Raw genomic sequence first — 56,485 nt, forward strand, 5'->3', positions numbered from 1 at the left:
GACACCGCACTGCTCCGCCGCGCCCTGACGCGCCTGGCGCGACGCGGCTATGGCGTGCTGCTGGACGACCTCGGCCTGGACGACAAGCGGCGCAGCCTGCTGTCCCTGCCCTTCGCCGGCGTGAAGCTGGACCGCAAGCTGGTGCTGGCCATGCCGCAGAACCGCCGCGCCCGCGCGACGGTGGAAAGCCTGGTCCAGCAGGCCAGGCGCCGCGGCATGGTGGTGGTGGCGGAGGGCGTGACCGACAGCCTCACCTGGCGCGCCGCTGCCGCTGCGGGTTGCGACGTGGCGCAGGGCTTCGGCGTCGGCCGCCCCCTGCCCCCGCCCGCCTTGCCCGCCTGGGGCGCGGCCTGGCGGGCGAGCCTGGGCTGAGCTACCGGCCGTAGGCCTCCCGGTACAGGGCGACGATCTGGTCAGCATCCGGCACGCGCGGGTTGTTGCCCGGGCTGCCGGAGGCGAGGGCCTGCTGCGCCATGGTCGGCAGCAGCCCGTTCCACTTGTCGGCGTCGATCCCCCAGCCCGCCGGGCTCGGCACCTGCAGGTCCCGGTTCAGGGCGCGCAGTTCCTCCACCAGCGCCTGGGCGGCGGATTGGTCGCCCTCCTGCTCCGTCGCCACGCCCATGACCCGCGCGGCTTCCGCATAGCGGGCACGCCCGGCTTCGAGGCCGAAGGCCGTCACGGCGGGCAGCAGCATGGCATTCGACAATCCGTGCGGGACGTGGAAATGCGCGCCGACGGGCCGTGACATGCCATGGACCAGCGCGACCGAGGCATTGCTGAAGGCGAGGCCCGCGAGCGTCGCGCCCCGCATCATCGCCTCCCGCGCCTCCGCGTTGGACGGATCCGCCCAGACGCGCCGCAAATTGGGCGCGATCAGGCGCATGGCGCTGCGGGCATAATCGTCGGAGACCGCATTGGCCCGCTTGCTGACGAAGGCCTCCAGCGCATGGGTCAGGCTGTCGATCCCGGTATCGGCGGTGATGCGGGCGGGCAGCGTGAAGGTCAGCTCATGGTCCACCACGGCCGCGAGCGGCAGCGCGCCGAGGCCCGCGATCAGCATCTTCTCGTCGCTGGCCGTATCCGTGATGACGGTGAAGCGCGTCGCCTCGCTGCCCGTGCCGGCCGTGGTGGGCACGCAGATCACGGGCACGGCGCCGGTGTTCGCTGCGGCCGGCACCTTGAAGGCGCGGATATGCGTGCCCGCGGGCGCCGCGGCGAGGATCGCCATGGCCTTGGCCGTGTCCATCGGGCTGCCGCCGCCGAATCCGACCAGGCAGTCATAGGAACCCGCCTTGAGCACGGCGACGCCGGCCTCGATCACCGTATCCGTGGGGTCCGGCACCGTGTCGCTGAACACGGCGAAGGAAAGCCCCGCCGCGCGCAACGGCGCCAGCGCGCGTTCCACCATCCCGGAGGACACCATGAAGGGGTCCGTGACAACGAGCGGCCGCGACAGGCCAAGCTGCGCCAGCACCTCCGCCAGCTTCGCCACCGACCCGCCGCCCATCAGCATCAGCCGCGGCGCCACCAATTGCATGACCATGGCCGGCCCTCCCTTTTGACGGGCGGAGATTACGGGCAGGCTGGACGGACGGCCAGGGAGGGCGCGGCAGGATGACGCAGGATGTGCTGGCGGCCTGGTACGCCGCCATCAGGGCCGGTGATTCGGCCGCGCTGGCGGCGGTCGCCACGCCCGACCTCGCCATCACCTATTCCGGCCGTCCCGGCCTGCTGCCCTGGAGCGGCAACTGGCACGGCGTGGATGAGGCCATGCGCTTCTTCGCCGCCGTGGCACAGCACCTGGAGGTGCTGGAGGTGACGCCGCTTCGCCGCGTGACGGAGGGCGACACCGTGCTGGTCGTGCTGTCCGGCCGCTGGCGAGCGCGTGCCACGGGGCGGGAGGTCGCCGCGCGGGTGGCGAATGTCTTCACCCTGCGCGAAGGCCGCGTCGCTGCCTATGAAGTCTTCCACGATACCGCCGCACTGTGGGAGGCGCTGCGCGGCGACGCCCTACCCGATGCCTGACGCGCGCCGTTCCTTCGCCGCGGCATAAAGCGCCAGGCGCCGTGTCGCGAGTTCCGACAGGCCCTCGCCCGCCTCGGCCTCGAAGGGCGGCAGCGTCTCGGCCAGGTGGCAGGCGACGCGCGTGCCGGCGGCGATGTCGCGCAGCGCCGGCATTTCCTTGCGGCAGATGTCCTGCACGAAGGGGCAGCGCGTGTGGAAGCGGCAGCCGCTCGGCGGGTTCATCGGGCTGGGCACGTCGCCACCGAGTGGCGTGACCTGCCCGCGCCGGCGCGGATCGGGGTGCGGGATCGCCCGCAGCAGGGCGCGCGTATAGGGATGGCGCGGCATGGCGAACAGGTCGCGCTTCGGCGCCGTCTCGACGATCTGGCCAAGATACATGACTGCCACGCGATCAGCCATGTGCCGCACCACGGCCAGGTCATGCGCGATGAAGAGGTAGGACAGCCCGAACTGCCGTTGCAAATCCTTGAGCAGGTTGACCACCTGCGCCTGGATCGAGACATCCAGCGCGCTGACGGGCTCATCGCAGACGATGAGGTCCGGCTGCACCGCCAGCGCGCGCGCGATGCCGATGCGCTGGCGCTGGCCGCCGCTGAATTCATGCGGGTAGCGCTGTGCATGGAAGGGCGCGAGGCCGACGAGGCGCAGCAATTCCTGCACCCGGGCCTCCCGCGACTTCGCATCGCCGATGCCATGCACCTCCATCGGCTCGGCGATGGTCTCGCCGACGCGGAGCCGCGGGTTCAGGCTGGCATAGGGGTCCTGGAACACGACCTGCACGCGGCGCCGCAGCGTGCGCAAGGCGGCACCCGACACCTCCTGCCCATCGAAGCGGACCGTCCCGGCGGTGGGCTCGATAAGGCGGAGCACGAGGCGCGCGGTGGTGGATTTCCCGCAGCCGGATTCGCCGACGAGGGCGAGCGTTTCGCCCCTTTCGATGCGGAAGGACACGCCATCAACGGCCCGTACCGTGCCGACCTGGCGCGCCACCACGATGCCCTGGCGGACGGGATAATGCTTGGTAAGGTCGGTGACTTCCAGCAGGCTCATCGGGCGAGTTCCACCGCGCTTTCGACCGGGGCGCGGATGCAGGCGGCGAAGTGGCCGGGCTCGATCTCATCCAGCGGCGGCTGGGCGGCGGTGCAGGCCTCGATCGCAAAGGGGCAGCGCGGGTTGAAGCGGCAGCCCTGCGGCAGCGCGAAGGGCGGCGGCACCGCGCCCTCGATCGCCAGCAGGCGGTCACGATCCTCATCGAGGCGGGGGACGGAGCCCAGCAGTCCGAGCGTGTAGGGATGCTGCGGGCTGCCGAAGAGATCGCGCGCGCTGGCGCGTTCCGCGACGCGGCCGGCATACATCACGGCGACCTCATCGGCCATTTCGGCGACCACGCCGAGGTCATGGGTGATGAGGATGATGGACATCCCCGTCTCCGCCTGCAGGTCGCGCAGCAGGTCCAGGATCTGCGCCTGCACCGTCACGTCCAGCGCCGTCGTCGGTTCATCGGCGATGAGCAGCTTCGGCTTGCAGGCGAGCGCCATCGCAATCATCACGCGCTGGCGCATGCCACCACTGAGTTGGTGCGGAAATTCGTCGTAGCGCCGCGCGGGTGCCGGGATGCGCACGCGTTCCAGCGCGGCGATGGCGCGTTCTTTCAACTCGGCGGCGCCGGCGCGCGGATCATGGGCGCGCATCGCCTCCGTGATCTGGAGCCCAATGGGATGCACCGGGTTCAGGCTCGTCATCGGTTCCTGGAAGATCATCGCGACCTGGCCGCCGCGCACGGCGCGCATCTCGCTGGTGGAAAGCGTCAGCAGGTCACGCCCTTCCAGCAGCACGCGCCCGGCGGCGACACGCCCCGGCGGCGGCACCAGGCGCATGATGGAAAGCGACAGCATGGACTTGCCGCAGCCGCTCTCCCCCACGATGCCGAGGGTGCGGCCGCGCGGCACGTCCAGGCTCACGCCATCCACCGCGGCGATGTCGCCATTGGCGCTGCGGAATACCGTCCGCAGCCCCTGGATTTCGAGGAGCGGGCTCACGACCACCGGAAGGTCGGCGGGCTCGATACCTCGACCGGACGATGTGCCCAATCCTGCGAGGGCGCTCGCTCCACGATGCGCTTCTGCGCCTCGTTCAGATGCTCCGCCGCCGCGGCGTAGTCCATGGTCAGCACCTCGCCATCGCCAACGACCTTGATGCCATCGACGAAGACGTCCTTCACCGCGCGGTCGCCCGCGGCATAGACCAGGCTGCGGACGGGGTCGCGGGAGGGGCGCATGCGGGGATGGGTGACATCGACCAGCACGAAGTCGGCCCGCGCGCCGGCGGCGAGGCGCCCGATATCGTCGCGCCCCAGGGCCTGCGCGCCGCCGACCGTCGCGGCGTCGAACAACTCCGTCGTCGTCATGCTCCGCGGGTCATTGGCCTGAGTGCGGGCGAGGTAGGCGGCCAGCCGCATCTCATCCAGCATGTTGTGCGGATAGGTATCGGTGCCGAGGCCCATGTTCACGCCGGCACGCTTGTACCGGCCGAAATGCTTCAGCGTGATGCCGCGGCGCGCGAAGACGGTCGGGCAATGCGCGACCGTCGTGCCGGTTTCCGCCAGGCGCTTCATGTCCGTATCCGTCCACCACTTCGTGGAGGGATGGTCGTCCAGGAAGATGCCATGGCCGATGATGCTCCGCTCGCTCAGCAATCCCATGCTGTCGAGCCAGCCGATCGGTGTCTTGCCGTGCCGGCGGGTGATCTCGTGGAACTCGACCACGGATTGCGCGGCATGGATCTGCCAGGAGACTCCGCGCTTGCCGGCTTCCTGGAAGCTCTCCTTCAGCAGCGTGTCCGTGCAGGTATCGATCTGCGCCGGCACGACCATGCCGAAGAGGCGGCCGCTCTCATGCTGCTCCGCACGTTCGATCAGCGTCAGCGCTTCCGCCATAGCCTTCTCGCCGGCGGCCTCGTCCCATTCGTATTCGACGACATGGCCGTTCTTGGTGAACCACTTCGCCGACTTGAACATGGGCGCGATGCAGACGCGCATGCCGGATTCCGCCAGCAGATCCATCCAGCCGGGATGGGCCATGGACAGATCCGCGACCGTCGTGACGCCGGAGAGCAGGAGTTCCGACAGCGCCACGCGCACGCAACTCGGCACCGCTTCGGAATCCGCGCGGAAGATCGGCATGAATTCATAGAGCGAGGAATTGTAGAGGCCGGGGCTGCCGATCTCATCGATCAGCCCCTTGTTCATCGGCTCGCTGGAAGGGTGCGAGTGGATGTTGACCAGGCCGGGCATGACCATCAGGCCGCGCCCGCTGATCTCCTCCTCCGCCGGGCCGGTGTAGCCACGGCCCACGAAGGTGAGGGCCCCACCCTCGAACGCCACATCGGCGTCCGAGAGATAGGTGTGGGACTTGGTCGAAGCATCCCAGGCGACGACGAGGTCCGCGTTGCGGATGACGGTGATGGCCATGCCCGTGGCTCCTTCCCTACCGAACGATCCGCATGTCCAGCGCCTTGTAGACGCCGATGCCGTAGAGGCCATGCGTGCGGATGCCGGTCACGCGGTTGCTGTTGCCGACATAGATGTTCTCGCGCGCCGTGGTCAGCCAGGGCGCTTCCTCCGCCAGCTTGCGCTGGAGCAGGGCGAGGGCACGGGCGCGCACGGCGGGGTCGGTCGCGCTGCGCGCCTCATCCAGCCAGGCATCGGTCTCGGGGTCGTTCCAGTTCATCCGGTTCGGGCTCGGCCGCGCGCGGCTGTGCCAGTAGAGCGACAGCGCATCGCCCGCGGAGAAGTAGGGGTAGGACAGGAAAAGGGCATCGAATTCCTGCGTCGCCATGCGGCCCCAGGCGACGGTCGCGTCGAAGAGCTGGATGCGCATCTCGATGCCGACGCGGCGCAGCGCCTGCTGGATGATCTCGCCCTGGCGCTGGTTCTCCAGCGTGTTGATGCCGTAGGTCAGGAAGGTGGCACGCTGCCCGTCCTTCACGCGCACGCCATCGGTGCCCATCCGCCAGCCGGCCTCGTCCAGCGTACGGGCGGCGGCGGCGGGATCGAAGCGCGGGACCATCGCATCGGACTGCGCGTCATAGTCCAGCGTGTTAGGGTTCACGATGTTCAGCGCGGGCTGCGCATGACCGAACCACACGGCGCGGACCAGGGCGGTGCGGTCCACGGCCTGGTGGATGGCGCGGCGCACGGCGCGATCGCTGACGACCGGCTTGTCCACCTTGAAGCCGAGGTAGTAGTCCCAGAAGTAGTTGGGCTGCGTCGTCACCGTCACGCTCGGCACGCGACGCACACTGTCCACCGCCACCATCGGGATGTACTGCGTGACGTCGGCCTGGCCGGTCTGCAGGGCCGCGAGGCGCGCCGTCGCTTCCGGCACGACGCGCCAGACAATGCGCTCGACATGCGCGGGGCCCCGATTCTCGAAGATCGGCGGGCCCCAGCGGTAGCTCGGATGGCGCGTCAGCACCAATTCGCTGCGCGGCGTCCAGGATGCCCAGCAATAGGGCCCGGTGCCGTTGAAGCCCTGCGTGCCGAAATTGTCGCCGAGGCGTTCCACCGTCGCGCGGTCGATGATGCCTGCGAAGAACAGCGTGAGCTGGGACAGAAGCTCGCTGAACGGCGTGTGGAGTTCGTATTCGACGGTGTAGGGATCGACGGCGCGGATCTCCTTCACCGGGCCGGCGCGCCAGGCGACGGGGCTGCGCGTGGCGGGGGCGATCCAGCGGTTGATGGAATAGACGACGTCGTCCGCCGTCATGGGCTTGCCGTCGCAGAAGGTGACGTCGCGGCGCAGGCGGAAGGTATAGAGCTTGCCGTCCGGAGACACTGTCCAGCTTTCCGCCAGGCCCGGGCGGATGGTGCGCTGGTCCCAATCCATGCTGACCAGCGTGTCGGTCATCAGGGTCACGATCTCACCAGCGCCGCGGGCGGTGCTGCGGTGCAAATCATAGCGATCCGCATCGATCTCCCGCATGAAGACCGCGGTGTTGCGCGGCGTCTGCGCGGCAGAGGGCAAGGCGGGCAGCGTGGCGGCCAATGCGGCGGCGGCGATCATGCCGCGGCGGAGCAGTCCGGTTCTCATGCTTGTTCTCCCTGCTTGGTTCTGGATGCGGAGGATCATACGCGGAGCCTGGGGTCGAGCGCATCGCGCAGCGCATCCCCCAGCACGTTGAAGGCGAGGACGATGACGAAGATCGCCACCGAAGGGATCACGCTGATATGCGGTGCGAAGAACAGGAAGGTGCGCCCCTGCGCCGCCATGGCACCGAGTTCCGCGATCGGCGCCTGCGCGCCGAGGCCGAGGAAGGACAGCGCCGATCCCAGCAGTATCACCTGCCCGAAGCGCAGCGTGGCGAAGACCAGGATGGGGGAGAGGCAGTTCGGCATCAGATGCCGCCAGATCAGCCGAGCATCCCCCATGCCCTGGGCGCGGGCGGCCTCGATGTAGTCGAGCCCCAGCACCACCAGCGCGGTGGATCGCGCGATGCGCGCCATCAGCGGCACGGTCGCCACCGACAGCGCGATGACCACCGCCGTCACGCCCGGCCCGGCGATGGCCGCGATGGCGAGCCCGAAGAGGATGGCGGGAAAGGACAGCATGATGTCGGCCAGGCGCATCAGCAGGCCATCCACGCGCCGGTAATAGGCCGCGCAGAACCCGATCGCGACGCCAAGCACGCCGCCGAAGCCGAGGCTGAGCGCGCCCATCATCAGCGTGACGCGCAACCCATGCAGCAAGCGGGACAGCATATCCCTGCCCTGCCCGTCCGTTCCCAGCAGGTAGTCACCGCCTGGCGGCTGCATGATCGCCATCAGGTCGGTCTCATAGGGATCATGGGGCGCCAACCACGGTGCCAGCAGCGCCGCCAGGATCACCAGCGCCACCAGCCCCGCCGCCACCGCCGCGGCCGGTTCGCGCAGCAGCACGCGCAGGGTGGAGGGGCGGGCGGGTGGCTGCACGCCGCTCATGCCGCCCTCACGCGCGGATCGAGCACGCCGTAGAGCAGATCGACCGTCAGGTTCACCAGGATGAAGCCGAGGGAGAGGACGATGATGGTGCCCTGCGCCATGGGGAAGTCCGACGACAGGATAGCGCCCACCGCCAGCCGGCCGACGCCGGGCCAGGAGAAGACGGTTTCCGTGACCACGGCACCGCCGAGCAGGAAGCCGATCTGCAACCCGATCAGCGTCACCACCGGCACCATCGCGTTGCGCAGCGCATGGCGCAGCACGACGATACGTTCAGGCAGGCCCTTGGCGCGTGCCGTGCGCACGTGGTCCGCGCCCAGCACATCCAGCACCGCCGTCCGCGTCATCCGCGCCACCGGGCCGACAAAGACGCCCCCCAGCGTGACCGCCGGCAGGATCACCGCCCGCAGGCCCTGCCAGGTCCAGAGCGGCCCCTCGCGCCCCGTGAAGGGCAGCCACTGCCATTGGAACCCGACGAACCAGATCAGCACGAGGCCGAGGAAGAAGACCGGCACGGAAACGCCCGCGACGCTGATCGCCATCACCACACGGTCGATCAGCGACCCGCGCCAATAGGCGCCGATGGTGCCGAGGAAGAGCCCGAGCGGGATCGACCACACCAGGCTCGCCACCATCAGTTCCAGCGTCGGGCCGATCGTGTTGCCCAGTTCCTGCGCGACGGAAACGTTGTTGATGATGGAGACGCCGAGATCGCCCTGCGCCAGGCGACCGAGATAGAGGAAGAACTGCAGCCACAGCGGCTTGTCCAGGCCGAGGTCGCGGCGGATGGCCTCCACGATCTCGGCGCTGGCATTGGGGCCAGCGCGCACCACCGCGGGGTCCGTCGGCACCACCTGCATCAGCAGGAAACCGACGAGCAGCACGCCGAACATAACCGGCACGGCCAGCAGCAGGCGCTGGGCGGCGTGGCGCAGCATCAGGCGGCCTCCCCGTGGCGGTCGAAGATGACGGTGCCGCCGCGCAGCGTCAGGTCGGCGCGCGTGTCGTGCAGGATCTCCTCCGGCGTGGCGGAGAAAATGTCGCGCGACAGAACGGCGACATCCGCCATCATGCCGGGCTCCAGCGTGCCGCGGCGATCCTCCGCGAATTGGGTATAGGCGCCGCACCAGGTCTGGCAGTGCACCGCCTGTTCCACCGTCAGCGCCTGGTCCGGACCCATCACCGTGCCGCGGCTCGTCTTGCGCGTGATCATGGTGAAGAGGTTGATGAAGGGATCGACCGTGGAAACCGGGCAGTCGGAGGATGCGGCGGGGTGATGCCCTTCCTCCAGCCAGGTCCGCATGGGGTAGGCGTTCTCGCTGCGCGGCAGGCCGAGGTTGCGGATGTAGAGGTCGCCGAATTCGTACATGAAGACGGGCTGCGGCACCGGCAGGATGCCGCGCGCCTTCATGCGCCGCATCTGGTCGCGGTTGAGGAAGCCGCAATGCTCGATGCGGTGGCGGCGACCGGCGAAGGGATGGGCTTCGCTGTCGGCCGCCTCCATCCCCTGCAACACCTGCTCGATCGCCGCATCGCCGATGGCGTGGATGTCGAGCTGCCAGCCCTGCTCGTGATACAGCTTGAGCAGCGCATGGATCTTGTCGTCCGGGAAGGTAAAGACGCCGGTGCCGCCGCCGGCGCTTTCCAGGTAGGGATCGAAGAAGGCGGCGGTGAGCCCCCCGGCGCTGCCATCGGCGAAGACCTTCACCGCGCCCCAGCGCAGCATGTCGTCGCCCTGGTTCGGACGCAGCCCGGCCTGCCAGGCTTCGGCCGCGATTCCCTCGGGGTTGCCGGCCAGCACATTCCACATCCGCAGCGGCGAACGCCCGGCCGCGACGGCGATGTGGAAAGCCTCGACCTCCGCCATGCCGGCCGTCATGCCGACATTCATGTCGGTGGCGCTGGCGAAGCCGAAGGATGCCAGGTGGTTGCCCGCGCGCTCGATCGCCGCCACCAGCGATTCGGCGTCGGGCGGCGGGATCACATCCCGCACCAGGCGCATCGCGCGCTCCTGGAACAATCCGGTAAGCCCACCGCGCTTGCGTTCGATGACGCCGCCTTCGGGATCCGGCGTGTTGTGGCCGACGCCGGCGGCGCGCATCGCGGCGGTATTGGCCACGCCCATATGCCCGCAGGTGCGGACGATGAAAACGGGATTGTCCGGTGATACGGCATCGAGTTCCGCCGCCGTCGGATGGCGCCCGATGTCGAGTTCCGCGTGGTCATAGCCACGCCCCAGCACCCAGGCGCCCTTCGGCGCGGCCTTCGCGGCATCGCCGATGCGCTTCAGCGCCTCATCCAGGGTGCGGACCTGCTCCGCGCGCAGGTTCACGCCCGCCAGCGCCAGGCCGTAGGGCAGCAGGTGCATATGCGCTTCGTTGAAGGCGGGAATCGCGACACGGCCGGCCAGGTCGATCCGCCGCGCATCGGGTCCAGCCGCAGCCATCACCTCGGCCAGGCTGCCAACCGCCAGGACGCGGTCGCCCCGCAGGGCCAGCGCCTCCGCAAACCCTGTTTCCAGCCCGCGGAACACGCGGCCGCCGGCGATCACGACATCCCGGCTCATGCCGCTTTCGAATCCTGCATCCGGATCTGCTCTACCACACCGCCACCATGACCAGACTGTCATTCGCGCGCCGCGCAGCGTCAACCCGATCCCGCGACGGCTTGCTTGCGTATCCGGCCTCACGCGATGAGGATTGCGGCATCCGGGCCGGGATATGACGCATGATCGGGCGATGGCTGGCCGCGACAGTGGCCGTTGGAATGAGCGTCCTGGCGGGGCCGACATGGGCGCAATCGACGCTGCGGATGGCGTTGACCACGGACGCAAGCGGCCTTGGTCTCGCTGGGTCCCCGCAACCCGCGCACCTCCATCGCTTCCTTGTCCATGACCAGTTGTTCGCCCTCGATAGCGCCGGCCATGCGCGGCCGCAGATGGTGGAGACGCACCAGACCAGCGCGGATGGCCTGGAGCATCGAATCACCCTGCGCGACGGCCTGTTCTTCCATGACGGCCAGGCTGTGCGAGCCGCCGATGCGGTCGCTTCGATCGATCGGTGGATGCGGTACACCCAGAATGCGCAGCCTCTCGCCTCCGCTACCGCTGCCCTCGATATCGTAGACGAACAGACGTTCACGATCCGCCTGTCCCGCCCCTTCGCCCTTGTCGCTGAGCTTCTGGCCAACCGGACAGCAAGCGCCGTCTTCGTTCGTCCGGAACGCGTGGAGCGAAGGCCGCCGGGCGCGGGGCTGAATGACACCATCGGCAGCGGCCCGTTCATGGTCTCGCCCCCGGACATGCCGACCGGTCGCAGCCCTGCCGCTTCCCGAAGTGCTCAACCTCGTCTGACCTACCTTCGCAACCCGAACTATCGCCCGCGGAGCGACGCACAGGACGGCCTGGCAGGCGGCAAGCACGCCCTCCTCGATCGCGTCGAATTGCTGGCCTTCGCCGTGCCGGCAGATGCCGTCGCGGCCTTGCGAGCAGGGGAAGTGGACGTCATCGAGCAGGTGCCGCTCGACCAGGTGCGCGTGCTGGAGCAGGACCGCCACATCAGGATGATGGAACTCAACCCCGCCGGCTTCATGATCCAGCTCCACTTCAATCATGCGCAACCTCCTTTCGATCGCGTCGAGGCCCGCCAGGCGCTGCTGCACATCATCGATCAGCAGGAGGTCGGGCGGGCCATCGGCGTGCGCACCAGCGAACAGATCCCGTACTGCCCAGCCTTCTATTTTTGCGGCAAGAGATGGGAGAGCAGCAGGGGCGCGCAGGGTCTTCGCGACGTGAATGTCGATCGCGCACGCGAATTGCTGCGCGCCGCCGGCTACAGCGGGCAGCCTGTGGTTCTGATCAACTCCGCCGACATCTCGGTGGTGAACGCGACAGCCCAGGTCTTGGTCGAGAACTTCCGCCGCGCCGGACTGAACGTCGATTTGCGCAACCACAACTGGGTCACGGCCATGCAGCACAGGAGCCGCCGCGGCCCGGTCGACCAGGATGGGTGGAGCCTGGCGATCGAGCTGGCGCAGTCCATCAACCAGGACAGCCCCTTGAACAATCTTCGCCTCGGCTGCGCGTTCCGCTTGCCAGACAGGCTGTGCGACCAGCCCATGGAGGATCAGCGCCGGGCGTGGTGGGAGGAAAGCGACCCGGTGGCGCGGCAGGAGATCCTGCATCGCCTCCATGCCCGCGCCTATGAGGTGCTGCCCTACATCATTGCCGCGCAGTTCAGGACACTGACCGCCCATCGAACCGACATCGAAGGCTTGCGCGCGACCACCGTCCCGGTCTTCTGGGGCGTGACGAAGCGGTAGGGCGGGTCAGCGCCCGGCGCCGCCCTCCGCCGGGCCGAAGAAGGCGCGGTCGAGGGCTAAGACGCCGGGTTCGCCACCGGTTCCGGAACAGAGCGCCAAGCGCGAAACGCGCGCAATCAACAAGATGGAAAGCACATCACCGAAAATCGCCTCAGACGGAATCGCGAACCAGCGGGCTGGTCGAGCAATGGATGCCGCCGCCGCCAAGGCCGACGCGATCGTAATCGACCAGGCGGATGCTGATCCCGGCCTTGTCCAGCGCATCCTGCGTGCGCGCGCTGACGCGGTCGCTCATGATGACGCGGCCGGGCGCGACGGCCAGGCAGTTCACGGTCCAGGATGGATCCTCATGGTTGACCGGGATCATGCGGATGCCGAGGCGCTTCAACTCCTCCATGAAGACGAAGGGCAGCATGGAGGGGTTAACGATGGCGACGTCATGGTGGATCATCACGAAGCCACCATCGATATGCAGGCGGTAGCCGGGTATCTGCACGCGGATCAGCCGCGTGCCCTGCACGGCCAGCACTTCCTCAAGCTGCCGCGCGCCTTCTTCGTTGACGCGGGAGGAAACGCCGACGACGGCGACATCGGGCCGGATATAGGCGAAGCTGCCGCCTTCCATCAGGCCGGCGCCATGGATGGTCCGCAGGATCGGCATGCCGAGGGCCGCGAGGGTTTCCGTCACCGGCGCTTCCTCTCCGCGCCGGATGCGCGGACCCATGCGGGTGACGATGGCGCCGCCCTTGATGCCGATGCAGCTGTCCCGCGTGTAGATGGATTTGTGGCGGCCCGCGGCGGCGCGCTTGAGGTAGACGACCTCCACCCCCTCATCGCGCAGCGCGGCGGCGAGTGCATCGTGCTGCGCCTGCTGTTCCTCCAGCGTCGGGCGCTGGTTGCCGCGCCAATAGGCGCCGGTGGCGGGATCGCCGAAGGCGTTGAGTTCGGGGATGTGGGGCAGCGTGTCCACCACGCGCATCTCCTCCCCGGGCCGGTGCATCAGCACCACGCGCAGGCGGCCGATATCGGAATTGCAGCCCCATTCGCGGCCCCAGACGAAGGATTGCTCCGACGCGCTTTCGAAGGCGGGATCGGGTTCGCTGGCGAAGCGTTCGATCAGCATGTTGTAGCGGTGGTCGAACTCGCTCATCGCGAAGCTGGGCGGGGTCTTGTTCATTGTCGTTTCCTCAGGCGTCGCGGCGCCTCCGCAGCGCCAGGTCAAGCAGCAGCAGGCCAAGCGTGAACACCACCAGCAGCACGGCGACGGCAGCCATGGCGGGGTCCAGGTTCTCGTTGATGCCGTCCCAGATCCGGCGCGGCAGCGTGAAGACATCGCGGGATGCGATGAACAGGACGATCACCAGCTCATCCCAGCTGTGGATGAAGGCGAAGATGGCGCCGGAGAGGATGCCCGGCGCGATGCGCGGCAGGATCACCCAGCGCAGCGTCTGCCCCAATGACGCCCCCATCCCCCGCGCCGCCTGTTCCAGCCGGGGATCGAAGGCCGCCAGCGCGGTGGAGACGGTGATGACGACATAGGGGATGCCCGTGACGCCATGCGCGATGGCGACGCCGAGGAAACGGTCCAGCAGGTCCAGCTTCGCGAAGTATCGGTAAAGCCCCACGGCATAGACGATGGAGGGGATGATGATGGGCAGCAGCATCATCGCGCGCACCAGGTCCGTGGACCGCCGCGACAGCCGCCAGCAGCCGATGGCGCAGAGCGTCCCGGCCACCACGGCGATCACCGTCGCCGCGACGGCAATCAGGAAGGATTGCCAGATCGACCCCAGCCAGGCGGCGCTGCCCAGCACCGTCGCGTAGTGCCGCAGGCTGAGCCCATCCTGCGGCAGCGACAGGAAGCGCTGGTCGGTCAGCGATACCGGAATGACGATGCTGATCGGCAGCACCAGGTAGATCGCGACCACCCAGGCCGCGGCCACCGTCCAGCGTCCCGGGCGATGCGCGTGGTCCATGCCTCAGGCCCCCGAACCGAAGACGCGGCGCAGATCGACGAGGCGGGAGAAGACCGCGAGCGTCGCCAGGATCGCCACCACCAGCACCGTCGCCATCATGGTGCCGAGCCCCCAGCGGATGAGGTCGAGGATCTGCAGACCGATCCACTCCGCCACCATCAAGGTCTTGCCGCCGCCCAGGATCGCCGGCGTGATGTAGAAGCCGAGCGAGAAGATGAAGACCAGCACCCCCGCCGCGATCAGGCCCGGCAGGGACAGCGGCAGGAAAATGCGGCGGAAGATGGTGAAGCGCGGCGCGCCGAGCCCCCGCGCGGCCGCCAGCAGGCGCGGGTCGATCTCCCGCATCGAGGCCAGCAGCGGCAGCACGGCATAGGGCACCATGTAATGGACCATGCCCACGATGATGCCGAATTCGTTCCAGACGAGTTGCAGGGGTTCCGTGATGATCCCTGTCTCCATCAGCGCATTGTTCACCAGGCCCTGGCGCCGCAGCAGCGTGACCCAGGCGAAGGCGCGCACCAGCACGCTGATCCAGAGCGGCACGAGCACGGCCAGGATCCACCAGCGCCGCGCCGATTCACTGGCCAGCGCGATGCGGTAGGCCAGCACATAGCCCAGCAGCAGCGCCAGGACCGTGGTGATGGTGCAGATGCGGAGCGTCGTCAGGATGACGCGCTGCACGCTTTCGCTGGTGAAAAGCCGTTCGTAGTTGCCGAGGCCGGGCGAGGGCTCGGTGAAGGAGATCGCCAGCACCTGCGCGATGGGGGCGATGTAGAAGGCGGTCATCAGCAGGAAGGCGGGCAGGATCAGCAGCCACCAGCCCGCATCCTGCCGGCGCATCAGAGGGCGTCCTCGACCACGGGGACGCTCGCTGCCGAACTCCAGCCGAGGCGCACGGCCAGCCCTTCGCTTGGCGCGATCGGCGCCTGCCAGGTCGGCAGCGCGACGCGCAGCAGGCCCATATCCGGCGTCTCGACCGTCAGCGTGTAGCCGGCTCCGAGGTAGGACCAGGCGACGATGCGACCGATGACCACATTGTCGGCCTCATCATCATCGTTCAGCAGCGCGATCTTCTCAGGCCGCAGGCTAAGCAGCACGCGGCTGCCATGGGCGGGGCGATGGTTCTCCTCCGCGGCCTGGAGGATGCGCGTCGCGCCGGCACCGATGACGAAGCCCCCGGGCACGCTTTCCTGCACCAGGCCGTGCAGGAAGTTGGACTTGCCCAGGAAGTCCGCGACGAAGCGTGTGCGCGGGTGCTCATACAGATGCGCGGGAGCGCCTTCCTGGACCAGCTTGCCATGGTTGAGGATGGCGACGCGGTCCGACAGGGACAGCGCCTCCTCCTGGTCATGCGTCACATTGACGAAGGTGCGGCCGACGCGGCGATGGAGGACCTTCAGCTCCTCCTGCAACTCAGCGCGCAGCTTCTTGTCAAGCGCCGACAAGGGCTCATCCAGCAGCAGCAGGGCCGGGTCGAAGACCAGGGCGCGCGCCAAGGCGACGCGCTGCTGCTGGCCGCCGGAGAGCTGGCGCGGCAGGCGTTCGGCAAAGCCTGACAGCTGCACCAGGTCCAGCGCCGCGCGGACCTTCGCCTCGCGCTCCGCGACGCCCAGCTTGCGGACGCGCAGCGGGAAGGCGACGTTCTCCGCCACCGTCATGTGCGGGAACAATGCGTAGCCCTGGAACACCATGCCAAAGTCGCGGCGCTCCGGCGGCAGGGGCGTGATATCCGTGCTGTCCAGCAGCACCGCGCCCTCCGTCGGCGCGACGAAGCCGGCGATGCACATCAGGATCGTCGTCTTGCCGCTGCCCGATGGGCCGAGCAGCGTCAGGAACTCGCCCCGCTCCACCTTAAGGGAGACGGAATCGACGGCGATAAAGCTGCCATAGCGTTTCGTCAGCCCGCGCAGCGCGAGGGCGTGGCCCGTTCCCGACATCCGATCAGTCCCTGTAGCCCGGCTGTTCGCGGTCCAGCTTCCGCCGCAATGCCTGCCAGGGCAACCAGCCCTTGGTGGGGCCGCTGTCGAAAAGGCGCTGCGTGCGCGCCACCGTCTCCGCCGGCGCCACCGCGAGCGGCGCGCCGGCGGATTGCGCGGCGATCTGGATGCGGCAGGATTGCTCCAGATAGTACATCCAGTAGAAGGCCTCCGCGACCGTGCGACCGACGGTCAGCAGCCCGTGGTGGCGGAGGATCATGGCAGGCTTGTCGCCGAAATCCTGCACCAGGCGCTCGCGCTCCGACAGGTTTTCCTCCGTGGCGACGCCTTCATAGTCATGCAGCGCGACGCGGCCGATGAACTCCATCATCATCTGGTTCAGCGGCAGCAGCGTGTCCCGCTGCGCCGCCACCGCCATGCCGGCGAGCGTATGCGTGTGCATCACGCAATTCGCGTCCGCCCGGCCGAGATGGACGGCGGAGTGGATGACGAAGCCCGCGGGATTCACGGGCCAGGAGGTCGGCTGCCGCGGCTCGCCCTCCGCATCCACCAGCACCAGGCTCGATGCCGTCACTTCCTCGAACAGCAGGCCGTAGGGGTTGACCAGGAAGCGATGCCCCTCCCCCGGCACGCGGACGGAGAGATGGGTGAAGACCAGGTCGGTCATGCCGAACAGCGCCACCAGCCGATAGGCGGCGGCCAGATCCTCCCGCAATTCGCGCTCGGTCGGCACATGGGTCGGATCGGGGCGGATCGGTGGCGGCGGCAGCATCTCAGTAGCCGCGCGCGTGGTCGAAGAGGTTGCGGAGCGGCTCGCCGCGCTCGAACGCCGCGATGGCGCGGGCGACGTGTTCCGCGCGTTCACGCCTCGTCGGCAGGCTGGCGATGTGGGGCGTCACGATCGCCTTGGGGTGCGTCCAGATCGGGCTGTCCGCCGGCAGGGGCTCCGTCTCGAACACGTCGAGCACCGCGCCGGATAGCTGGCCGCTGTCCAGCGCCGCGAACACGTCATCGATCTTCTGATGCGCGCCGCGGCCGACATTCACCAGCCCCGCCCCCTTCGGCAGCTTCGCGAATAGGGGCGCGGCGAGGATGCCGTTGGTCTCCGGCGTCGAGGGCAGCAGGCAGACCAGGACCTGGCTGCGCGCCAGGAAGGCATCGCGCGCCTCGGCGCCGACAAAGCCTTCCACACCCGGGATTTCCTTTGGCGTGCGCGACCAGCCGATCACCTTGAAGCCAAGCCCGCGCAGCATCGTCGCGGCCTGCGCGCCCATATGGCCCAGGCCCATGACGCCGACGGTCGTCTCCGTCGCCAGGCCCATCCCGTCGAAATAGGTGAAGTCCTTCGCCACCTGCTGCAGGGCGATCCGCCGCGCACCGCGCAGCAGGGACAGCACGGACCAGCAGACGAACTCCCCCATGCGCTGCGCCGCGCCCTCGGTCGCCATCCGCATCAGGGGGATGTGCTTCGGCAAATCCGGGTCGCGGGTGATGAAATCCACCCCCGCCCCGGCGCCGAAGATCACGCGGAGGTTCGGCAGGCGCGCGATCCGCCCTGGCTCCGGGTCCCACAGCAACACATAGGCGACATCCTCCGGCGCCACGGTGGCGTCGTCCCACCACCGCACCTCGACCTGCGGCGCGCAGGCGGCGAAATGGGATTGCCACTCCGCCACCGCCGCCCCGCCGCCGGACTTCACCAGGAGGATGGGTTTCGCCACGCGGCGCCTCGCCTGCTGCAATGCAGCGAGAGTGCCTTCAGCCCGTCACCATGTCGATATAGTCGGCATTGGCCTGGGCATAGACGCCGCCCCACCAGGTGCCGTTCTGCGCCACCTGGACCGCGGCATTGGCGGGGTCCGTCGGGTTGAAGCGCTTGAATTCCTCCGGCACCAGCGCGGCCGCGCGCGGGTTGGTCGGGCCGTTGCCGAGGAACTTCAGCAGTTCCACCTGCTGTTCCGGATTGGACAGCATGGAGGCCAGGAGCCGCTGCACCATCTCACCCCCCGGGTTGCCGCGGGGGCTGACGAAGATGCCGGGCTGGAGGATGCCCTGGTTCCAGATGTGCTTGAAGCGGCCGTTGCTCTCCTGCTCCAGCACCTTGGCGCGGGTGTGCCAGATCTGGCCCATCACGGCCTCTCCGGTCCGGATGAACTGTTCCGATTCGGAACCGCTGTTCCAGAAGACGCAGTTGCGGCGGATTTCCCGCACCTTGGCGATGCTGGCCCGGATATCGAGGGGATAGAGATTCCGCGGGTCCTTCCCCAGCGCCATCTGCGCGGCATCCAGCGCGCCGGCGGCGTCGCGGCGCAGCAGGCGGGTGCCGGGGAAGCGACGCAGATCCCAGAAATCCGCCCAGCTCGTCGGGCCGCCATTCGGGAATTTGGTGCTGTCATAGACAAGGACATTGCTGAAGGAATAGGGCGCCGCGCCATGGTCCAGCGCGAAGGTCGGACCGATGACGTTGTTGCGGTCCACCACGTTGTAGTCGATGCGGTTCAGCAGGTTCAGCCCGCCGAGCAGCGTGGCGGAGGTCGCGGAACTGTCGCAGATATCCCAGGTGACGCGCCCGCTTTCCACCATGGACCGGATGCGGCCCGCGGACGGCCCGGTGCTGTCCTGCACCACCCGCCAGCCGGGATTGGCGGCGGCGAAGGGCTCGCCATAGAAGCGCCCGAAGCCGTCATTGGCGATGCCGCCCCAGTTGACCATCACCAGGTTCCGCGCGGCCTGGGCGGCAGCGTCCCCGCCGGCCAGCGGCGCCGCGCCCAACGCGGCCAGGCCGGCCAGCAGCGCGCGGCGGCTGACCTCCCCCCGGTTGAACTTCCGCCAGGCAAGCTCGATGCAATCCTGCTGGAATGTCTGCATTGGTTCGACCCTTCGGTAAGAAGCCCCCAGGGGTCCCCTTGATCCGGACGGCGTCCGGCGGGAACCTCGCTCCGAGCAAGTCAACAGCGGGACGCGCGCGCGGGCAATGACCGATCTTCAATCCATCGCCGCCCCCGGCTTCAAGGCCCGCCCCTGGTGGTGGGAAGCGGCCGAGCCGCCGGACCGCGACAACACCCTGCCGGGCCACACGCCGGTCGCCATCATCGGCGGCGGCTATGCGGGGCTGTCGGCCGCGCTGACGCTCCGCCGGCTTGGGCATGAGGTCACGGTGATCGACGCCGAGCGCATCGGCTGGGGTGCGTCGTCCCGCAATGGCGGCATGGTGTCGGGCGGCCTCAAGGTCGCCTCCACCGGCCTCGCGGCGAAATATGGGGAGGAAAAGGGCCGTGCCATCGCCGGCGCCGCCGCGGCGTCCTTCCCCTTCATCGAGGAGACGATCGCGCGGGAGGGGATCGACTGCGACTATATCCGCTGCGGCCGCTACACCGGCGCCTGGTCCCGCGCCCACTACAACGCCATGGCGGCGCGCGCTGACTGGATCGCGGAGGTGACGGGCCTGCCGACGGAGATGGTGCCGAAATCCCGGCAGAGGGAGTTCGTCGGCAGCGATCACTATGAGGGCGGCATGGCCGCTGCCGCCACCGGCAGCCTCCATCCCGGCAAATACGCCCGTGGCCTGGCGGAGGCCGCGGAGCGCGCCGGCGCCCGGCTGGTGGACGGCGTGCGCGTCACCGGCGTGACGCGGGATGGCAGCGGCTTCCGCGTGGCGACGGACAAGGGCGAGATGCGTGCCGACGCCGTGCTGGTCACGACCAATGGCTACACCAAGGACCCGCGCGGCACGGCCCTGCCCTGGCTGGCGAAGCGCCTCATCCCCCTCAATTCCTACATCATCGCGACGGAGGAACTGCCGCCGGAGACGATGGACCGCCTCTTCCCCGGCCGCCGCATGATCAGCGACAGCAAGCGCGTGCTGAACTACTTCCGGCCATCCCCGGACGGGAAGCGGGTGCTCTGGGGCGGCCGCGCGAGTTTCCGTGCGGCGACGGCGGAACAGGCGGCCCCGGCGCTGTATGACACGATGCTGCAGACCTTCCCGGACCTGGCCGGCGTGAAGATCACCCATGCCTGGACCGGCTATGTCGCCTTCACCTTCGACCTGCTGCCGCATATCGGCGTGCAGGACGGGATGCACTACGCCGCGGGCTGCCAGGGCAGCGGCGTCGCCATGGCAACCTGGCTCGGTCACAATGTCGCGCTGAAGCTGGCGGGCGCGGCGAATGCGCCCTTCGCGCTGGATGGCCTGCCGTTTCCGACCCAGCCGACCTACAACGGCACGCCCTGGTTCCTGCCCTTCGTCGGCAACTACTACAAGGTGCGGGACCATATCGACCGGCTGGTGGGCTGACCATGCATCCCGATTTCGTCCTGCTGAACGCCCGCATCGCGACGATGGACGCGGCCGGCACCGAATGCGGCGCGCTCGCCGCCCTCAACGGCCGCATCGTCGCGCTGGGCGACAGCGCCGCGATCCGGGACCTCATCGGCCCCGGCACCAAGGTGCTGGATGCGGAGGGGCAGCGCGTGCTGCCCGGCATCGTGGACAGCCACGCGCACCCGGATGCCTATGCCATCCGCCTGCGCGCCTGGACCCTCGTCTCCCCGGATCGCGTGCGGACGCGGGACGAGTTGCTGGCGGCCATCCGGCGGCGCTGCGAGGCCGTGGCGCCCGGCCGCTGGGCCGCCTTCTACCGGCTGAACGAACGCGCCTGCGGCGGTTATCCGACGCTCGCAGAACTGGATGCCGCGAGCCTCGGCCGGCCGATCTTCATCCTGCGCACGGATGGCCATCTCGGCCTCGCCAACTCCGCCGCCTTCGCGGCCTGCGGCGTCACGGCGGAAACGCCCGACCCCGCCTTCGGCCGCTTCGACAAGCACGGGGGCCGCCTGACGGGCCTGGTGCGGGAGACCGCCGCGCATGTCTTCCTCAACGCCGTCCATGGCCAGGACAGCGAGGCCGACATCGCGGAGGGGATGGAGATGGTGCAGGACCAGTGCCTCGCCGTGGGCATCACCTCGGTTGCCAACTCGCTCTGCCCGTCCAAGGCCATCAGCGCCTATCAGCGCATGCATCGCGACGGGCGCTGGCGGATGCGGATGGGCATCATCGCCAGCGGGCGCGACGAACCGCTGATCCCGCATCTCATCGGCGCCGGCATCCGGTCCGGCTTCGGCGATGAATGGCTGCGACTCATCGGCGTGGAGTGGTGCCCGGATTGCTCGACCTCCGGCCGCACCGCCGCCTATTGGGACCCCTATCTCGGCACGCCCGTGCCGGGGGAGCCCGTGCCCAATACCGGCATGCTGCTCTACGAACAGGATGACCTGACCGCCCGCGCCACCGCCGCGCACAAGGCGGGCCTGCAAGTGATGATCGAAGGTGTCGGCGACCGCGGCATCGATTTCGCGCTGGACGTCATGGAGGCAGCCCTGGCCGCGCACCCCATCGACGACCATCGCATGCGGGTCGAGCACTGCTGCTACGTCACGCCGGCGATCCTGGCCCGCCTCAAGCGCGGCGGCTTCGTGGACAGTTCCGCCACCGGCTTCATGGATGAACTCGGCGAAGCCTATGCCGCCAACCGAGGGCAGGAGGCGATGCGCTGGATGTGGCCGCATCGCAGCCTGATCGATGCCGGCGTGCCCGCCCCCGGCCATTCCGATTTCGCGGTCTGCCGCGTCTCCCCCTGGACCGCCATCGCCGCCATGGTCAACCGCCGCACCACCGGCGGCACGGACCTCGATGCGCGGGAAGCGATCACGACGCGAGAGGCCCTGCGCGCCTACACCTGGCTCGGCGCCTGGGCGCAGCGGGAGGAGCACGAGAAGGGCTCGCTTGAACTGGGCAAGCTCGCCGACCTCATCGTCCTGGATCGGGACGTGCTGGATGGTGATCCCGCCGCCATCGCGGATACACGGGTCCGCGCCACCATCGTGGGCGGGATCATCCGGCACCAGGCGTGATGCCCGCGCGCCATGCGGTGCTGCTGGTGGCGCTCTGCGCCGCCTGGGGCTTCGCGCAGGTCACGATGAAATGGGGCGGAGAGGGCATCTCGCCCCTCGTCCAGGCCGGGCTGCGGTCTTTGCTCGCCATCCCCTTCATCCTGGCCTGGTGCTGGTGGCGCGGCGTCACGGTGTTCAAGCGCGACGGCACACTGCAGGCGGGGCTGCTCGCGGGCGTGCTGTTCTCGGCGGAGTTCTGGGCGATCTTCCGCGCCCTGGAACTGACCAGCGCCGCCCGCGTGGTGGTGCTGCTCTACACCGCGCCCTTCTTCGCCGTGATCGCCACGCATTTCCTGGTGCGCGGAGACCGGCTGACGCGCCGCAAGCTGGCCGGGATCGTCATCGCCTTCGCCTCCGTCCCCGTGCTGTTCGCGGACCGCCTGGGCGCTGCGCCCGATGCGGCGCTGATGGGCGATGTCATCGCCCTGGCCTCGGGCATCTTCTGGGGCGGCACCATCACCACCATCAAGGCCACGGGGCTGACGCGCATCGCCTCCGAACGCACCCTCCTCTACCAACTCGCCGTCTCCTGCCTGCTGATCCCGCTGGGCTTCGCGATCGGGGAGGAAGGGGTCTTCGACCCGACGCCGCGCGTGCTGGGTTCCCTCGCCTTCCAGGTGCTGGGCGTCGCGGTGGTCAGCTACCTCGCCTGGTTCTGGCTGGTGCAGCGCCACGCGGCCTCCGCCTTCGCGCCCTTCCTCTTCCTCACCCCCGCCTTCGGCGTCGCCTGCGGCTGGCTGCTGCTGGGGGAGGCCGTGACGCCGGCGCTGCTGGCATCGGTGCTGCTGGTGGGCGTGGGAATCTGGGTTATCAATCGCGGGGACTGATGCCAAAATTCGCATCATTTGACACATTCACGCATGTCGGTTGACATGTCCGGACAACTTCGCGGCCATCGCCGCGCCTGCCTCCGGAGGATTACCGCCGATGAAGACCCCGGTCTCGCGCCGCGCGCTGCTCGGCGCCGCCGCACTGCTGCCGCTCGCCACCCCTGCCCTGGCCTTCCCGGACCAGCCCATCCGCATCGTGGTGCCCTGGAATGCCGGTGGCGCCACGGATGTGGTGACGCGCGCGCTGGCCACCGCCATGGCGCCGATCGTGGGCCAGCCCGTGGTGGTGGACAACCGCCCGGGCGCGAATGGCGCGGTGGGTGCACAGTTCGTCGCGCAGGCGCGCCCTGACGGCCACACGCTGTTCGTGGCGAGTGCGGAGACGCACGCGGTCAACCCCCTCGTCTATCAGCGCCTGGCCTATGACCCGATGGCGGATTTCCTGCCCATCACGCTCTTCGCCGATGGGCCCTTCGCGCTGGTCGTCCGGTCCGGCCTCGGCACCGATACGCTGGCGGCCTTCACGGCGCTGGCGCGCAGCCGGCCGGGCGCGCTCACCTACGCGTCCTGGGGCATTGGCTCCACCTCCCACCTCGCGGCCGCGCGTGTCATCCAGGCGGCGGGGCTGGACATGCTGCATGTCCCCTATACCGGCGCGGCGCCGGCCTATACGGCGCTGGTCGCCGCGCAGGTCGATGCGATGTTCATGAATGCGGGCCCGGCCGAATCGCTGTCCAAGGATGGCCGCGTGAAGGTGCTGGGCATCGGCTCCTCCACCCGCGTGCCGCTGCTGCCGGCGGTGCCGACGCTGCGGGAACAGGGCATGGCGCTGGATGCCGCGAACTGGTTCGGCCTGGTCGGCCCTGCCCGCATGCCGGCCGCCGCCGCCACCCGCATCGCGGAGGCGAGTGCGGAGGCGCTCCGCAACCCCGCGGCGCAGGAGGTCTTCCGCACCCAGGGCATTCTGCCCGTCACCGGCACGCCGGACCAGGCGCGCGCCTTCATCACCGCGGACCGCGAACGCTGGGCCGCCGTGATTCGCCCGCTCAACCTGCGGCTGGATTGAGGCGTTGCAGGCGGAGGCGCTCCGGCGCCTCCGTCCCCCGCTTCTCCGCGAAGCGCGCCAGCGTTGCCTCCGGCCACGTCCCGGCGCGCCGCGTGGCAAGGTTGACGCAGAGGAACAGCACCTCGTTCTCCGCGGAGAGCCAGCCTTCGGTCGCGTGGTACAGCCGGTGCTTCACCAGCAGCCGGCGATGGTCATAGGCCACCAGCACGCTTTCCGCCGCCAGCGGCATCGCCAGCGTCACCTCCCGCCGATAGCCCTGCCAGGATTCCACCGCGAAGGTGCCGAACCCGGCGTCCCGCAGCGGTGCGCCGAGCCCCCATTCGGGCCAGACGACATCGGTCGCGAGGTCGAAGGCCACGAGGTAGTAGGCCAGGTTCATGTGGCCATAATGGTCCACCCATTCGGGACGGACCTCGCAGATCGTCTCTCTCATCCGCACTCCGGATAGGCTAGCCAGCCCAGTTCCCGCCCATCCGGGTCCGTGACCCGCCAGGCATCCACGCAGCGCCGTTCCAGCATGAAGGCGCGCAGCCCCTCACCCGCCCGCGCCGCGCTTGCCGGCATGCGGGACTCGACCGCGCCCGCCGCCACACAGTCCTGCCGCGCGCCGCCGGGCACCAGCAAGCGCGCCGTCACCCGCACATCGTCCAGCGCCCAGGCATCCACCACCATCGCCCCCGCCTGGCCTTCCAGACAGGCACGCAGCGCGGGGGCGAGGGGCACCACCGATGCCTCCCACCCCGGCGCCTGCGCCGTCGCCGGCAGCGCCATCAGCAGCGCTGCAGCCGTCTTCAACAGCGGCTCCGCCGCCAGGAACTTCACAACAGCGGCTCCGCCGCCAGGAACTTCAATGGATGTCGTCCGCCCTGGCAATCGCCTCGGCCAGCTTCGCCGCGCTGAAATCGGGCGATTTGCAGAGGTCGAGGATCACCTTCTCCTTCCGCGCGCCCAACTCGATCGCCGCCGGGATCAGGCGCACGACGTCATGGGGGATCACAACGGCGCCGTGGCGATCGGCGTGGATCACGTCCTCATGCGCCACATGCATCCCGTGGATCGTCACCTCCTGCCCACAAGCCACCATGTGGACATAGGCGTGGGACGGGTTGACCACGCCGGCCACCAGCTGGAAGCCGGGCGCCAGCATGTCCAGGTCGCGGATCGACCCGTTGGTCACGCAGCCCTGCGCGCCCAGCGCCTTGTGCACGGCGGTATGGACTTCGCCCCAGAAGGCGCCGACGCCGGGCGTGTCGTCCAGATCCTGCAGCACCACCACGGTCGGCAGGCTGGCGCGCTCCACATATTCGTACCAGCCGATGCGGATGGCGCGATCCTGGTCCTTCGGGCGGCCCGATGGCTGCGCGGCACGGATGGTGCCGGTGCGGGCCAGGCCACAGATCGGTGGCAGCTTCGGATCGGCGCAGACCATCGGCCGCACCGTGAAGCCATGGCCGCGGCGACTGGGCGCCACGAATTCCAGGGCGTTGCAGATCGTCGGCGTATCCCATTGCCGAAGCGCCTCAAGGTCTTCCGCCGTGAAGGGATGCTCGGCCATGGCGTTTCCTTTCCTCCTGCCCATCGGGGCCGGCGCAGGATCGGCCGGGGATGACCAGCCGTCAAAGGGGTAGCCAAGCTTGTTGCCGGACCCCGCGGCCTGTAGCCTCACCCTTGGTTGATAGAACCCGGCCCGGACCGTCCCATGGCTCATATGCGCCCCTGCCCCGCCACCTTGCCCCGGAACGCGGGGGAAGCGGCGGCATGACGAAGCCGGACGTCACGCTGCGCGGCAGCGGCGGCCGCGCGGAGACGTCCGACGGCCTGGCCGGCGCCCTCGCACCGCCCGGCAGCGGCGGCCTGCGCGGCTGGCTCGGCCGCATCGGCGTGCGCGCGGGCCTCATCACCCTGCTGATGGTGATGGTCGTCGGCCTGCTCTCCGGCTCCGCCCTCGTCGTCGTCGCCCGCCAGCTCGCGATCATCGAGCAGTTCGGCGGGCGGGACCGGGAAGCGGACACATCGGTGGACGAATTGGCGCTGCATGTCGCGGATTTCTCCTCCGCCTTCGCCAGCGTCATCGCCGGCGTGTTGCAGCCCGGCCCCACCGCCAACCGCATGGTCCGCAACGGCGAACTCGTCGGCAATTCCTTCGACGCCGTGAACCGCCTGCTGGCGGCCGATATCGACCCCATCGTCATGGGCGGCGGCGGCGACATGGCCCGCCGCCTGCCCGAATTCACCGAACAGGTCCGCGCCGCCTTCGCCGCCCGCCAGCGCACGCAATTCGCGCCGCTGCATGAGGAATGGCTGGATTTCGCCAGCGCCTTCAACCGCGTCGCCACCGCCGCGCGGGCGGAGGTGAAGCGCCGCTCCGACGCCTCCCTCGCCGCGGCGCATGAGCTGGAACGCCAGGCGCGCACCATCGTCATGGGCGCCGGCGCCGTCGGCCTGGTGGGCTGCGCGCTGGTCTGGATGGTGCTGGTGCAGGGCCTGGCGCGCCCGCTCGGCCGGCTGGCCGGCGCCATGGTCAGCCTCTCCCGCGGCGCGGTGGAGACGACCGTGCCGGGCACGGACCGCACCGACCAGGTCGGCGACATGGCGCGCGCCGTGCTCGTGTTCCGGGACAACCTCGTCGCCGCCCGCAACCTGACGGAGACGGCGCTGGAGAATGCGCGCCGCACCGCCATCGCCACCACCCAGGCATCGGATGCCATCGGCCAGGTCAGCGACGGCGCCATGACCCAGCTGGCGGAGCTTCGCCAGGTCGAGGAAGCGCTGGGCCAGACGCAGGACGCCGTGCGCGAAGTCGGCCGCACCACGCAGGAAAGCAGCGACCGCGCCGATGAATCGAAGGCCCTGCTGGCGGAGAACCTGGTCAAGCTGCGCAGCCTGATCGAGCTGGTGGATGCGGTGGCGGAGGATACGGAGCGCGTCACGCGCATCGCCGGCACCATCGCCAAGATCGCGACCCAGACGAACATCCTGGCCATCAACGCGGCCATCGAGGCCGCGCGCGCCGGTGAACACGGCCGCGGCCTCGCGGTGGTGGCGGAGGAAGTCCGCGCGCTGGCCGCGAGCAGCGAGACGCTGGCGCAGGAGATCGCCGATGTCGTCCTCGTCGCCGGCCGCCGCACCCGAGAGGGCAGCGGCACCGCCGCGGCGGTGGGGGAGGCGATGGATGAGCTGGAGGCGATCGTGACGGAAAGCGCCCGCCTGGCCGGCGCGATCGCGGTGGCGATGGAGGAACAGCAGGCGACCGTCACCTCCATCACCGATCGCGTCAGCACCCTGTCGCGCATCGGCCAGTCCAATGCGACGGCGGCGGAGGAAATCACCGTCACCATGATCGACCTCTCGAAACTGGCCTCCGAGACCCGCGCGGTGGTCGAGGCGATGGCGTCTGATCGGAACGGGGCATGAGCGGGCAGCAGGCGGTGGACGGGGATGTCGAGATCCTCGTCGTGGATGACAGCAGCTTCAACCGGCTGGTCCTGAAGCGCCGGCTGGGGGAGCTTGGCTACACCAAGGTCACGATGGCGGAGGATGGCGTGCAGGGCCTGGCCGCCCTGGAACGCCAGCGCTTCGACGTGGTGCTGCTGGACCTCGAGATGCCGAACCTCGACGGCATCGGCGTGCTGGAACAGTTGCACGCGGCCCGCGGCGCCGCGCCGCCCGTCATCGTCATCTCCGCCCTGACGGAGATGGAGAAGATCGTCCGCTGCATCGAACTCGGCGCGGAAGACTATCTGCCGAAAAGCTTCGACCCGCCGCTGCTGCGCGCGCGGCTTGGCGCGGTGCTGGAGAAGAAGCGGCTGCGCGAGGTCGCCGACGCCCGGCTGCACGCGCTGGAGGCCGAGCTGGAATCGGCCCGTGCCGCGCAATTGTCGCTGGTGCCACGGGATTTCACCGCGGCCGCCACCGGCGCGCTCTCCGTCCATGCGGCCATGGTGCCGGCGCGGCAGGTCGGCGGTGATCTCTATGACTGCCTGCGGCTGGATGCGAAGCACATGCTCTTCGCCGTGGCCGATGTCTCCGGCAAGGGCGCGCCGGCGGGGCTCACCATGGCGCGCACCCTCGGCCTGATGCGCGCGGCGGCGAAGCGCCTGTCATCCGATGTCGGCGCGCCGGACCCCGGCGACATCCTGACGATGACGAATGACGACCTTTCCGCCGACAATGAAAGCCAGACCTTCGTCACCGTCGTGGTCGGCGTCATCGATGGCACCACCGGCACGGGCCGCGTCGCCGTCGCGGGGCATGACCTGCCCGTGGTGCTGGGGGGCGGCGCGCCCCGCCTGCTCGGCCCGCTGCGCCGCCAGCCCGCGCTCGGCGTGATGGAGGGCATTCCCTACGCCTCCGACAGCTTCTCGCTGGCGCCGGGCGAATCGCTGTTCTGCTATTCCGATGGCGTGTCGGAGGCCGAGGACAACCAGGGCGGCTTCTTCGGCCAGGCGCGGCTGATGGCGGCGCTGGCGGAGGCGGGGACGGACCCGCGCCAGGTTGTCGAAGCGGTACTCCGCGCCGTCAGCGCCTTCGCGGATGGCGCACCGCAGGCGGATGACATCACGGCGCTGGCGCTGAGGCACGCGGGATAAGCGCCACGCGGGATAGGGCGGGGCGGGAAGCACCCCGCCCCGAAACGCTCAGCCCGCGACGAAGCCGTTCGTCACGTGGAAGACGCCGTCGCTGGCCAGCACGTTGCCGCGCGTCACTTCCGGCGTCGGGCGGCCGGCCGCCAGAGTCACGCCTTCGCGCGCCAGGCGCGCGGTGCGTTCGCCCGTCGCGGTCACGGTCAGGCGCGCGCGGTCCCAGGTGACGATGGTGTTGCGGCGCGCCGCGATGTCCGGGAAGCGCAGCAGGCCCCAGGCCGCATTGCCGAAGACCAGCGCCTGCATCTGCGCACGCTGCGCTTCCGTCGGCTGCGCCGGCGGGTTGTCCAGCAGCGCCAGGGTCGCCGCCGGCAGGCCGTTCAGCGAATCATTCGTCGGCGCGAAGAGGGTCACGGCGCCGTTCTGACGGCCGAGGCGCGACGTCGCGCCGCTGACCACCAGCGCGTTCACGAAGCGGGTATGCTCCGGCTTGCTGCGCAGCAGGGACAGGATGTCGATCGTCCCGTCCTCCGGCACGATCCGGGGCGGGGTGGGGGTCTGGCAGGCGGCGAGCAGCAGCGTCAGGCCGCCGGCGCCGAGCGCGTGGCGTCGGGAAATCACGGGCAGATCCTTCCTGTCAGAATCCGGCGCAAAGCCCTTGGCGCCGGTAGAGAGTGGGTGGGAGCGTCTACCCGCCCCGCGCCGCAGCGTCCAGCAGGGCCAGGCAACCGGTGCGCAACCGGTCCGCGATCAGCCCGCGATCCCCTCCGGCGCGAAGCCGTCGGGTTCCAGCACCACCACCGGCTCCCCATTGCCCAGCACGCCGACGCCACCGATGCCCGGCAGCGCCGCCAGGGCCGGATGCAGCGGCCGCAGCAACAGGTCCGTCCGCCGCTGCACCGCGCCGACCGACAGGCCGAAGGACCGCCCGCCAGACTTCACGATCACGATCGCGCCGCCGCCGCGCGCCTCCCCCGCCGGCAGCCCCAGCACGGCGGCCAGGGACAGCACCTCGCAGCCCGGCGCCGCGCCAGCGTCCAGCACCGCCTCCACCCGCGCCGCCGGCAGCGCGTAGGGATGGCCCGCCACCTCCACCAGCAACACGGGCTGCACCGCGGCCGTCAGCGGCAGGCGGAGCGTGAAGCTGGTGCCCTGCCCCGGCGCGCTGGCGATCTCCACCGTGCCGCCCGCCCGGCGGATGGCGTCCTGCACCACATCCAGGCCGACGCCGCGGCCCGAAGTCTCCGTGATCGTCTCGGCGGTCGAAAAGCCGGGGCGGAACAGCAGCGCGTGGACCTCATCGTCGCTCATGCGCGCGGCCTGCTCGGCGCTGACCAAGCCGCGGGCCGTGGCGCGGGCCAGCACCCGGGCGCAATCGATGCCGCGGCCATCCTCGCTGACGCGAACCCGGACCTGGCCGGTGCGGCGGGCCGCGGAAACGCGCAGCGTCGCGCGGCGCGGCTTGCCGGCCTCCTCCCGCTCCTCCGGCGTCTCGATCCCATGGTCCACCGCATTGCGGGTGAGGTGCAGCAGCGGGTCCGCCAGCAATTCCACCAGGCTGCGGTCGATGGTGACGTCCTCGCCCTCCATCACCAGTTCGACCTCCTTCGCGGAGGCCTGGGCCACGGCGCGCACCACGCGGGGCAGGCGGCCGAACAGCGTGCCCACCGGCACGACGCGCAACTCCATGACCGAATCGTCCAGCCGCCGCATGCCCACGGCCAGGCGGTTCTCCGCCCGCTCCAGCGTTTCCTGCACCTGGCGCAGCCGGCCGACGGCCTGGCCCAACTCCCGCGCCGCACCGCCGGCCAGGCGGCGTTCCAGCGCCCCGAGATTGGCCAGCGCCTCCGTCATCCCCCCATCCGTCAGGGCTTCCGCCAGGGCGAGGGAGGCCGCGCGGACTTCCGCTTCCAGGGCGATGATCTGGTCGATCGTCTCCTGCCGCACGCGCAGCGTCACCGGCGCGGCGCGCATGGGCGCGGCCTGCTCCGCCACGCCGGCACCCTCCGTGATGGGCGAGAGTTCCAGCACGACGGCGCGGGCGGGATCGGCGGCGGTCACGGCGCGGGACAGCGCATCGGCCTCCGCCGGGCCGGCCAGCAGCATGTCGAGATGGGGGGGCTGCGCGTCCAGCACCGTGCGGCTGGTCAGCACTTCCGCCTCCGCCGCCAGGGCCGCTGCCACGGCGGCCTCGGCTTCCGCTGGCACGCCGGTGGCCATCCGCAGGCGGTAGAGCACCCGCCCGCCTTCAAGTGCCGCCAGCGCGCGGCGCCGCCCTTCCGCGCCCAGCAGCGGCGCGAAGGCGGCGGGGATGCGCGCATCCGCCTGTTCGGGGCCCGGCCCCACTTCCTGCGCCTGACGCAGCGCGGCCAGCCCACCTTCCGCGGCGCTGCGCAGCCGATCGGCGATGACCGGGCCCTGCGCCGCCAGCGTCGCCGCCGCATCGGGCTCGGCGGCACGATCCGCCAGGTCGGCCAGCGACAGCAGCAGGTGTTCCAGCCCCTCCAGCCCGAAGGCGGCCGCCACCTCCGCCGCTTCCTGCGCGGCCGCCATCGCCGCGGCCGCGTCGCCGCCCGCCGTCACCGCTTCCGCCTGCAGGGCCAGCGCGGCAAGCCGCGGGCCGAGCGCCGCCGATTCAGTGCCTGGCGCACCCGCCAGGCGATCGGCCCCCGCGGGTTCCCCGGCCTCGGCCTCCAGCAGCGCCAGCATCCGCCGCAACCCGCCCAGCGCCGCCAGCGCCCCGGCGCCGCCGGCCTGCGCCGCCAGCCGGTCGAAGCCCGCGCCGAGCCGCCCGAGCCCCAGCATCCGGGAGGCATCGCCGAGATCGGCAGCCTCCCGCAGCGCCTCCGGCCGCCGTTCCACGGCCAGCGCCGCCAGCAGGGGCGCGGCCTCCACGGTCCGGGAAGCGAGCGCGCCCAGCAGCGCCGCCGCCGGGCCGGGCGAAGGCGCGGCTGGCGGGGCGGGCGCGGGGCTGGGCTGGCGGGATGGGGCCGGCACATTGCCATCGGCCAGCGCGCCGAGCCTGGCCAGCAATTCCGCCGGCGCGGGCACGTCCTTGTGCTGCTCGATCACGACCGCACGCTGGCGCCGCAACACATCGACCGCGGCCAGCAGCGCGTCGGCGATGGCGCCTTCCACCACCAGCCTGCCGTTGCGCGCCAGGCCGAGGATGTCCTCCGCCCGATGCGCCACGTTCTTCATCCCCGGCGCGCCGAGCGCATCGGACATGCCCTTCAGGGAGTGGAAGGCCCGGAACAGCCGGTCCACCGCCGGCCGGTCCGCGGCCGCGCCGCCCGCCAGGATGCGCTCGATGGCATCGAGGTGTTCTTCCGACTCGCCCGCGAATTCCTGCCAGAGGCCCTCGTCGTCAATCATCGATCGCTCCGCCAGCCGGGGATCATAGGCCGCTCCGCGAGCCGGGGGCTCACCGCGCTGCCTCCACCGGCAGCCCGGCCGCACGCCGGGCGGTGCGCAGCAGCGCCTCCCCCTGCCGCTGCTTGAGGTCCGGGCTGAGGGCGCCGGAGGGCTTGCCGACGATGCCGGCAACGCCGAGCCGCCTGGCCTCCACCGCCGTCGCCGATCCGGGCCGGGCGGCGGAGGAGACGATGACGACCTGGCCGATCCCCTCCAGCGCCCAGCGCCGCATCACGCCGATGCCGTCGAGTTCAGGCATCTCGATATCCAGCATGGTCAGGTCGGGCTGGCAGTCGCGCATGGCGGCCAGCGCCCGCACGCCATCGGCGGCTTCGCCGACCACCTCGAAATCCGGGTCCGTCGCCAGCGTCTCCCGCACCAGGCGGCGCATCATGGCGCTGTCATCCACCACCAGGACGCGGCGCTTCGCCGCGGTGGGGGCCGGGGCGAAGGGCAGATCCTGGCCGGCAATGGCGATGGCGGCGGCGTGGGAGGCCAGCGCGGTCGCGTCGAAGGGCGGCTCCGCCAGCAGGGTGCGCAGCGAATCGAGGCCCAGCGCCTCCGCCATCGCACGCAGCGAATCGGCGGCTCGGGCGGCCTCCGCCTCATCCGTCGCCGCGGCCAGCCTCAGGCAGCCCGCCTGGAATTCGGGCGTGAAGGCCGCCAGCATCTCCGGGTCCAGCGCCGCCGCGGCTGGGGTCGCCAGGGGGGCCACCGGTGGCGTCGACGGGGCCGGTGGCGGCCGATCCTCGCCATGCGCCACGATCAGCGCGGCATGGCTGGCCAGCACAGCAGCCAGGTCACGAAGCCCGGCCGCATCGAAGGGATCGAGCAGCGGCAGCGCGCGGTCAAGCAGCAGCTTGAGCGAGGCAAGCCCCGCCGCGCCGGCCAGGGCCCGCAGCCCGTCCAGTGCCCGCCCCGCGGCGCCTTCGTCGCCCGCCGCCGCCAACTTCGCGCAGGCCGCGTCGAATTCCGGGGCCAGCGCATCCAGGATCTCCCGGTCCAGGCTCGGCGCCGGCGGTGGCGGCGCCGCGGCAGCGGGGGGCGGGGCTGCCGGCACGGGGGCGACATCCGCCCCGGCCTCCCCAACCGCGCGGGCCTGGCGTGCCAGCGCCTCCGCCGCCCGATGCAGGGCGGGCAGGTCCAGCGGGTCGAGCGCCAGCGCCGCATCCTCCACCATCCGCGCCAGCGATGGCGCGCCGAGTGCCGCCGCCATGGCGCGCAGCTGGTCCAGCGCGCGCTGCGCCGGCGCGGCATCCCGCACCATCGCCAGCCGCACGGCCTCGGCCTCGAATTCCGGGACGAAGGCGTCGAGCATCTCCCGGTCCAGGGTCATGCCACGCGTTCCCGGGTGAGAGCCTGGACGCGGCGGCCGAGCCCCGCGGGGTCCGCCGTCTCCACCGCCAGCCCACTCTCGATCACCGCGCCGGGCATGCCGGCGACGACGCAGCTTGCGGGTGACTGGGCCAGCACGGGCATGCCCCTCTCCGTCATGGCGCGGGCGCCCTGCTCCCCATCCCGGCCCATGCCGGTCAGCACCACGCCCAGCGCGCGGCGCGCCACCAGCGCGGCGGATTGGAACAGCAGGTCCACGGAAGGATGCACCGCCATCGGTCCGGAGGCGAGTCGAAGCGTCAGCCCGCCCTCCCCCCCCGCCGCGCGGCGTGCCAGATGGCCATCGGTGCCACCCGGGATCACCGTGATCTCCCCCGGGATCAGCACCGGCCCCGCGCGGCCGACGCCGACCGGCACGCCCGACAGCCGGGCCAGGTGATGCGCCAGGTCCGGCGCCAGGTCGGCCGGCATGTGCTGGGCCACCACGCAGGGCACCGGCAGGCGCCCCGCCGCGGCCAGGAAGGCCGCCAGCGCATCCGGCCCACCGGTCGAGGCCCCCACCACCACCACGTCGCAGCCGCCCGCGGCCTTGACCACCCGGACCGGCCCCGCCGCCCGCGCCATCGGCCGCACCGCCGCGCGCTGCCCCGCCCAGTGCCGCAGCCTGGGCCGCAATTCACGGTCCAGCATGCCGAGGTCCACGCCGCCGAGGTCACCATCCTTGCAGACATAGTCGACCGCCCCGCGGTCCAGCGCCGCCAGCGCCGTGGCCGATCCGTCGCGCGTGTGGTGGCTCACCATCAGCACCGCCGGCGGATCGGGCAGCGCCATGATGCGCCGCGTCGCCTCCAGCCCATCCAGCTTCGGCATCTCCACATCCATGGCGATGACGTCGGGGCGAAGCTTCGCGGCCTGCTCCACCCCGGCCTCGCCATCGGCGGCCTCGCCCACCACCTTGAGGTCGCCCTCAGCCTCGATGATCCGGCGCAGCGCCATGCGCATGAAGCCGCTGTCGTCCACGACGAGGACGCGGATCAAGATGCGGCACCCAGGATGGCGGCGCGGCAAATCGGCAGGGGGGCGTCCTGGAATTCCGCGATGGCCGACACCAGCCCTTCCCCCGCCACGGCGGCGATCAGCCTTTCCGGAATGCGCCGCAACCCCGTGACGACGGACACCGCCAGCGCCACGGGCCGTACCCCCGCCAGGCGCAGCAGCGGCGCCTCCGCCCCCGGCGCCCCCAGCACGGAGGCGAGGCCGAGGCGTTCCCCGGCATCGAGCACCGGCAGCACATCCCCCCGATGCGCGGCCACGCCGCGAAAGGCGGAAAGCCGTCCCTCAGGGGTGGGGCTCGGCGTCATGGGCGGGATCACCGCCTGAACCTCCTCCACCGGCAGGGCGAAGGCCTGGCCACCGGCGGCGCAGACCAGCAGGGCGCGGACCGGTTCCGGCACCGGGGGCGCCATGACCTGGCCAAGCGGCGCCATGGCGAGTTCAGCCAGGGCCGCGTCGAGACGCGCGACCAGCGTCGCCTCCCCGGGCCGCGCGGGCTCGATCCGATGACAGGGCAGGCCGAGGCGCCTTCCGGCATGGCGGAACAGCACCAGCAACCCGGGCGGCGGGGCTTCGCCAACCGGCGCCTCGGCCGCCCAGGCGGGGTCCAGCACCATTACCGGCGCGCCGGCGGCGATGGCATAGCCCAGCGCGGCGCTGCCTGCACCCGGCGCGGGGCGCAGCGCCGGCATCGGCACCACGCGTTCCAGCGCGGCGAAGGGCAGCACCAGCCGCAGCCCGCCGATCTCCGCCGCCATCGCCACCAGCCGCGCCCGGCCGGCGCGGGCGGGCACCGCCCATCCGGCGCCGGTCGCCGCTTCCGCCGCCGGCACGGGCCGGGCGGACAGGCGCGGCGCCAGCAGCGGCAGGGCACCCGGCGGCGCCTCCTCCACCAGGGCCTCCCCCGCCATCACCAGGCGGCCGCCGGGGCCATCGATCATCACCCAGGCCTCGCCGCCCGGCAGGCCGGGCTGGGGCGTCATCACCGGCAGCGCCTGGCCGCCGATCACCACGATGCCCAGCAGCCCGGCCCCGGCGAGCGGTGCCGGCCGCAGGCGCTGCGGTTCCACCAGCTGCGCACCGGGTGGCAGCAGGAAGGCCAATCCGCCGGCGATCAGGGCTTCAGCCACCCGCATCCTCCCGCCGCCAGATGCCCACCAGGTCCCGCGACCAGAGCCGCAGGCCAAGCCCGGGGGGCGCCGAATCGGTGGGGCCCAGCAGCAGGGCGCCGCCCGGCCGCAGCGCCGCGGCCAGATGGCGCAGGACCGTCAGCTTTCCTTCCGGCGTCATGTAGATCAACACGTTGCGGCACAGGATCACATCGGCTGACGCCTCGGCCAAGCCGCCATGCAGCAGGTTCTCCCGCCGGAAGCGCACGCCGGGGCGCAAAGCCGCAACCGGTTCGAACCACCCAGCGGCGATGTCGAGTAGCGCCCGGTCCTCCGCCCGTACTTCCCGCAGCGCATCGGGCGGGCCGAGGCGGTAGCGCGCAGCCTCCGCCGCCTGCAGCGCCGGGCGGGAGACATCGACACCCAGCACCCGCCAGGGATGCCCGCTCCGCACGCCGAGGATGGCGAGCGTCCAGGCCTCCTCCCCCGTCGCGCAGCCAGCGGAGACCAGGGACAGTGGCCGCCCCGTGGCGCCCGCCACCAGGTCTGGCAGCACGATCTGGCGGAACTGGTCGAGTTGCGCGGCGGCGCGGAACATCCGCGTCTCCTGCACCGTCACCGCATCCAGCAGCGCAGCCCAGTCGGGATGGTCGATCCCGGGGCGATCCATCGGCAGCCGCGCGACCAGCGCGGAGGCACGCACCAGCCGGTTCATCAGGATCTCGGACGCGGCGAAGCCCGCCAGGGCCTCGAGCCGCGCCATCACGGCGCCGAAAGGCAGCGCGGCCAGGGCGTGCGACCCGGTATCCGGCACCGTCGGTCAGCCGACCGCGTCCAGCACGGCTGTCAGCCGGTTCAGGCCATCCTCCCGGCTGTAGCGCATCGCCTTGGTCATCTGCTGCACGAAATGAACGCCGAGTCCGCCGATCTCCCGGTCCTCCAGCGCCGCATCCGTGTCCGGCGCGGCCCGCGCCAGCGGGTCGAAGGCACGCCCGTCATCCTCCACGGTGGCGATCACTTCATCCGCCTCCGTCCGCACGGTGACGGCGATGTAGGTGGCGCCGCCCTCCCCGCCCGTGCCGTGCATGGCGACATTGGCGGCCAACTCCTCCACCACCACCGCCAGGCGATGCGCGGCCTTGGGGGAGAGACCCACCTCCTCGGCAAATCCCTCCAGCGCGTCGAGCAGACGCGGAACCTCCTCCGTATCGGGCGGTATGGTCAGGGCAAGCGGTTGCGGCACGTGAGGTGCTCTCTGGAAGCCGATCGCGGGAAGGTTAGCCGTGGCCGCGGCGCTTGTCGCGCCCCCCGCGCATCAGACCGATGCCGTTGCAACGCCGGAGGGCGGGCGACCCACCCCACGGACCAAGCGGGCCACCGGCGCGCACTGCCCGGGGGTGGGCAAGCGCTGCGCCCGGCGTCGCGGATCGATCACCCCGCCAGCGCGCGCCAGACGCGCTCCGGCGTCAGCGGCATGTCGATGTGATCGATGCCCAGCGCCTCGCACGCCGCGGAGACGATGGCCGGCGGCGCGCCGCAGGCCCCACCCTCCCCGGCCCCCTTCACGCCCAGGTCGTTGATCGGCGTCGGCACGATGTTGAAGTCGATCGCCATGTCCGGCAGGTCATCGGCCCGCGGCATGGCGTAGTCCTGGAAGGTCGCGGTCAGGAACTGGCCGCTTTCCGGATCGTACAGCGCGTGTTCCAGCACCGCCTGGCCGAGCCCCTGCGCGATGCCGCCATGCGACTGGCCATGCACCAGCATCGGGTTGATCACCACGCCCACGTCATCGACGGCGGCATAGCGCACGACGGTGAGGCGCCCCGTATCCGGGTCGATCTCCACTTCCGCGACATGGCAGCCATTGGGGAAGTTGCATTCGGTGCTGCGCTTGTAGAGCACCTGTTCGTCGAGGCCGGTCTTTTCGCCAGCCGGCAGCTTCGCGGGATCCTGGGCGGCGACCACCACCTGCTTCCACGTCACGGCCATATCCGTGCCCGCGACCGCGAATTGCCCGGCAACGAGTTCGATATCGGCCACGCCGGCTTCCAGCAGATGCGCGGCGATCCGCTTCGCCTTGGCCAGCACGGCTTCGGAGGCCCGCGACGATGCGACGCCACCCATCTGGGAGGAGCGTGAGCCACCCGTGCCGAAGCCCTGCTCCACCTGGTCGGTATCGCCCTGGATCAGTTCCACATCCTCGAACGGAATGCCGAGGCGGGCATGGACGATCTGGGCGAAGGCGGTCTCATGCCCCTGCCCGTGGCTGAAGGTGCCGACATGCAGCCGCGCCTTGCCTTCCGGCGTCATCACCACCCGCGCCCATTCCTGCGGCTGGCCGCCCGACGCCTCCACGAAATAGCCGATGCCGATGCCGCGCTTCTTCCCCGCAGCCTCCGACGCCGCCTTGCGCGCGGGATAGCCATCCCAATCCGCGAGCTTGAGCGCCATGGCCTGCGTACCGCTGAAATCGCCGCTGTCCAGCACGTTGCCGACGCAATTCTTGTACGGCATCTGGTCCGCGCGGATGAAGTTGCGGCGCCGGATCTCATCCTTGCCGATCCCGAACTGCGCCGCGCCGATATCGAGCAGCCGTTCGATCGTATAGGCGATCTCCGGCCGGCCCGCGCCGCGATAGGCGTCCGTCGGCACGGTGTTGGTGAAGGCGCACCGCACCTGGAGATTCACGGCCTGCAGGTCATAGACCGTGCCCGCGATACGCGCCCCCGCCACGGTCGGGATGCGCGGCCCGAAATCGAACAGATAGGCGCCCATGGCCGCGATGGTACGGGCGCGCATCCCCAGCGCCTTGCCATTCGCGTCGAAGGCCATCTCCGCCGTCGTCACGTGATCGCGGCCATGCGGGTCGCTCACCATCGTCTCGCTGCGATCGGACCGCCACTTGACCGGCCGGCCGAGCCGCTTCGCCGCCCACAACACCAGCGCGGATTCCGGAAAATTCTTCCCGCGCAGCCCGAAGCCGCCACCGACATCGCGGGAGATCACGCGCACCTTCTCCAGCGGCACCTTGAAGGCGAACTTCGCCAGCGACTCCCGCACCTTCATCGCGCCCTGGCTCGGGCTGTGCAGTTCGTAGCGCTCCCGCTCCGCATCCCATCGGCCGATGGCGACGCGCGGTTCCATCGGGTTGCCGACCAGGCGGTTCTGCACCAGTTCGACCCGCGCCACGGTGTGCGCCTGCGCGAAGGCCGCATCGGCCTCCGCCTCCCGCCCGTTCGACCAGTGGACGCAGAGGTTGCTGCCATTCTCCTCCCAGATCACCGGCGCGCCGGGGTCCAGCGCGCGGGCGGTGTCGGTGATGGCGGGCAGCGGCTCGTAGTCGATCTCGACCAGTTCGCAGGCGTCCTGTGCCTGGGCCCGGGTTTCCGCCACCACGGCCACGACCAGGTCGCCCACGAAGCGCACGCGGTCCGTCTGCAGAATGGTGCGCGGCGGCGCATAGAGCGGCTGCGTGCCGTCCATCGCCGGCACCTCCACCATCACCGGGAACAGGCCGATGCCGTCGGCTTCCGCATCCTGCCCCGTCAGCACCGCCAGCACGCCGGGCGCGGCGCGCGCGGCATCCAGGTTGACGGACAGTATCCGCGCATGGGCGTGGGGGGAGCGCAGCACCGCGAGATGCGCCTGGCCCTCGACATTGATGTCATCCGTGTAGGTGCCGCGGCCGGTGAGGAGGCGCACATCCTCCTTCCGCCGCACCGGTTGGCCGATGCCGAACTGGTCGCCCACCATCTGGTCCATCGAACGTCTTCCCTTGTGTTCTTTATTCAGTAGTGGCCGGCGACCGTGGCCGCGCTTTGCCCCGCGATACGCCCCAGCGTCACGGCGCTGAGCAACCCGTTGCCGGAGAGGTAGCCGCCAGCCTCCGGCCCCGAAACGCCGCAGGCCGCGCCGCCGGCCGCGAACAGGTTGGGGATGATACCGCCACCCGCAAGCCGCACGCGCGCGCCTTCATCGACCACAAGCCCGCCCTGGCTGTGGAACAGCGCGCCGGTCACGCGCACGGCGCAGAGCGGCGCGGCCAGCGGCGCCACGCCTTGCCAGTTGCGGCCGAAGCCATCCGTCGCGCCATCGCGCTTCAGGCGCGCGACATCATCGAAGGTCGAGAGGAAGGCGTCCTCCGGCAGCTTCATCAGGCGCGCCAGTTCGCCTGGCGTCTCCGCGCTGATCACCGCGCCCGCTGCCTGGGCCTGGCGGAAATCCTCGAACTGCGCGGTGATGCCGGCGATGCGGCTGTCGAAGACATCCCAGGCGACGGCGCCGGGCTGGCCCATCACGGCGACGCCCGCCTCCGAATAGCCGGAGGATTCATTCCAGAACCGCCGGCCCTCCACATTCACCTGGAAGCCGCCTTCCATGATGACGGCCCAGGAGACGAGGATGCCCTGCGGATGGGCCACGGACCCATGCCCCTGGTGGCCGGTCATGTCGCGCAGTTCCGCGCCGATCTGCTCGCCCCAGGAAAGCGCCTCGCCCTCATTCCCGGGATGGCCGAAATAGACGGCCTCCGCGAGTTCGGGGATGTATTTCCGCACGAGTTCCTTGTTGCCGGCATAGCCGCAGCAGGCGAGCACGATGGCCTTGGCGCCGATGCGTTCCTCGCTGCCATCCGGGCGCTGTGCCACCAGACCACGGAGGCGGCCCTGTTCGTCCGCAACCAAGGTGGTGACGCGCGCTTCCGTCAGCAGCGGAACGCCCGCCGCTTCCGCCGCGCTGCGCAGACGGTCCACGAGTTCCGCGCCGCTCCGGCTCGGCAGCCCATGCATCCGGCGATGCGTATGGCCCGGGTAGGAGAAGTCATGCACGACGGAAAAATCGAGCCCGTGGCGATCGGCGAGCCATTCGATCGCCTGGCCCGCATTCTGTGCGACGGTTTGCACCGTGGTGGGTTCAGCCTGGCCATGCGCCTTCTTCTGGATGTCGCGCGCGAAGGTCTCCACATCATCCTCGATGCCATGCGCGCGCTGGAAGCGCGTGCCCGCCGCCGGGATGAGGCCCGCGCTGAGGGACGTGCTGCCCCGCGGCACCGGATCGCGTTCCAGCAGCAGCGGCTCCACGCCGGCATCCAGGCAGGAGAGTGCCGCCACCAGGCCGGCCGCGCCGGCGCCGATGATGGCGACCGGGACCTCGATCTCGAAGGCCGGATTGGCCTCGGTGACGACGCGGCCGATGCTCATGACAGCGTCGCCAGTTCCTCGGCGATGGTGCTGATCTTCGCCACGGGGCGCAGCGCCTCGATCGCCGTCTTGTGCAGTTCCTCGGTGAAGGCGGCGCAGGCGTCTTCCAGCACCGTCACCTCGAACTCCCGCACATGCGCGCCGCGTACGGTGGAAGCGACGCCGCCATTCGTCACGATGCCACTGACCAGCAGCCTGCGGATGCCCGCCTTGCGCAACACCCACTCAAGCCGCGTCTGGTAGAAGGCGTCATACCCCACCTTCTCCACCGGCAGGTCGGAGGGCGCGAGTTCTTCCACCACCTGGTGGCCCCAACCCCCCATGACGAAATCGCCCTTCTTGAGGAAGGGCCGCATGGCCTTCAGGTGCGGGTCGATCCAGGGCTCGCCACCCTTGCCCGTGAACAGCGTGAAATGGGTGGAGGCGATCCACCCGCCCTTCGCCCGCATCGCATCCGCCAGCGGCTTGAGGCGCGCGGGAATGGCCGCGATGGCCGGCGCGGAATAGCCCGCGCGGCCATAGGCGCCTTCAGGATGAATGAAGTCGTTCTGCAGATCGCAGAGCAGCAGTGCGGTCTGCGAAAGGGGGATCGTCGCCTCGGCCATCGCCGTCACTCCCGTTCGATGATGAGGTTGCCGAAGCGATCCGTGCGCGCGACCAGGTCCGGATCGACGACGACCGTCGCATCCCCCTGCTCCAGGATCGCCGGGCCGTGCACGCGGGAGCCTTCCGGCAGGTCGAGCCGCGACCACACCGTGGCGGTGTGCCAGGCGCCATCGAACCACACCTGCCGCGCGCCCCGCGCCGCATTCTCCACCGTCGCATCCTTGGGTGGTGCCAGCGCCGTCAGGTCGAAATCCGGGCGGATGCCGATGGCGGCCGTGCGGAGGGAGACGATGCGGATGCCGAGGCCCGGCAGAAGGCGGCTGAAGGCCGTCTGGTAGGCAGCCTCGAAGGCCATGCGGATGATGGCCTCCGACACGCCCGTCGTGCCGTTCCTCACATGCACGGGCAGCGGTACGCCGACCGTGTGGGTCTGGCCGGCATAGTGCATGTCCAATTCGAAGCGGATCTCGATCCGCTCCACCGGCAGTCCCGCCGCTTCCACCACGGCGCGTGCGGCGGTGGCTTCCTCCACCATCCGCTGGTCAAGCGCCGCGGCATCGATGCCGTCCAGGTTGCGGTTCAGCGTCCGCACCTGGTCATGCCGCACATCGGCAATGACGCAGCCGATAGCACTCGTCACGCCGGGGAAGCGTGGCACCAGCGCCGCTTGCAGGCCGACTTCCTTGATGAGCGCGCCGACATGCAGCGCGCCGCCACCACCGAAGGGCAGCGCCACGAATTTCTGCGGATCATGCCCGCGCTCGATCGACACGAGCCTGATGGCGCCCGCCATCTTGGCATTGGCCACGCGCACCACGGCCTCCGCCGCCGCCATGGCATCGAGGCCCAGCGGTTGGCCCACATGATGCAGCAGCGCCGCCTTCGCACCCTCCACATCCAGCCGCGCCAGCGCGCCGCCGATGGGCTTGTCCGCATTGATCCGGCCCAGCACGACATTCGCATCGGTCAGCGTCGGCCGCGTATTGCCCTGCCCGTAGCAGACCGGCCCGGGCCGGCTGCCCGCGCTTTCGGGCCCCACCTGCAACAACCCGCCACGATCGACGTGGGCAATGGAGCCACCGCCGGCGCCGATGGTCGTGATCTCGATCATCGGGCTCCGGATCACCAGGCCGAAATCGATCGTCGCCTGCGCCGCCAGCGCCATCTCTCCGCCTGCGACCAGCGATACGTCGAAGGACGTGCCGCCCAGGTCGCAGGTGATCGCATTCTCGAAGCCCGCTGCCTTGGCGATGGCCGCCGCGGCGATGACACCAGCCGCGGGGCCGGACAGCGCCGTGCGCGCCGGCACGCTGCGCGCCGTCGCGGTGGACATGATGCCGCCATTGGACTGCACGATGTGGAAGCGCCCGCCGAAGCCCGCGTATTCAAGCGCGCCTTCCAGCTTGCCGAGGTAGCTCGCCACGCCGGGTTGCAGATAGGCGTTGAGCGCGGTGGTGGAGGCGCGCTCGAACTCCCGGATCTCCGGCAGGATTTCCGAGGAAACACTGACATGCGGCGTCGGCCAGATCGCGCGCACGGCCTTCGCCGCCGCGGCCTCGTTCACCCCGCTCGCATAGGCATTGATGAAGACGATCGCGCAGGCTTCGGCGCCGCGCGCCAGCAATTCACGCGCCGCGGCTTCCACCGCCGCGATATCGACAGGCGTGTGCACCGTGCCATCGGCCAGCGTGCGTTCCGGCACCTCGAAGCGCATATCGCGGTCCGTGATGGGCAGGAACTCGCCCCAGAGGCCCCAGGTGTTGCGCCGGTCCCGCCGCCGCATCTCCAGCACATCGCGGAACCCCGCGGTGGTGATGACGCCAAGCTTCGCACCCTTGCGTTCCAGCAGCGCATTGGTGCCGACCGTCGTGCCATGCACGATCGCCTCGAACCCCGCAGGCCCACCGAGCGCGCGTAGCCCGTTCATGAAGCCCACGGCCTCATCACCGCGGTTCGACGGCACCTTCGCCGTGCGGAAGGATGCCGTGCCCGGATCATAGAGGAACAGGTCGGTAAACGTGCCGCCGACGTCCACGCCGACGATGGGTGCGCTGCTCATGCCTGGTATCCGTAGTCCTGTGCCGCGCGTTCCGCGCTGACGAAGCCCAGCTTGATGTCGCGCGCGACGGCCTCACGCGGCCGCTGCATCGGGTCGCCCCATCCGCCGCCACCAGGCGCTTCGAGGCGCACGCGCTGCCCGGCCTCGATCTTCACGCCGACGATCTTGCTGGCCATGGGCGGCGTGTTCCAGCCTTCCGTCGATTGCCACGCGAAGGTGTTCAGCGCCGCCGGGTGCCCACCGCTGACGCCGAAAGGCGCATAGCGCCCGCGTTCGCCCAGCAGTGCCACTTCCGTGGTGCCCGGCGACAGCGCCTCGATCTCATAGATCGCGCCGACACCGCCGCGATGCAGCCCGGCACCACCGCTATCCGGCCGCAGCGCCCATTGCGTGAACATCACGGGATAGGCGGCTTCCAGGATTTCCGCCGGCGGGATCGTCGCGGTGGAGATCGGGTTGTTCGCGTGGTGCAGCCCATCGCTCTCCGGATTGCCGCCGAGGCCGCCGCCGAAGAAGGAGAACATGACCCAGCGCGTGCCATCCTTGCGCTGGCCGGACAGCGACAGTGCATTGATGGTGCCGAAGGGCGCCGCCGTCGCGCGTTCCGGCACCGCCTTGCCCAGCGCACCGAAGATCACGCCGATCAGGCGCAGGATCGTCTCGGTATACCCTGCCACCGGCCGCGGTGGTCCCACGCCCAGCAGCGACGAATCAGGGATCACGAACTCGATCGGCCGCAGCACGCCCGCATTCGCCGGAACATCCGGGAAGGCGTGCTTCAGCGCGACATAGCAGGCCGCCACCGTCGTCGCCCGGCTGATGTTGATCGGGCCGAGGCAGGCATCGCTGCTGCGGGAGAAGTCGAGCAGCATCGACCCGCCGCGTACCTTCATGTCCAGCGCGATGACCAGCTTCTCATCGACCACGCCGTCATTGTCGAGGTAGTCCTCGAAGGCATAGTCGCCATCCGGCAGCGCCTCGACCTCCGCCTGCATCAGCGCCGCGGCGCGGTCCGCCAGCGCGACGAAGGCCGCTTCCACCGTCGCCTCCCCGCTCTCATCCAGCAGCGCCGAAAGCCGGCGCTGGCCGAGGTCGAGCGCGTTCAGCTGCCCGTTCAAATCGCCCCAGTTGGACTGCGGCACGCGGCTGTTGGCAGCCAGGATATCCAGGATGTCCTGCTGCATCACGCCGGCGCGGATCAGCTTCACCGGCGGGAATCGCACGCCTTCCTGGTGGCTTTCCGTGGCGCGCGGATTGTAGTTGCCAGGCACGTTGCCGCCGATGTCGAGCCAATGCCCCACGCTCGCCAGCCAGCAGAACAATTGCCCGTTGCGGAACAGCGGCCGCACCAGGCGGAAGTCGTTCAGGTGAGTGCCGCCCTCATACGGATCGTTGAAGATGAAGGTGTCGCCGGGATCGAGCCCCGCGCCCGCCTGCACCCGCTTGATGACGGCCTGCACCGCGAAGGACATGGCGCCGACGAAGATCGGCAGCCCCTTCGTCCCCTGCACCAGCGTGGCGCCGGTTTCCGCATGATAGATGCCGTGGCAGGCGTCCCGCGCCTCCGCGATGATCGGGTTGAACGCGCTGCGATACAGCGTCGCGTCCATCTCGTCGGCGATCTGCTCCAGCCGTCCCTTGAGGACGGCCAGCGTCACGGCATCCAGACTCATCGTGCCAACAATTCCACCAGTGAAGTCGCCTCGTCATGCGGGCCGATCGCCAGCACCGCTTCCTCGATCGCCGTCGCGCGATCGCGCCCATAGACCGGGTCAGCCAGGTCATGGAATTTCTCGCGCACCTCGGCCTCGGAGAAGGGGTCCTCGGTATCGCCGCGATTGGTCGTGACTTCCGCCGTCAACACGCGGCCATCGTTGAGCGTGATGGCCACGCGCGCGGGCCGCAGCCCCGGCAGCATCGCCGTCATCGCCGCATCCTCATCGACCGTGACGCGCGCCGCGAGGGCCAGCGTCACGGGATCCTCACGCGCGGGTCCACGGAAGGCCGGCACGGTCGCGGCGCCGTGGCGGATGAAGGTCGCGATGGCGAAGGGGATGCTGAACTTGGCCGCCAGCATGTTGGGCGCCGTCGGGCTGTCCAGCTGCGCCGCCCAGACATAGGTGTGCACGTGAACGGACTTCACCTGGTCCGGCGTCAGCGCGCCATGCTGCGCGACGATGTTCGCCAGCGCATCCAGGGCGCCATGGGTGTAGCGGCAGGCGGCGTGGCGCTTGAAGTAGTTGCGCGCGATTTCCCAGCGGGTGCCGAGCTCCGCCACCATCTCGCCGGGCTGGAAATCGCTGGCGGCCACCTGACCGAAGATGGTGGCGACGCCGTCGCGCTCCCCCTCGAACCCCGCCCGCACCAAATCCCACACCGTGATGCCGAGCATGTTGGCGACACCGGCATAGGTGTTCCGTACCGTGCCGCCTTCCAGCATCGTCTTGCGCGAAGTGGCCAGGCCGAGCGTGGAGGCCATGTTGATGACGCCGCGGAATTCCTCCGCACTCGCGCCATGCAGCTTGGCGATGCCGGTCGCGGCGCCCAGCGTGCCCCAGGTGCCATGCGGGTGCATCGCGACATTGAGCTTGCTGGCGATGCCGACGCGGCTGCCCATCTCATACCCCAGCGCCAGCGCCATCAGCAGCGCCGCGCCATCGCCGCGCGGGGCGGCCAGCAGGGCGGGCACGACATGGATGGCGGGGTGGCCGCGGGCGTACTGGTTGCCTTCATCCAGCTCCAGCATCGTGCCTGCCGTGCCGTTCAGGAAGGCCGCGGTGCCCGGCCGGGCGCCGCCGGCAAAGCCGATCACCGGCGAATCGCCGCCGCCTTCCCGCGCGATCATCCGTGCCGCCAGCGCCTGGCATTCCGGCTCCTGCGCGCCGGACGCAATCGCACCGATGCAGTCCAGCAGCGCGAGCCGCGTGCGGGCCACGACATCGGCCGGCAGGTCGGTGAAGCGCACCTTGGACGCGAAGCGCGACCATTCGCCGAGCCATGGCGAGGGCGGCGTGGCGAGCAGTTCGGTTGCCGCGGCAACCCCCGGCGTCAGCATGGCCATGGCTTCTGTTTCCTTCCCCGTTACAGACCCAGATAGGCGCGCTTCAGCTCCGGGTCGTCGCGCACTGTGGCAGCCGGGCCCGACAGCGCGAAGACCCCGTGTTCCAGCACATAGGCGCGGTCCGCGATGTCGAGCGACTGCGCCACATTCTGCTCCACCAGCATGATGGCCAGGCCCTCGCCATGCAGCTTGCGGATCAGCGTGAACATCTCCTCCACCAGCAGCGGCGAAAGGCCGAGCGACGGTTCATCCAGGATCAGCAGCCGCGGCTCCGCCATCATCCCGCGGCCGATCGCCAGCATCTGCTGCTCACCGCCCGACAGCGTCCCCGCGCCCTGCGCCACGCGCTCCCGCAGCCGAGGGAAGGTGGCGAAGACCTTCTCCAGGTTCCGCGCGCGGTTGGGCTTGGCGCGGCGGTAGGAGCCGAGTTCAAGGTTCTCCCGCACGCTGAGGTTCGGGAAGATCTTGCGGCCTTCCGGCACCTGGACCAGCCCGCGTTCCATCACCTGCGCCGGTGACAGCCCGGTGATCCGCTGCCCGTCGAAAAGAACCTCTCCGCCTCGCGGCTTCACCAGGCCGCTGATGGTCATGTTCAGCGTGGTCTTGCCCGCGCCGTTGGACCCCAGCACGGCCACGATCTCGCCCGCCTTCACCTCCAGCGACACGCCTTCCAGCACGCGCGTCAGGCCATAGCCGGCGACGAGGTCCCTGACCTCAAGCATGGGTCTTGCCTGACAGGCGCGTGGCAGCGCCATGGCCGAGATACGCCTCGATGACCGCCGGCGTCGCCACCACCTCCGCCGGCGTTCCACTGGCGATGATGCGGCCTTGCGCCAGCACATGCACGGCCTCGCAGAGGTTCATCACGGCCTGCATCACATGCTCGATCATCAGCACGGTCACGCCGGAATCACGGATGGCGCGCACCACCGGCACGATGTCGCGGACTTCGCTGGGGTTGAGCCCGGCCAGGACCTCATCCAGCAGCAGCAGCTTCGGCTCCGTCGCCAGCGCCTTCGCCAACTCCACGCGCTTCCGCCCTGATACGGTCAGTGCCGCCGCGGGCTTGTCGAGTTCGGCCACCAGGCCGACGCGCTCCGCCACCTTCTCCGCCAGCCCGATCGCGTCGTCGCGCCGCTTGTGCCGCAGGAAGGCGCCCACCGCGATATTCTCCCGCACGCTCAGCCCCGCGAAGGGCTGTACGATCTGGAAGGTGCGCGCGATGCCGGCGCGGGCGAGGAGATGTGGCTGCCTTGCCGTGATCTCCTCCCCCTTCCACAGCACGTGCCCGCTGGTCGGCTTCTGGAATCCGGAGGCGATGGCGAACAGCGTCGTCTTCCCCGCGCCATTCGGCCCGATCAGCCCCGTGATGCTGCCCTCCTTCACGAAGAAGGAGGCATCGGACACGGCGAGCAGGCCGCCGAAGCGCATGGAGACGTTGCGGACGGCCAGGAAGGCGGGATCGGGTTCGATCACTTCGTACCCCTCCAGCGCCGGATCAGCCCGGGTATGTTCCGCGGCGGGAAGCGCACCACCAGGATCAGCATGATGCCGAAGATCACCAGGTCGATGCCCGGGATGCGGCCCACCAGGCTCTTGGTGAACTCCGACAGGCTGTGCAGCACGATGGAACCGACCACCGGCCCGAACACCGTGCCCGCGCCCCCCACGATCGGCGCCAGCAGCGCCTCCACGCTGATCCAGGTGCCATAGGCGATGGTGGCGTCGAGATAGAGGAAGTACTGCGCATACAGTCCACCCGCCGCCCCCGTCATGGCGGCCGACAGCGCGATGGCCGCCAGCTTCACGCGAAGGGCATCGACGCCAAGCGCCCGGGCCGCGTCCTCATTCTCCCGCACCGCCACCATCTGCGCGCCGAGGCGCGATCGTTCCAGCGCGCGCGTCAGCAGCATCGCCAGGACGACCATTCCAAGCACCACCCAGAAGAAGGTGCCACGGGAAGCGAACTGGAAATTCTCCGGCCGGACATCGAGCTTGATGAGCGTGCCGGCCGCGCCGCCGGTGATGTCCGACGCGTTGGCCAGCACTCGGAAGACCTCGGCGAAGGCCAGCGTCACCAGCGCGAAGTAGCTGCCCTTGAGGCCGGATCGGAAGGACAGGAAGCCGATCACCCAGCCCACCGCGGCGGCGGCGGCGATGCCGATCGCGAAGGCGGCGTAGGGGCTGATCCCATAGCGTGTCTGCAACACCGCGGTCAGGTAGGCGGTGGTGCCGAAGAAGGCGGCGTGGCCGAAGCTGTATTGCCCGCTATAGCCGCCCAGGATGTTCCAGCCCTGCGCCGCCAGGCACAGGATCAGCGTGAACACCGCGAAGTTCAGCCAGGTGCCCGCCGTGACGAACAGCGGCACCAGCGCCGCGATGGCCGCGAAGGCCAGGATCAGGGAAAGCTGCCGGTCCTTCACGCGCGCGCCCCGAACAATCCGGTCGGCCGGAACAGCAGCACCAGGATGAAGATCACGAAGATGCCCAACTGGCCGAGGCTGTCGCCGAAATAGAGGCCCGACAGGCTCTCCACCACGCCGATGAACAATCCGCCCACCAGCGCGCCCGGCACGCTGCCCATGCCGCCGAGCACCACGATGGTGAAGGCCACCAGCACGAAGGCGTTGCCCACGCGGGGGTTCACGTAGAAGGACGGCAGCAGCAGGCAGGCGGAAATCGCCAGGCAGGCGCAGCCGATCGCGAACGTCACGGCATAGACATGCTTCACATCGATGCCGACCAGCGCCGCCCCCGTGCGTTCCTTCGCCACGGCCCGCATCGCCCGCCCCGTATCCGTGCGCGTCAGCACCAGGAACAGCACCAGCGCCACGACCAGCGTCACTCCGAAACCCACGACGCGCGGGAAGGACAGCAGCATCGGCCCGGCCTCGATCACCTCCATCGCATAGGGCACCTGCACGGACAGCGTGTCGGACCGGAAGATCGCGAGCATCGCGTTCTCCAGCACGATCGACAGGCCGAGCGTCACCAGCAGGATGTTGTTATCATCCCCCTGGCTGGCCGGCATGATGACGAAACGCTGCACCAGGTAGCCGACGGCGAAGAAGATCGGCACCAGCGGCAGGATGGCGACATAGGGATCGAGCCCGAACACGGCCCAGCACACCCAGGCCGCATACATCGCCATGGTCAGCAGCGCGCCATGGGCGAAGTTGATGATGTGCAGCACGCCATAGACCAGCGTGAGGCCCAGCGCGACCAGCCCATAGACGGCACCGGTGAGGAGGCCGTTCGCCACGGCCTCCAGCACGATTTCAAGCGGAAGGGAGTTCAACGTTCACCCGGCCGGCCAGGGGAAGATCGGACGCGCGTCGGCGAACTCCGTCGGGAAGATCACCTTCACGTCGTTGTTCTGGATCTGCGTGTTCACCGCCTGGCCCGCCTGGTTCTGGCCGTTGACGAAGTTGGTCGGGCCATACGGCATGATGTGGCGGGTGAAGCTGCCATCGGTCTTCGCCAGCGCCTCGATCACCGCATTGCGGTCGGCACGGCCGGCACGTTCCAGCGCATCGGCCACCAGCATCACGGCGGAGTAGTTCATCGGCACGTTGAACAGCCAGAAGCGGTTCTGCGCCTCCACCATCCGGCGCAGTTCCGCAGTCTTCGGCTTGCGCGGATCGGCCCAGTGGTTGACGTCCATCACCAGATTCGCCGCATCCGGGAATTCCCGCACGAAGCGGAAGTTGGACGCCGCGCCATTCAGGATGGCGTAGATGCCCTTCGGGCGGATGCGGCGCTGCTGCAGCGTGCGGCTCAGCAGGACGAATTCGCTGTAGTAGCTGGACGGGATGATCAGGTCCGGGTTCAGGCTGCGGATGCGCAGCGCGATGTTGGACATGTCCCGCGCCGGGGACGGGTGGCTGATCGTCTCCAGGATCTCGAAGCCACGCTTCGGCAGTTCGCTGGCCATCAGCCTGGCCATGCCCGAACCGAACAGCCCATCCTCATGGACAACCACGACGGTCCTGGCCGGCTTGCCGGCGCCATCGTTCAGCTTGACGAGGTTGTCGAGCGCCGCGGCCGTGATGGCACCGAAGCCCGGGGAGAAGCGGAAGGTGTTGCGCAGGCCACGCGTGACGATCGTGTCGGCGACGCCCACATCGACGATGTAGGGCAGGTCGTAGCGGGAAGCCGCCTGGCTGGCCGCCAGGCAGATCGGGCTCGCGAAGCCACCGACGATGGCGACCACGCCCTCGGCCTGCATCCGCTCCACTTCCGCCGTGCCGCCTTCGGGGTTCGACCGCGCATCGCCGAACACCATCTGGATCTGTGCGCCGCCGATGGACTTGATGCCACCCGTCGCGTTCAACTCCTGGATGGCCAGTTCGGCGCCGATGCGGCCATATTCGCCGTCCTGCGCCAGGGCGCCTGTCACGGGCTGCAGGATGCCGAGCTTGATCGGCGCGGGCTGCGCGCGCAGCACGCCCGGCGCGGCCAGCGCCCCGGCGGCACCGAGCATCAACGCGCGGCGAGACGGTGTCACGCCATGGAGGATCGTGTTCGGCATTGCTTGGTTCCCCGGAGGACTTTTCCCTGTCGCGCGGCGCGCCGCGCGCGGTGATATCTGCGCCGCCCCGCCGTTTCAGGCAAGCTGTCCGGACAACGTCCCGCCCACCCCTGAGCGCGCCTTGCCTCGCGGCCACGCATCGCCTGCCCTGGAATGCGGCACCGCAGCATCGTCGCGCCGCCGCGCGTTGACGCCGCCGCGCCGCCCCCCTAACCCGTCTTCTCAACAACAGCCCGGGAAGGACACGCCGATGCGATCGCATGAGGGCCAGTTCTCCGACAACCGCCCCATCCGCCGGAGCCCGCAGGAGAAGAAGCGCCTGCTGGCGGAGCTCAAGGAAACCCTGGCCGGCATGAAGCCCACGGCCTCGTCCTCGCTCCGTGCCACGCTCATCGCCCGGATCAAGGAGCTGGAGACGGAGATGGCGGCCGACCGCCGCTAGCCGGCCCGGGGGTGGCCGGCCCAGGGGTGGCCGGCCCATGGTGGTTGGTTTGGCCGCCCCCACCTTTCCCTGGACCTTGCCAGGGCCTAGCCTTCCCGCCGGATGGACGCCGGGACCGCGCCGCAAGGCGAACAATCACGTGAAGCTCGGCGCCTGCTGGCCGGCATGGGCCTCATGCTGGCCTGCTGCCTGTCCTTCGCTGCCATGGGCGCCTGTTTCCGCGCGGCCATGCAGGATGGCCTGCCCGTCCCCCTGGTCCCCTTTGCCCGCGGTGCCTTCACCGTGCTGGTCATGCTGCCCTGGCTGATGCGGATGGGGCCGGCGGCGCTGCATACGCGGCGGCCCGGGGCGCATCTGTTCCGCTGTTGCGCCGGGCTGGTCGGCTTCATGGTCCATATGCTGGCCATCCTCTGGCTGCCCCTGGCCGATGCGGTGGCGATCATGCATGCGCGGCCGCTCTGGGCCCTGCCGCTCGCCTTCCTGCTGCTTGGGGAGAGGGTGGGCTGGGACCGCGCGATCGCGGCCGCCATCGGCTTCACCGGCGTGCTCGTCATCGCCACCGGCCAGGGCGGGTTCCAGGATGGGGTTTCCGCCGGCACGCTGGCGGCGCTGCTGGGTGGGCTGACCGGCGCGCTGGTGCTGATCGCGGTCAAGATGCTCTCGGCGACGGAGCCGCCGGCGCGCGTCGTCGCCTGGTATGCGCTGGCCTCCGTCATCGTCTGGGGCCCCGTCTCCGCCTTCGTCTGGCAGACGCCCACCGCCTTTGCCGCGGTGATGCTGGTGGCCGGGTCCATCCTCGCGATCCTTGGCGATTTCTGCGCCTCCTGGGCCGCGCGACGTGCCCCGGTCGGGCTGCTGGCGCCCATCGAATATGTGCAGATCCCGGCCTCCGCCGTGATCGCGATGCTGGCCTTCGCCGAGAGGCCGGGCTGGGAACTGGTCTGGGGGACCCTCATCATGGTGGCAGCCACGCTCTACCTGGCGCGCAGCGCGGGACGGCCGGCATGAATGACGAAGCCATCTTCGCCCCCGGCTTCCGCACCACGCCCTATTGGTGGGAGGCTGCCGCCCCGCCTTCCTCCCCCGTCACCGCCCTGCCCGACCAGGCCGATGCGGTCATCATCGGCGGCGGCATCACGGGGCTGTCCACGGCGCTCGAACTCGCCCGCGGCGGCATGGCGCCCCTGGTGCTGGACCGGGAGGCGATTGGCTGGGGCGCGTCGTCCCGCAATGGCGGTGCGCTGTCCGGCGCGGGCAGCCTGGGGCGGGCGAAGTCCGACGTCTCCAAGGGCATCGACCCCGCGCTGCTGAGCGAGATGGTGGATGAGGCCGAGGCCAGCTTCGATGCCTTCGAGGCGCTGCTGGCCCGCGAATCGATCGAATGCGACTACGTCCGCTGCGGCCGCTTCGTCGGCGCCCATAGCGCCGCCGCGATGGAATCGCTCGCGCAACGCGCCGCCCTGCTGAACGCCGCCATCCCCGGCACGGCGGAGATCCTGCCGCGCGACCGCCTGGCGGAGGAACTCGGCACCCCCCGCTACCACGGCGGCATGGTGAACCACCGCGCCGCCAGCCTGCACCCCGCCCGCTATACCCAGGGCCTGGCGCGGGCGGCACGGCGCGCGGGGGCGGGGCTGGCCGGCGGCGTCACCGTGGATGGCGTCGCGCGCGAAGGGGCGGGGTTCCTCGTCTCCACCACCGCCGGCGTGATCCGCGCCCGGCACGTCATGGTCGCGACCAACGGCTATACCGGCCAGGCCCTGCCCTGGCACCGAAGGCGCGTCGTCCCCGTCGCTTCCTACATGGTCGCGACGGCGGTGCTCGGCCGGGATCGCGTGGCCGAAGTGCTGCCGAAATTCCGCGTCTATGGCGACACGAAGAAGATCCTCTACTACTTCCGCCCCTCTCCCGACGGCACGCGCGTGCTGTTCGGCGGCCGCGCCACGCTGTCGGACACCGACCCGCGCGTGGGCGCACGCTGGCTGCACCGCCACCTGGTCCATCTGCTGCCCTCGCTGGAAGGCGTGCGCCTGACCCATGGCTGGAAGGGCAATGTCGCCTTCGCCTTCGACATGCTGCCCCATGTCGGCGTCCAGGACGGCGTGCATCATGCGCTGGGCTGCAATGGCAGCGGCGTCGTCACCATGACGCATCTCGGCACCGTGGCGGCGCGGATGATGCTGGGGGGCGACAACCGCGCCTCCGCCTTCTCCCGCATGCCCATGCCCACCCTGCCCGGCTACACGGGGACGCCGTGGTTCATGCCGATCGTCACCGGTTGGTACCGCATGAAGGATTTTGCCAGCGGCTGGCGCGTGACCTGACCATTGGCACGGGGCTTGCCGACCGGGGGCGCAACGCGGCGTCCCGCCTGCGCACCACCGCGCCAAGGGATGGGACACTGCACGCCAAAGGAGCATCCCATGCCCAAAGCCCTGGCACGCCGCGCCCTGGTGGTCGCCGCCGGCCTGCTTGCCGCCGTCCCCGCCTTCGCCCCACCGGCCTTCGCGCAGGAAAATGTGCGCATGATCCTCAACTGGCGGCTGGAGGGCCCCAACGCCCCCTTCTTCCTGGCCGAGGATCGCGGCTTCTTCCGGGAGGAAGGGATCACGCTGCGCATGGACCCCGGCGAGGGTTCCTCCGCCCCCATCGGCCGCATCGCGGCCGGGACCTATGATGCCGGCTTCGGCGACATCAACACGCTGATCGAATTCACCGCCCGCCAGCCGGAACGCCGGGTGGTCACGGCGATGGTCCTCTACACCCGCCCGCCCATGGCGGTGGTCAGCCTGGCGCGCGCCAACATCACCCGGCCGCAGGACCTGGCCGGCCGCCGAGTCGGCGCGCCGCAGAACGACACGGGCTTTCGCCTGTTTCCCGCCTTCGCCACCCTGGCGGGCATCGACCCCGCCCGCGTCAACTTCCAATCCGTCACGCCCCAATTGAGGGAGACGCTGCTGGTCCGTGGCGATGTGGAGGCCGTGACAGGTTTCGATTCCACGGTATGGTTCGGGCTGAAGGGCCTCGGCGTGCGGCGCGAGGATGTCCGCTTCATGTATTACGGCGACCACGGGGTCGATGTGCTGTCCAACTCCATCCTGGTATCGACCGAGATGGCCGAGCGCCGCCCCCAGGTGGTGGCCGGCCTGGTGCGCGCCATCACCCGCGGCTGGATCGAGGCGATTCGCGACCCCCGCGCCGCCGTCCAGCACATCGCCCGGCGGGAGGCCCTGCTGGACCCGGCGCTGGAGACCGAGCGCCTGCAATGGGTGATCGACAACCAGATCCGCACGCCGGAAGCGCTGGCCAACGGCATCGGCCATGTGGAGCCCGAACGCCTGAACCGCGCCATCGGCATCGTCGCCCAGGGTTTCAGCCTGCCCCGCGTGCCCGCCGCTTCCGAGATCCTCGATACCCGCTTCCTGCCCGCCGCCGCGCTGCGGCGGATCAACTGACGCCAGTCCCAAGGAAAGACCAAGGACCATGACCAGTCTCAACCGCCGCACCCTTCTGGCCACCGCCGCCGGCGCGGCCCTGTCCCTGCCCACCATCCGCACCGCCGCCGCGCAATCCGCCGTCCGCTTCACGCTGGACTGGGCGCTGCAGGGCAACCACGGCATGTGGTCGCTGGCCGAGGATCGCGGCATCTTCCGCCGCGAACAGCTGGCCGTCCGCATGGATCGCGGCTTCGGCTCCGGCGATGCGCTGGTGAAGGTGGGCTCCGGTGCCTACGACATCGGCTTCGCGGATTTCTCCGGCGCAGTGAAGTTCAACGCGGAAAACCCGGCCAGCCGCCTGGTCATGCTCTATCCGGTGTTCGACCGCACCGCCGCCGCCATCGTCACCATGAAGGGCCGCGGCATCGAGAAGCCGCAGGACGTCGTCGGCAAGAACCTGGGCGCGCCGGAAGGCGAGGGTTCGCGCCTGCTCTTCCCAGCCTTCGCCCGCGTCGCCGGCATCGATGCCAGCCGCGTGCGCTGGACCTCCATGGCCGCCAACCTGCGTGACACCATGCTGCGCACCCGCCAGGTCGATGCCGTCACGGGCTTCCTGTTCACCGTGCACTTCAACCTGGTCGGCCTCGGCATCCCGGAGGATGACATCCTCTCCTGGCCCTATGCCGAGAACGGCCTCGACCTCTACGGCTCGGGCGTCTTCTGCCGCGCGGATTGGCTGGAGCGGAATGGCGAAGTGGCTTCCCGCTTCGTGAAGGCCTCCATCGATGGCCTCAAGCTGCTGCTGAACGACGTGCCCGGCGGCATGGCCAGCCTGAAGCGCCGCGAGCCCCTGTTCGACGAAGCGCTGGAAGCCCGCCGCTTCGCGATGACGCGCGACCGCTCCATCATCACCCCCAACAGCCGCCAGCACGGCATGGGGCATGTGGACATGGCCCGCGCGCAGCAGCTGGTGACGGTGAACGCGGAAGCGCTGGGCGTCGCCAACCCGCCCGCCGCCAGCACCATGTTCACCGACCGCTACCTGCCGCCGGCCTCCGAACGCCGCCTGTAAGATCGCGATCCCCCTCCCCCGCGCTTGCGGGGGAGGGTCGGGGTGGGGGTAACGCCCACCCCTCCCATCCCGGAGGACCCTCCCGCATGCCCGCCCCCGCCACGCTGCTCACCGGCGCGCGTGTCCTCGCGCCCGACGCCCTTTCCGCGCCGCTCGCCGATGTGCTGGTCAGGGATGGCCGCATCGAAGCCGTCCTGCCGCCCGGCACCGCGGTGGAAGGCGCGCAGGTCTTCGACGCTGCGAAGCGCCTCATCATCCCGGGCCTGGTCAACGGCCATACCCATGGCCATGGCGGCCTGGCCAAGGGTGCGGGCGACAAATGGGACCTGCCCCTGCTGCTGGCGCACGCGCCCTGGATCAGCGGCGGCCGGGTGCTGCGGGACAAGTGGCTGTCCACCGCGCTCAACGCGGTCGAGAATCTGAAGAAGGGCTGCACCGCCGTCTTCGACCTGCCCGCCGAATTCCCCTGCCCGACGGTGGAGGGGCTGGACGCCATGGCGGA

The 56,485-nt window shown here is 70.2% G+C and carries 51 protein-coding genes (2 of these 51 running past the window's edge); 15 read left to right on the forward strand and 36 right to left on the reverse strand.

Translation table 11 applies throughout. The features are described from left to right. Positions 1-372, forward strand: the end of a protein-coding gene (locus tag ACTIE5_RS26480) for an EAL domain-containing protein (protein ID WP_439552731.1). It extends 771 nt beyond the left edge of the window; only the last 372 of its 1,143 coding nucleotides appear in the window; its start codon lies beyond the left edge, outside the window; its stop codon occupies positions 370-372. Position 373: 1 nt separating this feature from the next. Here ACTIE5_RS26480 and ACTIE5_RS26485 read toward each other — a convergent pair whose 3' ends face one another. After that, on the reverse strand, positions 374-1,543 hold the full coding sequence (locus ACTIE5_RS26485) for an iron-containing alcohol dehydrogenase (protein WP_439552732.1): 1,170 nt from the start codon (positions 1,541-1,543) through the stop codon (positions 374-376). A 71-nt stretch (positions 1,544-1,614) separates the two neighbouring features. Between ACTIE5_RS26485 and ACTIE5_RS26490 the strand changes: the two genes are divergently transcribed. Continuing rightward, on the forward strand, positions 1,615-2,025 hold the full coding sequence (locus ACTIE5_RS26490) for a nuclear transport factor 2 family protein (protein WP_439552733.1): 411 nt from the start codon (positions 1,615-1,617) through the stop codon (positions 2,023-2,025). Here ACTIE5_RS26490 and ACTIE5_RS26495 read toward each other — a convergent pair. Genes ACTIE5_RS26495 through ACTIE5_RS26525 form a run of 7 tightly spaced genes read right to left on the reverse strand, consistent with a single transcriptional unit; the run spans position 2,011 to position 10,568 of the window. Then, positions 2,011-3,075, reverse strand: a complete 1,065-nt coding sequence (locus tag ACTIE5_RS26495) for an ABC transporter ATP-binding protein (RefSeq protein WP_439552734.1) — start codon at positions 3,073-3,075, stop codon at positions 2,011-2,013. The genes ACTIE5_RS26490 and ACTIE5_RS26495 overlap by 15 nt on opposite strands. Continuing rightward, a complete protein-coding gene (locus ACTIE5_RS26500) occupies positions 3,072-4,064 on the reverse strand; it encodes an ABC transporter ATP-binding protein (protein ID WP_439552735.1) in 993 nt (330 codons plus the stop codon). The genes ACTIE5_RS26495 and ACTIE5_RS26500 overlap by 4 nt, the downstream gene beginning before the upstream one ends. Next, the gene (locus ACTIE5_RS26505) at positions 4,061-5,494 is read right to left on the reverse strand and encodes an amidohydrolase family protein (RefSeq protein ID WP_439552736.1); all 1,434 of its coding nucleotides are present in this window, start codon (positions 5,492-5,494) and stop codon (positions 4,061-4,063) included. The genes ACTIE5_RS26500 and ACTIE5_RS26505 overlap by 4 nt, the downstream gene beginning before the upstream one ends. A gap of 16 nt (positions 5,495-5,510) precedes the next feature. Continuing rightward, positions 5,511-7,115 (reverse strand): ABC transporter substrate-binding protein, encoded by a 1,605-nt coding sequence (locus ACTIE5_RS26510; protein ID WP_439552737.1) that lies wholly within the window; start codon positions 7,113-7,115, stop codon positions 5,511-5,513. Between the two features lie 35 nt (positions 7,116-7,150). Then, positions 7,151-8,002: an ABC transporter permease gene (locus ACTIE5_RS26515; RefSeq protein ID WP_439552738.1), complete on the reverse strand. Its 852-nt coding sequence runs from the start codon at positions 8,000-8,002 to the stop codon at positions 7,151-7,153. After that, positions 7,999-8,940: an ABC transporter permease gene (locus ACTIE5_RS26520; RefSeq protein WP_439552739.1), complete on the reverse strand. Its 942-nt coding sequence runs from the start codon at positions 8,938-8,940 to the stop codon at positions 7,999-8,001. The genes ACTIE5_RS26515 and ACTIE5_RS26520 overlap by 4 nt, the downstream gene beginning before the upstream one ends. Continuing rightward, positions 8,940-10,568 (reverse strand): amidohydrolase, encoded by a 1,629-nt coding sequence (locus ACTIE5_RS26525; protein ID WP_439552740.1) that lies wholly within the window; start codon positions 10,566-10,568, stop codon positions 8,940-8,942. Before ACTIE5_RS26525 ends, ACTIE5_RS26520 begins: the two co-directional genes overlap by 1 nt. A gap of 161 nt (positions 10,569-10,729) precedes the next feature. Here ACTIE5_RS26525 and ACTIE5_RS26530 point away from each other — a divergent pair, with 161 nt between their 5' ends. Then, entirely contained in the window at positions 10,730-12,322 is a 1,593-nt protein-coding gene (locus ACTIE5_RS26530) for an ABC transporter substrate-binding protein (RefSeq protein WP_439552741.1), read from the forward strand. A 151-nt stretch (positions 12,323-12,473) separates the two neighbouring features. Here ACTIE5_RS26530 and ACTIE5_RS26535 read toward each other — a convergent pair whose 3' ends face one another. From ACTIE5_RS26535 to ACTIE5_RS26565, 7 genes are read right to left on the reverse strand one after another with little or no spacing between them, the layout of a single operon-like run. After that, the gene (locus ACTIE5_RS26535; RefSeq protein ID WP_439552742.1) at positions 12,474-13,499 is read right to left on the reverse strand and encodes a dimethylarginine dimethylaminohydrolase family protein; all 1,026 of its coding nucleotides are present in this window, start codon (positions 13,497-13,499) and stop codon (positions 12,474-12,476) included. 10 nt (positions 13,500-13,509) lie between these two features. After that, a complete protein-coding gene (locus tag ACTIE5_RS26540; RefSeq protein ID WP_439552743.1) occupies positions 13,510-14,298 on the reverse strand; it encodes an ABC transporter permease in 789 nt (262 codons plus the stop codon). Between the two features lie 3 nt (positions 14,299-14,301). Beyond that, positions 14,302-15,138 (reverse strand): ABC transporter permease, encoded by an 837-nt coding sequence (locus tag ACTIE5_RS26545; protein WP_439552744.1) that lies wholly within the window; start codon positions 15,136-15,138, stop codon positions 14,302-14,304. Further along, a complete protein-coding gene (locus tag ACTIE5_RS26550; protein WP_439552745.1) occupies positions 15,138-16,235 on the reverse strand; it encodes an ABC transporter ATP-binding protein in 1,098 nt (365 codons plus the stop codon). The genes ACTIE5_RS26545 and ACTIE5_RS26550 overlap by 1 nt, the downstream gene beginning before the upstream one ends. A gap of 4 nt (positions 16,236-16,239) precedes the next feature. Continuing rightward, complete coding sequence (locus ACTIE5_RS26555; RefSeq protein ID WP_439552746.1) at positions 16,240-17,007, reverse strand: class II aldolase/adducin family protein; 768 nt, start codon at positions 17,005-17,007, stop codon at positions 16,240-16,242. Position 17,008: 1 nt separating this feature from the next. Continuing rightward, positions 17,009-17,956 carry a 2-hydroxyacid dehydrogenase gene (locus ACTIE5_RS26560; protein ID WP_439552747.1) on the reverse strand — a complete coding sequence of 316 codons (948 nt, stop codon included), beginning with the start codon at positions 17,954-17,956 and terminating at the stop codon, positions 17,009-17,011. Between the two features lie 37 nt (positions 17,957-17,993). Continuing rightward, entirely contained in the window at positions 17,994-19,103 is a 1,110-nt protein-coding gene (locus tag ACTIE5_RS26565; RefSeq protein ID WP_439552748.1) for an extracellular solute-binding protein, read from the reverse strand. Between the two features lie 106 nt (positions 19,104-19,209). On the opposite strand from ACTIE5_RS26565, the gene ACTIE5_RS26570 reads away from it, so the two are divergent. From ACTIE5_RS26570 to ACTIE5_RS26585, 4 genes are all read left to right on the forward strand, one after another. Next, positions 19,210-20,532 carry an NAD(P)/FAD-dependent oxidoreductase gene (locus tag ACTIE5_RS26570; RefSeq protein WP_439552749.1) on the forward strand — a complete coding sequence of 441 codons (1,323 nt, stop codon included), beginning with the start codon at positions 19,210-19,212 and terminating at the stop codon, positions 20,530-20,532. 2 nt (positions 20,533-20,534) lie between these two features. Then, positions 20,535-22,148, forward strand: a complete 1,614-nt coding sequence (locus ACTIE5_RS26575) for an amidohydrolase (RefSeq protein WP_439552750.1) — start codon at positions 20,535-20,537, stop codon at positions 22,146-22,148. Next, positions 22,148-23,014 (forward strand): DMT family transporter, encoded by an 867-nt coding sequence (locus ACTIE5_RS26580; RefSeq protein WP_439552751.1) that lies wholly within the window; start codon positions 22,148-22,150, stop codon positions 23,012-23,014. The genes ACTIE5_RS26575 and ACTIE5_RS26580 overlap by 1 nt, the downstream gene beginning before the upstream one ends. Positions 23,015-23,114: 100 nt before the next feature. Further along, positions 23,115-24,083, forward strand: coding sequence for a tripartite tricarboxylate transporter substrate binding protein (locus ACTIE5_RS26585; RefSeq protein ID WP_439552752.1), 969 nt, complete (start codon positions 23,115-23,117; stop codon positions 24,081-24,083). Here ACTIE5_RS26585 and ACTIE5_RS26590 read toward each other — a convergent pair. The 3 genes from ACTIE5_RS26590 to ACTIE5_RS26600 are packed head-to-tail and all read right to left on the reverse strand — an operon-like array spanning position 24,064 to position 25,638. Further along, positions 24,064-24,516 (reverse strand): acyl-CoA thioesterase, encoded by a 453-nt coding sequence (locus tag ACTIE5_RS26590; RefSeq protein ID WP_439552753.1) that lies wholly within the window; start codon positions 24,514-24,516, stop codon positions 24,064-24,066. The two genes, ACTIE5_RS26585 and ACTIE5_RS26590, sit on opposite strands and share 20 nt — an antisense overlap. Next, a complete protein-coding gene (locus ACTIE5_RS26595) occupies positions 24,513-24,878 on the reverse strand; it encodes a hypothetical protein (RefSeq protein WP_439552754.1) in 366 nt (121 codons plus the stop codon). Before ACTIE5_RS26595 ends, ACTIE5_RS26590 begins: the two co-directional genes overlap by 4 nt. 52 nt (positions 24,879-24,930) lie before the next feature. Further along, on the reverse strand, positions 24,931-25,638 hold the full coding sequence (locus ACTIE5_RS26600) for an RraA family protein (protein ID WP_439552755.1): 708 nt from the start codon (positions 25,636-25,638) through the stop codon (positions 24,931-24,933). Positions 25,639-25,841: 203 nt separating this feature from the next. On the opposite strand from ACTIE5_RS26600, the gene ACTIE5_RS26605 reads away from it, so the two are divergent. Together ACTIE5_RS26605 and ACTIE5_RS26610 are read left to right on the forward strand one after the other, a co-directional pair. Continuing rightward, on the forward strand, positions 25,842-27,497 hold the full coding sequence (locus ACTIE5_RS26605) for a methyl-accepting chemotaxis protein (RefSeq protein ID WP_439552756.1): 1,656 nt from the start codon (positions 25,842-25,844) through the stop codon (positions 27,495-27,497). Beyond that, on the forward strand, positions 27,494-28,672 hold the full coding sequence (locus ACTIE5_RS26610; protein WP_439552757.1) for a PP2C family protein-serine/threonine phosphatase: 1,179 nt from the start codon (positions 27,494-27,496) through the stop codon (positions 28,670-28,672). The genes ACTIE5_RS26605 and ACTIE5_RS26610 overlap by 4 nt, the downstream gene beginning before the upstream one ends. Positions 28,673-28,720: 48 nt before the next feature. Here ACTIE5_RS26610 and ACTIE5_RS26615 read toward each other — a convergent pair whose 3' ends face one another. From ACTIE5_RS26615 to ACTIE5_RS26700, 18 genes are all read right to left on the reverse strand, one after another. After that, entirely contained in the window at positions 28,721-29,287 is a 567-nt protein-coding gene (locus ACTIE5_RS26615; RefSeq protein ID WP_439552758.1) for a fasciclin domain-containing protein, read from the reverse strand. Between the two features lie 129 nt (positions 29,288-29,416). Beyond that, positions 29,417-32,041, reverse strand: coding sequence for an ATP-binding protein (locus tag ACTIE5_RS26620; protein WP_439552759.1), 2,625 nt, complete (start codon positions 32,039-32,041; stop codon positions 29,417-29,419). A 49-nt stretch (positions 32,042-32,090) separates the two neighbouring features. Further along, positions 32,091-33,416, reverse strand: a complete 1,326-nt coding sequence (locus ACTIE5_RS26625; RefSeq protein ID WP_439552760.1) for a response regulator — start codon at positions 33,414-33,416, stop codon at positions 32,091-32,093. Further along, on the reverse strand, positions 33,413-34,453 hold the full coding sequence (locus ACTIE5_RS26630) for a chemotaxis protein CheB (protein ID WP_439552761.1): 1,041 nt from the start codon (positions 34,451-34,453) through the stop codon (positions 33,413-33,415). The genes ACTIE5_RS26625 and ACTIE5_RS26630 overlap by 4 nt, the downstream gene beginning before the upstream one ends. Then, entirely contained in the window at positions 34,450-35,598 is a 1,149-nt protein-coding gene (locus ACTIE5_RS26635; RefSeq protein WP_439552762.1) for a chemotaxis protein CheW, read from the reverse strand. The genes ACTIE5_RS26630 and ACTIE5_RS26635 overlap by 4 nt, the downstream gene beginning before the upstream one ends. Further along, complete coding sequence (locus ACTIE5_RS26640) at positions 35,591-36,391, reverse strand: CheR family methyltransferase (protein WP_439552763.1); 801 nt, start codon at positions 36,389-36,391, stop codon at positions 35,591-35,593. Before ACTIE5_RS26640 ends, ACTIE5_RS26635 begins: the two co-directional genes overlap by 8 nt. 6 nt (positions 36,392-36,397) lie before the next feature. Next, positions 36,398-36,820 carry an ATP-binding protein gene (locus tag ACTIE5_RS26645; protein ID WP_439552764.1) on the reverse strand — a complete coding sequence of 141 codons (423 nt, stop codon included), beginning with the start codon at positions 36,818-36,820 and terminating at the stop codon, positions 36,398-36,400. Between the two features lie 188 nt (positions 36,821-37,008). After that, positions 37,009-39,339, reverse strand: a complete 2,331-nt coding sequence (locus ACTIE5_RS26650) for a xanthine dehydrogenase family protein molybdopterin-binding subunit (protein ID WP_439552765.1) — start codon at positions 39,337-39,339, stop codon at positions 37,009-37,011. A 26-nt stretch (positions 39,340-39,365) separates the two neighbouring features. Next, positions 39,366-40,775: an FAD-dependent oxidoreductase gene (locus ACTIE5_RS26655; protein WP_439552766.1), complete on the reverse strand. Its 1,410-nt coding sequence runs from the start codon at positions 40,773-40,775 to the stop codon at positions 39,366-39,368. Beyond that, positions 40,772-41,380 carry a cysteine hydrolase gene (locus ACTIE5_RS26660; protein WP_439552767.1) on the reverse strand — a complete coding sequence of 203 codons (609 nt, stop codon included), beginning with the start codon at positions 41,378-41,380 and terminating at the stop codon, positions 40,772-40,774. Before ACTIE5_RS26660 ends, ACTIE5_RS26655 begins: the two co-directional genes overlap by 4 nt. A gap of 5 nt (positions 41,381-41,385) precedes the next feature. Further along, a complete protein-coding gene (locus tag ACTIE5_RS26665) occupies positions 41,386-43,440 on the reverse strand; it encodes a hydantoinase/oxoprolinase family protein (protein ID WP_439552768.1) in 2,055 nt (684 codons plus the stop codon). After that, on the reverse strand, positions 43,437-45,113 hold the full coding sequence (locus ACTIE5_RS26670; protein ID WP_439552769.1) for a hydantoinase B/oxoprolinase family protein: 1,677 nt from the start codon (positions 45,111-45,113) through the stop codon (positions 43,437-43,439). The genes ACTIE5_RS26665 and ACTIE5_RS26670 overlap by 4 nt, the downstream gene beginning before the upstream one ends. Beyond that, complete coding sequence (locus tag ACTIE5_RS26675; RefSeq protein ID WP_439552770.1) at positions 45,110-46,501, reverse strand: MmgE/PrpD family protein; 1,392 nt, start codon at positions 46,499-46,501, stop codon at positions 45,110-45,112. The genes ACTIE5_RS26670 and ACTIE5_RS26675 overlap by 4 nt, the downstream gene beginning before the upstream one ends. Positions 46,502-46,521: 20 nt before the next feature. After that, on the reverse strand, positions 46,522-47,223 hold the full coding sequence (locus ACTIE5_RS26680) for an ABC transporter ATP-binding protein (protein ID WP_439552771.1): 702 nt from the start codon (positions 47,221-47,223) through the stop codon (positions 46,522-46,524). Further along, complete coding sequence (locus tag ACTIE5_RS26685) at positions 47,216-47,977, reverse strand: ABC transporter ATP-binding protein (RefSeq protein WP_439552772.1); 762 nt, start codon at positions 47,975-47,977, stop codon at positions 47,216-47,218. The genes ACTIE5_RS26680 and ACTIE5_RS26685 overlap by 8 nt, the downstream gene beginning before the upstream one ends. Further along, positions 47,974-48,924: a branched-chain amino acid ABC transporter permease gene (locus ACTIE5_RS26690; protein ID WP_439552773.1), complete on the reverse strand. Its 951-nt coding sequence runs from the start codon at positions 48,922-48,924 to the stop codon at positions 47,974-47,976. Before ACTIE5_RS26690 ends, ACTIE5_RS26685 begins: the two co-directional genes overlap by 4 nt. Then, the gene (locus tag ACTIE5_RS26695; RefSeq protein WP_439552774.1) at positions 48,921-49,799 is read right to left on the reverse strand and encodes a branched-chain amino acid ABC transporter permease; all 879 of its coding nucleotides are present in this window, start codon (positions 49,797-49,799) and stop codon (positions 48,921-48,923) included. Before ACTIE5_RS26695 ends, ACTIE5_RS26690 begins: the two co-directional genes overlap by 4 nt. 3 nt (positions 49,800-49,802) lie before the next feature. Then, positions 49,803-51,032 (reverse strand): ABC transporter substrate-binding protein, encoded by a 1,230-nt coding sequence (locus ACTIE5_RS26700; RefSeq protein ID WP_439552775.1) that lies wholly within the window; start codon positions 51,030-51,032, stop codon positions 49,803-49,805. 250 nt (positions 51,033-51,282) lie between these two features. Between ACTIE5_RS26700 and ACTIE5_RS26705 the strand changes: the two genes are divergently transcribed. The 6 genes from ACTIE5_RS26705 to ACTIE5_RS26730 form a co-directional block, all read left to right on the forward strand. Beyond that, positions 51,283-51,474, forward strand: coding sequence for a hypothetical protein (locus tag ACTIE5_RS26705; protein ID WP_439552776.1), 192 nt, complete (start codon positions 51,283-51,285; stop codon positions 51,472-51,474). 102 nt (positions 51,475-51,576) lie between these two features. Beyond that, positions 51,577-52,482 (forward strand): DMT family transporter, encoded by a 906-nt coding sequence (locus tag ACTIE5_RS26710; RefSeq protein ID WP_439552777.1) that lies wholly within the window; start codon positions 51,577-51,579, stop codon positions 52,480-52,482. Further along, complete coding sequence (locus ACTIE5_RS26715) at positions 52,479-53,798, forward strand: NAD(P)/FAD-dependent oxidoreductase (protein ID WP_439552778.1); 1,320 nt, start codon at positions 52,479-52,481, stop codon at positions 53,796-53,798. The genes ACTIE5_RS26710 and ACTIE5_RS26715 overlap by 4 nt, the downstream gene beginning before the upstream one ends. Positions 53,799-53,897: 99 nt before the next feature. Next, positions 53,898-54,929 carry an ABC transporter substrate-binding protein gene (locus ACTIE5_RS26720; protein WP_439552779.1) on the forward strand — a complete coding sequence of 344 codons (1,032 nt, stop codon included), beginning with the start codon at positions 53,898-53,900 and terminating at the stop codon, positions 54,927-54,929. Between the two features lie 28 nt (positions 54,930-54,957). Continuing rightward, the gene (locus tag ACTIE5_RS26725; protein ID WP_439552780.1) at positions 54,958-55,983 is read left to right on the forward strand and encodes an ABC transporter substrate-binding protein; all 1,026 of its coding nucleotides are present in this window, start codon (positions 54,958-54,960) and stop codon (positions 55,981-55,983) included. Between the two features lie 86 nt (positions 55,984-56,069). Further along, positions 56,070-56,485, forward strand: the beginning of a protein-coding gene (locus tag ACTIE5_RS26730; RefSeq protein ID WP_439552781.1) for an amidohydrolase family protein. The gene runs 1,081 nt beyond the window's last position; the window shows 416 of its 1,497 coding nt (coding positions 1-416); its start codon is at positions 56,070-56,072; its stop codon lies off the right edge, out of view.

This window comes from Falsiroseomonas sp., assembly GCF_051859025.1.
Taxonomy (GTDB): Bacteria; Pseudomonadota; Alphaproteobacteria; order Acetobacterales; family Acetobacteraceae; genus Falsiroseomonas.

What these genes read in the sequence shown, in the direction of transcription:
- ACTIE5_RS26485 (WP_439552732.1), bottom strand. Translation starts at nt 1,543, where the DNA reads ATGGTCATGCAATTGGTGGCGCCGCGGCTGATGCTGATGGGCGGCGGG.
- ACTIE5_RS26490 (WP_439552733.1), top strand. Translation starts at nt 1,615, where the DNA reads ATGACGCAGGATGTGCTGGCGGCCTGGTACGCCGCCATCAGGGCCGGT.
- ACTIE5_RS26495 (WP_439552734.1), bottom strand. Translation starts at nt 3,075, where the DNA reads ATGAGCCTGCTGGAAGTCACCGACCTTACCAAGCATTATCCCGTCCGC.
- ACTIE5_RS26505 (WP_439552736.1), bottom strand. Translation starts at nt 5,494, where the DNA reads ATGGCCATCACCGTCATCCGCAACGCGGACCTCGTCGTCGCCTGGGAT.
- ACTIE5_RS26510 (WP_439552737.1), bottom strand. Translation starts at nt 7,115, where the DNA reads ATGAGAACCGGACTGCTCCGCCGCGGCATGATCGCCGCCGCCGCATTG.
- ACTIE5_RS26515 (WP_439552738.1), bottom strand. Translation starts at nt 8,002, where the DNA reads ATGAGCGGCGTGCAGCCACCCGCCCGCCCCTCCACCCTGCGCGTGCTG.
- ACTIE5_RS26520 (WP_439552739.1), bottom strand. Translation starts at nt 8,940, where the DNA reads ATGCTGCGCCACGCCGCCCAGCGCCTGCTGCTGGCCGTGCCGGTTATG.
- ACTIE5_RS26525 (WP_439552740.1), bottom strand. Translation starts at nt 10,568, where the DNA reads ATGAGCCGGGATGTCGTGATCGCCGGCGGCCGCGTGTTCCGCGGGCTG.
- ACTIE5_RS26530 (WP_439552741.1), top strand. Translation starts at nt 10,730, where the DNA reads ATGATCGGGCGATGGCTGGCCGCGACAGTGGCCGTTGGAATGAGCGTC.
- ACTIE5_RS26535 (WP_439552742.1), bottom strand. Translation starts at nt 13,499, where the DNA reads ATGAACAAGACCCCGCCCAGCTTCGCGATGAGCGAGTTCGACCACCGC.
- ACTIE5_RS26540 (WP_439552743.1), bottom strand. Translation starts at nt 14,298, where the DNA reads ATGGACCACGCGCATCGCCCGGGACGCTGGACGGTGGCCGCGGCCTGG.
- ACTIE5_RS26545 (WP_439552744.1), bottom strand. Translation starts at nt 15,138, where the DNA reads ATGCGCCGGCAGGATGCGGGCTGGTGGCTGCTGATCCTGCCCGCCTTC.
- ACTIE5_RS26550 (WP_439552745.1), bottom strand. Translation starts at nt 16,235, where the DNA reads ATGTCGGGAACGGGCCACGCCCTCGCGCTGCGCGGGCTGACGAAACGC.
- ACTIE5_RS26555 (WP_439552746.1), bottom strand. Translation starts at nt 17,007, where the DNA reads ATGCTGCCGCCGCCACCGATCCGCCCCGATCCGACCCATGTGCCGACC.
- ACTIE5_RS26565 (WP_439552748.1), bottom strand. Translation starts at nt 19,103, where the DNA reads ATGCAGACATTCCAGCAGGATTGCATCGAGCTTGCCTGGCGGAAGTTC.
- ACTIE5_RS26570 (WP_439552749.1), top strand. Translation starts at nt 19,210, where the DNA reads ATGACCGATCTTCAATCCATCGCCGCCCCCGGCTTCAAGGCCCGCCCC.
- ACTIE5_RS26575 (WP_439552750.1), top strand. Translation starts at nt 20,535, where the DNA reads ATGCATCCCGATTTCGTCCTGCTGAACGCCCGCATCGCGACGATGGAC.
- ACTIE5_RS26580 (WP_439552751.1), top strand. Translation starts at nt 22,148, where the DNA reads ATGCCCGCGCGCCATGCGGTGCTGCTGGTGGCGCTCTGCGCCGCCTGG.
- ACTIE5_RS26585 (WP_439552752.1), top strand. Translation starts at nt 23,115, where the DNA reads ATGAAGACCCCGGTCTCGCGCCGCGCGCTGCTCGGCGCCGCCGCACTG.
- ACTIE5_RS26590 (WP_439552753.1), bottom strand. Translation starts at nt 24,516, where the DNA reads ATGAGAGAGACGATCTGCGAGGTCCGTCCCGAATGGGTGGACCATTAT.
- ACTIE5_RS26600 (WP_439552755.1), bottom strand. Translation starts at nt 25,638, where the DNA reads ATGGCCGAGCATCCCTTCACGGCGGAAGACCTTGAGGCGCTTCGGCAA.
- ACTIE5_RS26605 (WP_439552756.1), top strand. Translation starts at nt 25,842, where the DNA reads ATGACGAAGCCGGACGTCACGCTGCGCGGCAGCGGCGGCCGCGCGGAG.
- ACTIE5_RS26610 (WP_439552757.1), top strand. Translation starts at nt 27,494, where the DNA reads ATGAGCGGGCAGCAGGCGGTGGACGGGGATGTCGAGATCCTCGTCGTG.
- ACTIE5_RS26620 (WP_439552759.1), bottom strand. Translation starts at nt 32,041, where the DNA reads ATGATTGACGACGAGGGCCTCTGGCAGGAATTCGCGGGCGAGTCGGAA.
- ACTIE5_RS26625 (WP_439552760.1), bottom strand. Translation starts at nt 33,416, where the DNA reads ATGACCCTGGACCGGGAGATGCTCGACGCCTTCGTCCCGGAATTCGAG.
- ACTIE5_RS26650 (WP_439552765.1), bottom strand. Translation starts at nt 39,339, where the DNA reads ATGGACCAGATGGTGGGCGACCAGTTCGGCATCGGCCAACCGGTGCGG.
- ACTIE5_RS26655 (WP_439552766.1), bottom strand. Translation starts at nt 40,775, where the DNA reads ATGAGCATCGGCCGCGTCGTCACCGAGGCCAATCCGGCCTTCGAGATC.
- ACTIE5_RS26660 (WP_439552767.1), bottom strand. Translation starts at nt 41,380, where the DNA reads ATGGCCGAGGCGACGATCCCCCTTTCGCAGACCGCACTGCTGCTCTGC.
- ACTIE5_RS26665 (WP_439552768.1), bottom strand. Translation starts at nt 43,440, where the DNA reads ATGAGCAGCGCACCCATCGTCGGCGTGGACGTCGGCGGCACGTTTACC.
- ACTIE5_RS26670 (WP_439552769.1), bottom strand. Translation starts at nt 45,113, where the DNA reads ATGAGTCTGGATGCCGTGACGCTGGCCGTCCTCAAGGGACGGCTGGAG.
- ACTIE5_RS26675 (WP_439552770.1), bottom strand. Translation starts at nt 46,501, where the DNA reads ATGGCCATGCTGACGCCGGGGGTTGCCGCGGCAACCGAACTGCTCGCC.
- ACTIE5_RS26680 (WP_439552771.1), bottom strand. Translation starts at nt 47,223, where the DNA reads ATGCTTGAGGTCAGGGACCTCGTCGCCGGCTATGGCCTGACGCGCGTG.
- ACTIE5_RS26700 (WP_439552775.1), bottom strand. Translation starts at nt 51,032, where the DNA reads ATGCCGAACACGATCCTCCATGGCGTGACACCGTCTCGCCGCGCGTTG.
- ACTIE5_RS26705 (WP_439552776.1), top strand. Translation starts at nt 51,283, where the DNA reads ATGCGATCGCATGAGGGCCAGTTCTCCGACAACCGCCCCATCCGCCGG.
- ACTIE5_RS26710 (WP_439552777.1), top strand. Translation starts at nt 51,577, where the DNA reads ATGGACGCCGGGACCGCGCCGCAAGGCGAACAATCACGTGAAGCTCGG.
- ACTIE5_RS26715 (WP_439552778.1), top strand. Translation starts at nt 52,479, where the DNA reads ATGAATGACGAAGCCATCTTCGCCCCCGGCTTCCGCACCACGCCCTAT.
- ACTIE5_RS26720 (WP_439552779.1), top strand. Translation starts at nt 53,898, where the DNA reads ATGCCCAAAGCCCTGGCACGCCGCGCCCTGGTGGTCGCCGCCGGCCTG.
- ACTIE5_RS26725 (WP_439552780.1), top strand. Translation starts at nt 54,958, where the DNA reads ATGACCAGTCTCAACCGCCGCACCCTTCTGGCCACCGCCGCCGGCGCG.